A 57,671-nucleotide genomic window follows, 5' to 3' on the forward strand; every position below is an offset into this window, starting at 1 on the left:
TCTAGTAATGCCTGAGTCATTTCATGATTAACATCTTCCGCCAAATGAAACCATGCCATTATCATTTGATTTTCTCTAAGAAGGCCGTATTCATAGGGTTGAAGTTCCTTCACTTTAACAACAAATTCTGCCTTCTCATAAACTTCGTCAATCGTGTTTACTATTTGTGCTCCAGCCAAAACATATTTCTCGTCACAAAAACCACTAGCTTCACCGGCCATGCTTTGTATTAGTACTTCATGACCGAAAGCTGTCAATTTTTTTACCCATGTTGGATTTAATCCCACTCTAGTCTCTGCAGTTTTTAATTCTTTAGGAACTCCTACTATCATTGTTCATTCTCCTTTTTAATTGCATTTAATTTATTGAACATTCTAAAATCTTACAGGGGAATGATAACCCTTTCATTAGACACGAGGTTAAATTTATATTAGTTTTTTTTTAACCAAGCACTTTAGGTCATCTTGAACTTTTCAGAATACAGCATTGGTGAAAAAGTGATAATTTTTCATTGTTTATCTAATGTTTAGGTCGTTTTAAGTTTCAGTACTCCACCGTTCATTCGCATATATAACTGATGAAAAACGGTGTAAATGGATAACATTATGAAAGATCCTCAGGTTGATTAAGGTACTTCATCAAAGCACGTAAAAGAACGCTCTTACAGACACTTGTCGTATTACTTGGGGTTAAACAGAGATAGGGATCCTATTTTATGGGCTTAGACATTCTAGTATAGTTATAATAAGATGATACAGCTAACAATTATTAAATGAGGAGGTACATATGCTTACAGTACAAGATGTTCTTAAGCGTTCACTCTTTTCAAAGACGGAGGTAGTTGCGGGGGCAAACGGGTTGCACCGTCAAGTCAAATGGACACATGTCCTTGAAATTCCGTTTTTTGATGATACCATCTTTCAGGGAGGGGAACTGATACTCTCCACCGGATTTGGCTTTGAATGGAGAGACTCCTCTAATACTTCATTTTTGTTAAATCTTATCGAACGCAACGCCTCATGTTTATGTATAGAACTTGGACACTACTTCGAAAAGGTCCCTAAAGAAATGATCGAGATGGCAAATGAGTATAACTTTCCGATTATTATTTTCAAAGAATTCATAAATTTCGTCGAAATAACACAGGATCTGCATTCGTTTATCATTAATGCTCATCATGAGAAGTTGGTTACATTAGATTCGATTTCAAGAAAGTTCCATTCATTGTCACTCACTACTCATGGGTTATCCAATATTTTAAAGTTGTTGCAACAGAAGACAGAAGCACCAATTATCTATCTTCCTATAGAAGGAACACCTTTTTCGATTCCAGGATTGAAAAATGAATTTATGGAACAGCTACTTCAAACCATTTATGAAGATAAAGAACACTGGCACGACCGGATTACAAATGATTCGCCCGTTGAATGGAAGGCATTAAACCATACTATTCTTCTCCAACCGATCGGAGCAATGGATCAAATCTGGGCGTATCTTGTTATGGTTTTAGATCGTGAATCGGATGAATTTGATTTCCTAATCCTTGATCGTGCGTCTCTAGCAATCTCACAAGACTTATTGCGTAAACATTATTTGGATGAAAAACGATTACGTTTAGAATCTACATGGCTAAATGATTTACTTTATAGACGGATCAATAATGAGGAACAAGCAAGGGGATTTATTTCGTTAAAATCTAAGCATGCTTCGATACGTTATCGAATTGCAATCATTGATATCGAAGATGTTTTTCATCCGACTTCATTAAGTTTATCGGATGAAGAAAATGAATCTGCTATTTATCATTATTCTTTAAAAATTCGATCTGGGTTCGCAAAATATTCTTTTACACCCTATATCACATCAATAAGAAATCAGATTATTGTATTAGCTACTGATCTTGGAACTGCCGATTCCTCTAAGGCGCGCTTCTTAAAAGTGATCGAAACCTTGCTATATGTTAGAGAAGGTGAATCTAGTCAAATCCGTATAGGCGTTGGGCGACAATACCAGTTACTTTTGGATGCTCATAATGGTTATCGAGAAGCGCAGTTAGCTTTAAATTATCGTACGTTTTCAACAAGTGCCTTTTACGAAGACCTTGGCATCTTTCGGCTGATTCAATTAATTCAGCATGATCAAGATACAGCCCATTTTATTGAGGACTATCTCTCTCCTTTAATTTACTATGATAAGGAATATGGAACGGAATTGCTTCTGACTTTAACGAAATACTTTGAGTTTGATCGCTCAAAGAAGCTTACGGCTCAAAAATTGCATATTGTAAGACAAACACTCTATCATCGGATGGAAAAAATAAAAAAGATTCTTGATTTTGATTTTGATATGCCGGAGAACAGATTAAACGTTGAAATGGCTTTGAAAGCATATCAACTTATACAACAAGGGGGAGTACCTACGAAGTAGTTATCAACCGCCAATCACGGGGCGCATAGCAACGTGTTCCGCAATATCTCTAGTCTGCTTTCTAAGATTAATTATACGAAAAGAAAAAACTCTCGATACGGTTGTAGCTATTTCACTGGATGTGCCCTCTGAGGAGAACAAATCTTGGATTGGATTTAATCAGAATGCAACGAACAGATATGTTGAACACTTTATTAAAACGGGTCAACTTTTCTAATATAGTAAAAACGGGCATATGATAAGAGAGCTATCCTGTTAACCTACTTTATCTATGAATAAAGCAGGTTAATTTTTAATATTACACCCATACCCTTACTCCATTTTCAACCTAATTTTTCATTCTAATGGTAATACTCCATTTATCATTCATACGTTCTTAATGAATGGTAAGTTTTAGTGATTGGAAATAAACAACTCTGTTGATTTTTAAAATGAACAGAGTTTTTTAATAAATCCATATTGTAAAAAGTGAGGAAAGAGTGTACGATTAAATGAGAATGATAATCAATCACACTTGATTACCGAGGAGTGGACGTAAATGGATCAGCAAGATTTATTTGATGTAACGGTTATTGGAGGCGGGCCAGCGGGCCTTTACTCCACTTTTTATAGCGGACTTAGAGAAATGAAAGTTAAACTGATTGAATACCAGCCACAGCTAGGCGGGAAAATTCATGTTTATCCAGAGAAAATGATTTGGGATGTAGGAGGGCTGACGCCCACTACGGGGGAAAAATTAATTGAACAGCTAGTGGAACAAGGTTTAACATTCAATCCAACGGTCGTGTTGAATGAAAAAGTGGATTCGATCACACGTAATGAGGAAGGTATCTTCGTTTTACATACAGCATCAGGTCAAAAGCACTTTTCCAAAACGATCATTGTCGCGGTCGGCGGTGGAATCCTGAATCCGCAAAAGTTGGAAATAGACGGTGCAGAAAGGTTTGAAGTCTCCAATTTAAACTATACTGTGAAGTCTTTCAATCGTTTCAAGGATAAAACGGTGATCATTTCAGGCGGCGGGAATTCTGCAATAGACTGGGCAAATGAATTGGAGCCCATCGCCAAAAAGGTGTATCTGACATATAGGAAAGATAGTTTAGCAGGTCATGAATCACAAGCGAAACAATTGATGGAAAGCTCTGCGGTATGTTTCTTGAATACCACGATCACAAAATTGATCGCTTGCGCTGATCATGAATCAATTGAACATGTTGAACTGACGAATCATGAAACGGGAGAGGTTTCTTACTTGCCGATCGATGAAGTCATCATCAATCATGGTTATGAGCGTGATACATCACTGCTTAGAAATAGTAAAGTGGATATTGACATAGTCGACAATTATTATATTGAAGGTACTGCCGCCAGTGAATCTTCGATGGATGGAATATACGCTGCCGGTGATATCCTAAAGCACGAAGGTAAATTGAACTTAATAGCAGGTACCTTCCAAGATGCAGCAAACGCCGTGAACAAGGCAAAGCAATATATCCAGCCTGACGCTAACGGAGTGGGCATGGTCTCTTCCCATAATGAAGTCTTTAAAAAGCGCAATAGGGAATTGATCAAGGAAATGATGAAGAAACCGGCTGGGGTCCTTTAAAGGGGAACGGAAACTGAAAGCTGGTCGAAATGTCTCACCCCGAACCATGATGATAAAACAAGACTTGGTAATCCTACATGGTTTACTTTTTTATGGTTGGAATCCCATAGGATTGAAGAAATTTGCGACACTCCTGCCAAATAACTGGCTAGCCAAGACCGCACAGACGTTTACTTTGATGCGGCTTGGCAGACAGTCGGCGGAAAGGGAGCGGATTTCCGAAAACAGCTGGAACTTCTTCGGATTTTTCTAAGTCTAAAAGCTCCAGGGCTTCATGGGCCCTGGAGCTTTTAGCATCTTCGACATTATAGAGATTCTTTGATGACCTTCTTGTAATGGAATACGGATAGGATTGCGAAAATCGAGTACAATGCCGTGTATAATGCCATTACGATGATCATCGGTGTCCAAACTTCGGTACCGAATAAGAACCATCCTGATTGGACTGCGAAATAACTGTGAAGCAGTCCGACGACTAAAGGAATGCCGAAATTGAAAATTTGTTTTGCTTGGATTCCCCTTAGTAAGTCACCTCGCGTGAATCCCAGTTTTCTTAAGATGGTATAATTGGATTTTTCACCTTCACTTTCATCCATTTGTTTGAAATATAGGATACAGCCGGATGTGATGAGGAAGGTTAACCCCAAGAAGCCGACGATGAACATGATAAGACCCATGTTCTTCTTCTGGGTGTTGAACATTTCAAATTGGGAATCATTCACATGTTCTTCTTTAAAACTCATTTTATTGAATAGATCATTCGCTTTTTCAACTTCAGCTTCATCCTTCACATCAATGCCGATATTTACAGAAGATGCTTTTTGGATTTTCGGGTCGACATCCTTTTTCAAACGGTCGAATATCGTTTGGTCTACAATGGCAACGGGCAATCCGCCGTTCGTGAAGTAATAGGACACGAAGGTATCATCATTCAATCCCATATATGTTTGCGGAATCACTTCGTGTTTGCCCTTCAGTTCAATCTTTCCGGAATCCTTCAAGGACATGACCTTCTCCATCATATTACTGTATCCGCTGAAAAGGGTCTCATCTTCAGCGACGTTGATTCCTTTAACGGATTCATCACTGATGACAGGAACGGTCATGATGTCCGGATCAAAGTTCACACCTTCCAAGCTAGTCTCCATTATTTCCTTTACATTGACATCCACTTGAATGACATCAATCATCTTTTCGTCGTAATCAATTTTACTGTCTGATAAAGCTTCTTTGAATGCATCCGCATCTCCCTTATCCGTCATGGAAAAATCGGTGGGGATACTGCTTTGTGCCATTTTCTCCGCTGAGTAGTAGGAGATATAGCTTAATGATAATAACCCAATCGCCAAAGCCGAAACGGTCGTGATGATCGTCAATAATATCGCATTCGATTTCATCCGGAACATGATGGATGAAAGGGACAATACTTCATTGATGTTCAAATAGCCATTTTTCTTTTTACGGACGATATTAAAGATGAAGCTTACGGATCCTTTATAGAATAGGTAAGTACCGATGATGACGGATGCCAAAATGAAGATCATGGCCATAAAAAGCTCGGTCATCTCTGAAAAGGCTCCATCGAATAACTTGGATGAAACGACATAGCCGGCAATGATCAGGATGATGCCGAATATCCCGATGATCATTTCGAGCATGGAAACCTTTTTCACTTTTCCTTCCGTCATTGAAGTCACCCTAAATAATGATAGGATGGTCTGCCTTTTAATGAAGGCGTAATTCATCAACATGATGAAAAGATAGATGGCGCCAAAAACGAGAATGGTTTGAACAAGCGGCTGAAAAGAAAATTTAAGGGTCGCGATCGCCTGGACACCCATTATTTTAAATAGTATCATGATGATCAATTTTGAAGCGGCAAACCCTACAAAGATTCCCAGGAATACGGAACAGAAATACAGGATCAGGTTTTCCACACTCAGGATCCGGAATATCCTGTTCTTGGTCATGCCGATCAATTGGAATAAGCCAATTTCTTTACTGCGTCTTTTTATGAAAATGCTATTGGCATATAAAAGGAATATGGAAACGATCGCAACAAGCAGGATTGATGCAGCCTTGATGGAGGCGGCCCCTTTCACCGTACCCTCCGCTTCATCCAGCGATGGGTCATATTGCAAGGTAACAAAGGCAAAGTAAAGGGAAGCGCTGAAGACCAGGGCAAACACATACAGATAATAGTTCTTCAGATTCTTCTTCAGATTTCGAAAGATGAGTTGATTAATGCTCATTTTGAACCCCTCCCAATATACCTTGTGTTTTCATGATGTCCTTGAAGAAGGTTTGTCTGGATTCTTCACCTTTATTCAATTGTGTATAGATTTGTCCATCTTTAATGAAAATGACCCGGCTGCAATAACTGGCGGCCACTGGATCATGGGTTACCATGATGATGGTCGCTTTGCGCTTTCGATTCATTTCGCTCAGTTTGTTCAGTAAATCGGATGCTGATTTGGAGTCAAGCGCCCCAGTCGGTTCATCCGCAAATATGATGCTTGGATCATGGATGAAAGCCCGTGCTGCAGACGTACGCTGTTTTTGGCCACCGGAAATTTCATTTGGGTATTTATCCTTCACTTCATATATGCCCAGTTCTTTCGCTACGGTTTCAAACATTTGTGCCGCTTCATTTTTGGGTGTTTTTGTAATGGATAAAGGCAGAAGGATATTTTCTTTGACAGTCAGTGTGTCCAATAAGTTATATTCCTGGAAGATGAAGCCTAGATGGTTCTTCCGGAATTCGGCCAAGTTCTTTTCTTTCATACCTGAAATCTCTTTTCCATCGATCGTAATGGTGCCGTTGCTGATTTTATCGATCGAGGAAAGGACATTCAGCAAAGTCGTTTTTCCTGACCCGGATGCACCCATGATACTTACGAATTCACCTTCTTGTATGCTTATATCGAGACCCTTTAATACTTCTTGTTTATTGAATTTATTACCATAGCTTTTATGGATTTTTTTCGCTTCTAGTATATTCATATCAATACACTCCTTTTTTTCTATATCCTCATTATAAAAGGCCATGTATTTCTTTTCCTTCGTTTGGACGAACAAAGAATAAAAGCATGTGACATTTTTGTCACATGCTTGTGATATTCACGAATTCATTTCTTTTTGGGAAGGCCAAGGTAACGGTCGTTCCCACTCCAAGCTCTGATTTTACGTCAATGGAGATGAATAGGGACTCTGCTGCATTCTTGGTTAAATATAAACCCATGCCAGTTGCAGCCGTGTCACGATGATTCGTCGTGGATGTAAATCCTTTATCAAATATGCGGGATAAATCCTTTGGGTCGATGCCCCGTCCAGAATCTTTCACTTCAAGAACCGTTTGTTCAGCTTGTTCATGGCTATATATCGTGATATCGGAGTTTTCACTGTATTTAATGGAGTTAGTCAAGAGCTGCCTTATAATGAAGGCCAGCCATTTGGCATCACTTAGCACTTCGGTTACATCCAACTGTATGTCGAAGCCGATGCCTTTTTGAATGCACCATGATTGCAACGTTTTAATCTCATCAAAGATTATTGTTTCCAAATCTGTATTTTCAATATACAAATCATTTTCGATGAAAGGCATGCGCCTTTGATGGAGCTGCTGATCAAGAAGGAGGTGAATGCGCAGCCACTCATAAGTCAAATGGGATTTCAGCAATTCATCATCCAAGCGGTCAATCATTAAATGCATCGCCGTCAATGGTGTTTTCACTTCATGAATCCAAGATAATAATTCATCCTTTTCCTGCTCTAAAGTCATTCTGCCAATTGATGCGGATTCCTTCAATAATTCGGTTTGGTTAATGATGCTGTTTTCTATTATTTTTTCGAAAGGGCTTTCTGGTTCGGCTATATTCGTTATATCCAGGTTGTCTTCCCGCGCTTCCAAACTTTGATAGAAAAACGTTTCTTTTTTATAACGGAAAATCAAAAAGATACTGAACATGATCAACGATAAAAAGACAATATACAGTATTGGCTTTAATGGTATGGCCGAATCAAGATAAGCGACAAAGATGATGAATAGATGAAGCAGTATGTAGAATGTGATCCAGCTGAACCTTTCCACGAGATACTTTCTGATCATGCATTTGCCTCTTCCACGGCGATATAGCCCTGTCCGACCTTCGTTTCGATAAAATGGCCTAAACCCAGTTCATCCAACCTCTTCCGTAAACGGTTCACATTTACTGTAAGGGTGTTATCGCTTATGAAGCGTTTGTCATCCCATAAGCTATTGATCAATTCCTCCCGGCTTACAATCTTGTTTTTCTGTTCAATAAGCTTTTTCAAGATGAAAATTTCATTTTTTGTCAATTCGATTGAGCCAGTCTCGGCCGATACCGTGTTCTTCTCGTAATCCACTGTTGCACCGCACCAGGTTTTCAATTCGATCTTTTCGGTATTGTAATTATATACCCGGCGGAGGGTGGCCTGTATTTTTGCGATGAGTACATCGAAATGAAAAGGCTTCTGGATAAAATCATCGGCTCCAAGCTGCATGGACATCACCATATCGGTCGGATGATCCCGTGATGATAAAAAGATGATGGGAACATTGGAATGGGCCCGGATCATTCTGCACCAATGAAACCCATCAAACTTCGGCAACTGTATATCAATGATGACTAAATCAGGTTTTATATCCGTGAATTCCTGAACCACTTTACTAAAATCCCCAATACCGTATATATCATAAGACCATTGAGCCAATCTATCTTTAATTTCATTGAATAACGTCGTATCATCTTCTATCAATAGTAGTTTAAACAAAGGTTTCACCGCACTTTCCAGCTTTTTCTTAAAAGTATATAGTAAAACCTTTGTAGGTTCTATAGGAGGGAGGAAACGGGAGCTGAAATAGCCTGTCCATCGTTACAAAGAAAGAAACGATCAACTCTAAAATATTACTTGTTGTATGTAAACCATTATTATAATAGAATTGACAATAACGAATGAAGGAAGTGAATTTATGTCTGCTATTCCTAATTGCCCTGCATGTAATTCAGAATATACATACGAAGACGGAAGTCTTTTTGTTTGCCCAGAGTGCGCCCATGAGTGGACGATGGAATTGGAAACTGAAAATAGTGATCAAAAGACTATTAAAGATGCAAATGGAAATGCTTTGAATGATGGTGATACCGTGACGGTAATCAAAGATCTTAAAGTGAAAGGGAGCTCATCCGTTTTAAAAATGGGCACAAAAGTCAAAAGCATCCGTTTAGTTGATGGAGATCATGATATTGATTGCAAGATCGATGGTTTTGGTGCAATGAAATTAAAATCCCAATTTGTTAAAAAGGTATAGTGAACTTATATAACGAATGAAAGAACGGTCTAATCTATTGATTAGACCGTTCTTTTTTATAAGATTGGATACTCAATTAATAAACTTTGTCACCGTTAAAGATTGAATTCTTAACGACCACATAATCCACGTTCCGGATGGCTTCCAACTTGGTTCCTCCGGCATAAGAAATGGAAGACTGAAGATCTTGTTCCATTTCTTTCAACGTATCTTCCAAAGATCCTTTGTGCTCGACAAACATCTTTTTGCCTTCAACGTTTTTCTTTTCACCTTTTTGGAATTCAGAAGCTGAACCAAAGTATTCTTTAAAGGCCTTACCATCTTTCTCGATCGTTTGACCTGGAGATTCTTCATGTCCAGCAAATAATGAACCGATCATGACCATGGAAGCTCCGAATCTAACTGATTTAGCTATATCACCGTTTGTGCGAATGCCGCCGTCAGCTATGATTGGCTTGCTAGCCGCTTTTGCACACCAGCGAAGTGCAGCTAATTGCCAGCCGCCCGTTCCAAATCCAGTCTTGATTTTAGTGATGCATACTTTCCCTGGTCCAATTCCTACCTTTGTAGCATCGGCACCGGCATGTTCCAATTCCCGTACCGCTTCCGGAGTTCCCACATTTCCTGCAATGACAAAACTTTCAGGTAAATGTTTTTTAATATGCTGTATCATCTTTATCACGGCATTGGAATGACCGTGTGCAATATCTATCGTAATGAATTCAGGCACAATATTGTCTTCTGATAATTGTTGAATGAATCCGTATTCTTCTTCTTTAACGCCGACACTGATGGACGCGATTAACTCACGTGAATGCATATCTTTAATGAAAGTCAGTCGTTTTTCTGGTTCAAAACGATGCATTACATAGAAGTAACCGTTTTCAGCCAAGTAAATCGCAATCTTTTCATCAATGATCGTTTGCATATTGGCAGGTACAACAGGTAACTTGAAAGTATGTTTACCCAAAGTAACGGATGTATCACACTCCGAACGGCTATTTACTACACATTTTGCAGGAATTAATTGAATATCTTCATAATCAAACACGTTTTCCATACTATGCACCTCTATATACGAATATTTTTGTCGTTTTATATAAAAATTGTTCGCCCCATTAGGTAATGTACATCATTTTTATCAGTAAGTCAAAATTTTTAATGGTTTTATTTTGTGTCACTTCAGAAAAGTTATGACAATTAGATGGAGAGAGGGGTAACTCGAACGTATGCCATCGTATAAATAATGATAGAGGAAACCGATATTTGGCTGTATGAAATGCTCAGTGGGAAATTGGATTTTACAAATATGTACAGAAAAACATGTCTGTTATTTCTAACTGGATAGTAACGAGTTCTCAAAATAGTAAAAGCTAGACACTTTAGAAATGAGTGTCTAGCTTTTTAGTCCATTCAGCTCAGGTGGAAGGGATTATAATACCGATGATTTTATTTCTTGTATCTGCTTGATATGCCTTTGTTCATGTAAGGATAATAATTCAATCCATTGATCTAAAGAGAGGTCCCCGAACAAAGGATGCTTGGCTTTCTTTCTATTCAAGATGATATCTGAATCCATATCGTAAAGAACCTGTAATAACCGATCCCTTGATTCTGCCAGTAAATCCATAAGGCTCGATAATTGAAATGGGGCTTTTGAGGGTGAAATGATATCAGGAGTTGCGAATTTCTTTGTTCTATTAGTAACCAAGTAAATGTTTTTTTGGATGATATTATTAAAGTCCCTTTCCTGAATGCCATTTGCTATAGCTTCTGTAAATACCTGTTCAGTAAGATATAAATGATGGCAAATTTGGGCGATGGTCCATACTTCAGGTGCAGGCCTATGGTGGAGCATTTTTTCATCCAATTCCGTAACTTCCTCTATTAACTGGTTTCTTGATTCGAATAGTAAATCATACTCGATAAAATTCATGGGAACTCCCCTTTTGTGACACCCCATTTGAAAGCATCACTGATTTTTTTATATAGAAAAAACAAAGGGATATCGACTGCATAAAAACTATGACATACGATGAGGGAACTTATTAAAAAATACACAGATTTAAGTGGATTCATGATTTTTTTCAATGTTGGGTTATGGGTGCTTTTGCAGAGGTGACACTATGCATCTAAGAAAGGCTTCGATTTGAGTAAGAGTGAAGAAAAGGCATATTTCATGGGTAAGGACATTGTTCAATAATCGGCTTTAATGTTGTCTTGAGGAAGAAATGCAGAGCTGAAGTCAGGTCAGTACTTCCAGGGACCATATCTTTTCTGGAGCGTTGATACCCTATCATGCCTATGCATAAAAGTTAAATTTATGCCTGCAATCTGAATGTTGAGCTTCAAAAACTAGAATGCGGCGTCTAGGGCTTTCTCTGGTGAATCCGAAAATGTAAGTTGGCATTCAAAAGGGAAAAAGAAACTATTAGAAGCTAGGCATTGGAATTGATTATATCTGAAGTATAGCACAGTTAATATTTTCCTAGAAATGATTATATGAAAAAAGGCGGAAGGTTTACTCATCGTCATTTTGCTTTTTATATGGAAACGATTATCAAAAGTTGCGAACCGAATGGGGAACTTTTAAACTGTAGATAGTCAAAATGAAATGGGATGGGTGAATGCCGATGGCTAAAACAATAGTTGAAAAACTGAATTTACATAAATATGAACGGGTGGCAGTCTTGGATTTGCCAGCCGGGGCGGATTATTTAGCGGAGCTTCCGGATTACGATACAGAGCTTACTGAAAGAGCGTATGATCTTATATTTGCCTTTGTATTGGATATGGATTCTTTAAAAGGAATCGTGGATAAGGTAATCGAGAAAAATCATTTGAGTAAAAACGGCTATATCTATTTGGCATATCCCAAGAAGGGGAATAAAGAATATGCCACATTTATTCATCGTGATGATTTGATGCAAGGCCTTGGTGCGGATGAAAGCGGTTATGTTGGATCGAGTGACATGAAATTTGCACGTATGGTGGGAATGGATGATGTCTTTACGGTAGTCGGACTGAAAGAAGATTCGGAAAATAGAAACCGTCCATCTACCAAAGCAAGCCAATCAGTAGATGATTATATCGAAATGATTTCTGAAATTGAGAAAGATTTGCAGGATTCTCCTGATTTGCTTGCGTTCTATCAATCACTTACCTCAGGGTATCGTAAAGATTGGGCCCGCTACGTGTATAGTGCGAAACAAGAGGCGACCCAAGTGAAACGGCGCCAGGAAATGAAAATGATTTTAGGAGAGGGATACAAGAGCAGGGATCTTTATCGAAGAAAGAAATGAGGGTGGAGGAATGTCTTCCATTCTCTTTTTGTTTCTTGTCATGTTCATCCTATCAAAAGCATATACTAGACCGAATCAAAACTTAAATCGTAATAATTATGATTTGTGAGGTGGTTGAACATGCTTTTGAAACGATACACGGGCAATTTGCTGTTATTGATTCTATTGTTTTTGCTGCTGGCTTTCTTTTTTCTAGGCGATGTGTTCATTCCAAAAGCGATTGATTTCTCGGGCTATCCGATGCTTCACTCTGTGCTCGTCGTGTTTTTGGGTTTGTTTTTAGAATCGATTCCTTTCCTGTTCCTGGGTGCCATTGCATCTTCGTTCATTCAGTTATTCATCAGTGAAGAAATCATTCAGCGAATGATACCAAAACGACCCCTGACGGCTATTTTTGCTGCGATAGGGGCAGCGCTGATCATTCCGGTCTGCGAATGTGCAATCATCCCGGTCGTACGGAGATTGATTCAAAAGGGTGTCCCGGTCCATGCAGGTGTTGTCTTGCTTGTAACTGCTCCAATATTGAATGTCATCGTGTTCGGCTCAACTTATTATGCGTTCCAAAATAATCCGTCCATTCTATATGGAAGAATCATTCTTTGTGTCTTGACCGCCGTGATCGTAGGTTTATTCGTTTATATATTCAGCACTAAAGATGTGGTTAAAGAGGAGAAGGTGGAACTGGTTCATGGGCATGAACATGATTTTCGGTCAACTAAATGGACAAGCTTCATTGATCATACTTCACAGGAATTTTTTATGGTCGGCAGATACTTTATCATCGGGGCTTTGTTTGCCAGTATATTTCAAGTGATTATGGATCGGACCGTACTGGCCGATATTGGTCAGGCGCCGATAAAAGGCACGGCGTTGATGATGGGGATTGCGTTTGTGCTTTCACTCTGTTCTTCAGCTGATGCATTCGTTGCCGCTTCCTTTTCCCATAGTTTTTTACCAGGCTCGATACTGGGTTTCCTAGTATTTGGTCCAATGCTGGATTTGAAAAATGTCCTGATCATGATGTCCTGTTTTAAACGGAGCTTTGTCGTCACATATGTCTTGCTTGTTTTCGCAGTCGTCTTCAGCCTATGCCTGATTGCAGGCGGATTGATCAGTAAGGGGGGCTTCTGATGAAACGTTTTTTTATCCAAAGACTAGAGGGATTGCTACTGCTTGGACTGGGCCTCATGATTTTTAAATTGTATGTTTCGGGACATTTAACGAAATTGATTGCACCCAAAATGGTTCCATATGCATTGGCGGCGCTTTTTGCTTTTTTAGTGATCAGTCTTCTCCGTCTAAAAAAACAAAAACAGGGTACACATCATTGTAATTGCGAATCGAATGGAGAGTCTTCCTCGTCCGCGTTGGTCCTGAAATATAGTTTGTTTTTCATTCCGATCCTTCTCGGCTTCATCTTGACCGATTTTACATTAAGCGGTGAAGTGCTGGCAAAAAGAGGGATGGCGAATCAGCAGCCACAGAAGGTAAGTTCGTATGATACTGGGAAACATGTGAATGGGGATAAAATCACCGTTACGGATGATAATTACTTTGAGGTACTGGATGATTTGCTGAACAACCTCGATGTGATTGAGGGGAAAGAAATAGAGCTTTCGGGATTTATATATCGTGAAGATACTTTTACGGACAAACAAATGGCCGTCTCCCGCCTCTCCATGTCCTGCTGTGTAGTCGATGCGACATTATACGGATATATGGTCAACGGGAATGTGGAGGGCATGAAGACTAATGATTGGTACACCATAACGGGTACATTAAAAAAAGGAAGCTATAAAGGTGAAGCCGTACCTGTGATCGATTTAAAAGAGTCGAAGAAAATAAAGGCACCGGAAGAAGCTTATTTATATGAGAATGTACAAATCATTCAGTAGTATTGGAAACCCCGGCAAAAGGATGCTTTTGCCGGGGTTTCAACTGGTGCCGAAAGGGGTATTTTGCCTGTACGAAGATACCCTTTTCATGTAAAAAGGCCTTATAGCCATATATTCCATCATAAGATCCCATTCCGCTTGTATTTACACCGTCGAATGGCAGAAAACGTGGGCGGCGAGAATTCTCTTCAAATTCATACATTGAAGGCATAAATTGTTTTGATGGGCACCTGGTTCTCTGTTATTCATACTATATGGGATAAAGAACAGGGAGGGGTTATGCCATGTATGGGCATGATATGTATGAAGGTGATTGGAACAGACAGAAGGATATGTTGATTCAACTAGAAAAGGCGATAAATGGCGAGTACAGTGCCATCCAGTGTTATGAGAAATTGGCAGCATTAGCGCCGGATGAAAAGCAGAGGAAACAAATCATTGAAATAAGGGAAGACGAAATAAAACATTTTCAAGCATTCACCCGGATATACAACAGCTTGACCGGGATGCAGCCACAGCCTAAAGTGACTGAACCATGCCCGGACTCCTATGCAGCCGGATTGGAATTTGCCGTTCAAGGTGAACAGGAAACAGTGGATTTTTATCTGGATGTCGCAGATGGTGCGGCTGATAGAACCATCAGAAAGGCGTTCCGGCGTGCTGCCGCCGATGAACAAAACCATGCCGTCTGGTTTTTGTTTTACTTAGTAAAACTCAAAGGCTGATTCATTAGTATGGAAAGTTGAAAAAAAGCCAGGAAATTATCCTGACTTTTTTTCACTTTAGGACAGCTCCTGGTTCATCAATGTAGTTTTTTTTCGTACCCCTGGTGAAATCGTCAATGAGATGATTCCGCATAAGAGTAATCCCACCCCGATCCATGACATGGGGGCCAAGCTCTCACCGACAAGGAAGACACCGAGAAGAGCGGCTGTCAGCGGCTCGGCGAGTGATAAGGAAACGGCTGTTGATGAAGGAACGGATAAAAGCCCTTTATTAAAAAATAAGTAGGCTGCTGCTGTAGCAAGAAGTCCAAGGTGAAGGCTGACGGCCATCCCGTTCGCTGTGCCGATCCAGCTGATATCCAGTATGAATAAAGCGGGTGCCAATAGCAGGGCGCTAAAACTAAAGATGACAGCGGCAGTTGCTTCTGGAGGTTGTTTATCCAAAATCCTTTTACTAACCAATGTGAATACCGTAAAGGAAAATCCAGCCCCAAGCGCAAGCAGCGCACCTACAGGATCGATGGTAACGGATCCTTTATTTGAAAAAAGCAGTAAACACCCGGCAATCGATAAACCTGTGGCGGTCCACCAGCTTGTTGATGGCCGTTTTTTACTGAACAGCCATTCAAGGAATCCGGCGATGATGGGGGCACTGCTTAAAGTGATGATGGTGCCAATGGCAATTCCGGTCATGCTGACAGCCATGAAAAATAGCGGCTGGTAACAGGCCATGCCTAACGTGGCTAAGATGGTCTCCTTTAATGGCCAATTATATCGCGTTAATTTTTTTTTCCAGATTGCAATGAGCAATAATGCGAAACCGCCGACTGCCAAGCGGACGGCACCTATTGCTATGGGATGGGCTCCATCGGGGGCGAATGACTGGGCAGTTCCGGTCGTTCCCCACAGCATGGCACCAAGTATGACGAGTAAATAGGGGTATTTTTCCTTCATGGGAGTTCTCCTGTAATAAAGATTTACTATTCAGACTATATGATTGTATCGATAAAGTCAAAGCGTCCATTTGTTCGGGAGAACGTAACATAGTATAATGGGCTTACTATGGATAGTGGTATAAGGGGGATAAGCATGTCTTCAGGTAATCGAAACAATCAAATTGGACCGCCGCGGTTTGCAATTGCCATTCACTCTCTGGTTTGGCTCGCACAAAGCGAAAAGCTCCTGACAAGTTCGGCAATCGCCTTGAAGGTGAATTCACATGCCACTTTTTTAAGAAGGGTGATGGCTCAGCTTGCAGCTGAGGGGATCGTCGAAACAAAGGAAGGGCGGGAAGGCGGATATAGCTTGAAGGTACCTGCCTCACAGCTTACTTTGGCCGATGTGTATCAAGCGGTACGGCCGGAATGCCTTGTTTGTATGGAAACGAGCGAATGCGGTGAAGTCGGGAAGCAGTTGGATACGGCTTTGGAGGAAATCATGAACGAAGCCGAAAAGGAAACATTGCGCCTATTAAAGGGCTATACATTAGAAGAATTCATGAAAAAAATCGACTTCACCAATTTTGAAAATGAGTGTCTTGGGTAATATCCTTGCAAGAGGATACCCAAGGTTATATAATGTGCTTAATGTGATTGCATTTAAATGAGGAGGTATTTACATGAAGGTGGAAATTTGGTCGGATTATCAATGTCCGTTTTGTTATATAGGGAAGCGTCGATTCGAAGAGGCTTTGAAGCAGTTTGAAAATAAAGATCAGGTAGAGGTTTCATTTCGCAGTTTTGAGTTGAACCCAGAGGCTGAGCGGGATATCAATATGACTCAATATGAAATGCTGGCCCAGAAATACGGCATGTCCCAAGCGGAAGTGGAAGCGAACACCCAAAACCTGACTCAACAGGCTAAAGAATTGGGACTCGATTATCATTTTGACAAAGTGGTCTTAACGAATTCGTTCGATGCTCATCGCTTGATGCACCTTGCTGAATCGAAAGGCAAAGAGAACGAAATGAATGAACGCCTATTTAAAGCATACTTTACGGAAGGCAAACATATTGGCGATCATGCTACATTGGCTAGTTTGGCTGAGGAGGCCGGCCTTGAAAAGTCTGAAGCGGAAGCGATGCTGGCAGGAACGGCATTCACGGCGGAGGTTAGAGGAAATGAGCAAGAAGGAAGCCTGCTTGGAATTACAGGTGTGCCATTCTTCGTCATTAACCGCAAGTATGGAATCTCCGGCGCTCAGCCAACAGAAGCGTTCCTTGATACGCTGAAAAAAGTGTGGGCTGAGGAGAATCCGCTTCAAATGGTGAATGATCCAGCAACGGGAGAAGCTTGTACGGACGGTTCTTGTAACGTGCCGGAAAAATAATGAAGATATGAAGAAGGAGACCCGAAACTGGGGTCTCCTTTTTTTACTTAAAAAGGAAATGTTATATATGGCAAAGAATATAGTGTACAGGATGTCTTTTCGAAAAAGTCCGAAATGAAAGGGAGCTAAAAGGTGTATTTAATAATTGGAATACTAGTTTTCGTGCTTGCATGTATATTAACTGCCAAAATCATTTCCTATAAATATTGGACATGTATTTATACGGCATTCGGAAATGATGATTATTTTAAGGTGATTGCGAAATTGGAAAGTGAAGGGATACAATTCAAAACGAAAACACCTATGAATTTAGGTTCCGAAAACTTTCAAAATCGCCATGAAACTAGTCAATATGATATTTTTGTAAAAAAAGAGCAGAAGCAAATTGCCCAAAGGGCCCTTCATAACAATTAATAAATGTTAGATCATTGAAATTGGCTGTCCTGGTGGCAGCTTTTTTTAGTGACTGGAAAAGGTAAGATTCATGTAGGAAATCGGATTATATTTAATTTTGAACTAACAGAACTACTCTAAGATTAGAAGGGCGTGTTTTGATTCATTCTTTCAAAACACGCTATATTATTATTGTTGTAGATTTATCTTCGGTTAATTGGATAGCTAAGGTTTGGAGATTTGTAGCTACTTGATCAGGTCTTGTCGTCCCTGGGACTATAAGATCAACTGCTGGCCGGGTCAATAACCAAGCAAGTGCAATTTGGGCAGGTTGTGCTTCTTTCTTTTTTGCGAATACTTAAATTGGTCAATACGGTTAAGGTTTGCAAGCAATGCCCCTCCTTGACAAACTGGGGTGAACACCAGGTCAAGTTTTACTTTCTTGGAAACTTACGAGTATTTGCTCCAAACTCACGAGTAAAATCCCGAAACTCACGAGTATTGCTCCAAACTCACGAGTAAGATCCCGAAACTCACGAGTATTTGTTCCAAACTCACGAGTAAAATCCCGAAACTCACGAGTATTTGCTCCAAACTCACGAGTAAAGGCCCGAAATTCACGAGTATTTGTTCCAAACTCACGAGGGTGGGACTTATAAAAAGCAAAGTGCTGCTAAACTATCTTTCCTTTGAATTCATATAGGGTATTAGAAAGAAAAAGCGTTGATTTTGATATGGAATTCGTTTTTTATAGTTTCAAAGACTGAAAATTTGTATAATGGTTGAGATGGATAAGAGGTTTCAAAAATGAATGTACATATAGGAGGGGCAAGGATGAGTAAGCTTAATGGCAGGACCGTTGCTTTATTGGGAGCGAGGAAAACGGAAGAACTTAGTAAAATCGTTCATAATCTTGGGGGAGTCCCGCTGGTTCGTCCAGCACAGGGGACGGTATTCCTTGATGATTCCCATTTGGAAGAGGATGTCACCCGTTTGATGGCAGGGGAGTTCGATTGGATCATCCTTACGACGGGAGTGGGGACGGAACTATTATATAATACGGCAGTGAAGATGGAAGCGGGAGATCGTTTCATAGAAGCTTTGCGGTCCCTGAAAATTGCAGCTAGGGGTTATAAAACGGTGAATATGCTGAAAAAACTTGGCCTGCAGCCATTAATCCGTGATGATGATGGCAGTACGGCAGGGCTCGTTCGTAATCTGGAAGGCCATCTGTCCGGAGATGTAAAGGTCGCATTGCAGCTTCACGGCGATCCGGCGCCTCTTTTGATGAACTGGTTGGATGAACAAAAGGTAAAACATAAAGAAATTCTTCCATACGAGCATATACCGCCCGAAAAAGAAACGATGCAGCAGCTGATCCAAGAAATCCTTGAGGGCAAAATTGATTCCGTTGTGTTCACGAGTGCACCGCAGCCACGAAATTTAATGAGATTTGTCCGTGAACAAGGTGTGGAGGATAAGATAATCGACCTGTTTGCATCGGATGTAATTGCTCTTGCAGTCGGAAAGGTAACGGCGCAGGTGGTAATCGATGAAGGGATAGAGCGGGTCATATATCCTGAAGATCAACGGATGGGCAGTGCAATGGTGGAGCTGGTGAAATATTACCAGGGAATTGCAAGCAGATAGGGGTGAGTGCGGTATGACCAAGGGTAAGGTCTATTTTGTTGGTGCAGGTCCGGGTGATGTGGGCCTGATTACCGTAAAAGGTCAAAAAGAGATTGAAAAAGCGGATGTCATTTTATATGACAGATTGCTGAATCCCAAACTATTGGAGGCTGCTACCCTCGATTGTGAATTGATTTATTGTGGTAAGACACCTTATGCGAATGGCATCAGTCAAGGGAACATCAATGAGCTGCTTGTGTCCAAAGCACTGGCAGGGCATCGGGTCGTCCGTTTGAAAGGCGGTGATCCCGCCGTTTTTGGAAGAGTCGGGGAGGAAGCGGAATCGTTGAAAGCTCAGGGTATCCCATTCGAAGTCATTCCGGGGGTTACGTCCAGCATTGCTGCATCCATGTACGCAGGAGTCCCCGTTACGCATCGGGATTATGGACGTTCCTTTGCGATGGTGACGGGCCATGACCAAACGAAGAAGGATATAGATTGGAATGGGCTTGTGAATAGTATAGATACGGTTGCATTTTATATGGGTGTGGCCAACCTTCCGTATATCCGCGAGAATTTGATCAATCATGGAAAGCCGGGGAACACGCCGGCACTCGTCATTCAATGGGGCACTTATGGAAGACAGGAAACGGTCGAGGGGACCTTGGATGATATCGTCGAAAAGGTAAGTGAAAGGTCGCTTAGCAATCCGGCGATCACCCTGGTCGGGGATATCATTTCACTAAGGGGAAAACTGCAATGGTTCGAAAAGAAGCCACTATATGGTCAACGGTTTTTAGTGGCCCGGACCGGGACGGCAAAGAGTTCCTTGGCAGAAGCGCTGCATGAACTTGGCGGCGATGTCATCGAGTTTCCTAAATGGAATGCGGCAAAAGTTAAAATAGAAGAAAGTCAGCTGCTCTCTTTTCTTTCGTATGATCGAATCCTCTTCACTTCGCCCGAAAGCGTCCATGGATTCTTGGATTCACTTACTGAACACGCTATTGATTTCCGTCGGATTTCTTCAAAACTTTATGTGATCTCGCGGAAGTCGAAGAAAGCTTTACAGCAACGTGGACTAATGGCCGAGCTCAAATCCGAGATGCCGGAAGCCGGAACACTGTTGGTCATTGGAGATCGAAACAAGGATCAAAGAGATCCGGCTCATGGGGAAGGAGACTATTTTCAAACCATCACTAAATTTGTTGATGGAAGATTCCTTGAAATCCTTCCGAGAATGCTAGACGGGAAAGCTGTCGGAACGGTACTTTTTTCGAATCAGCATTCAGTTGATATGCTGTTGGAATTTGGGAACCAGGCAGACGTGGATATTGAAGGGCTGCTAAATCATGCCTCTATCGGGGTAATTGGGGAAAGTACTGGCAAAAGACTTAAAGACTATGGATTTAAAGTGGATATGATGCCCGAGGAACCGTCTGTTGAACAATTGGTGGCTTTGATCGTGAATAGGAATGGTTTTTAGGCTCTGAAAAAAACAGAGTCTTTTTCCTTTTTTCACCCAAAAGACCAGTGTTAAATGATATGATTTTCCTTTGGAAGGGAGTGTTTTCATGTTTAATATTGGCGATATTTTATGGCAATTATTCTATCTTGCTCTACTCGTTTTGTTAATCGTAATGGTTGTGAAGGTTGTCCGTTTCTTTATAAAACATATGACAAAAATGCATAACCTGGAAAATAAAGCGGATGAAGTAAATGAACGATTGAAAAAGAAGGATGATTGACGGCCATATATCCGGCTCATTTTCCCTATTCTTTTTTCAGAAGAGCCAAGCTCCACGGGTACTTTCATCGGATTGATTTTTCCATTCATCATGCCTTATCGATCCAAGTAAGGAAAATGATAATACCAAATGGACGCTCACAGATTTTGAAAGGAAGGAATAAAAGTCTTTTATTCCTTCTCAAATTGGGTATATATATAAGTGACTTTTCTAGGGAGGCGAAGTAAATGAAACGCACATGGGAATTCGTATTAAGTATCATAGGCGTGAGTATCGCTGCGATTTCTTTAATCGTGACGATTATAACGGCAGTTTATCTCAACAGTATCGATATGACAGAAATGATGGACTACTCATTAATGTCAGACTCCGAGTTTTCGACGTCTGAGGTCGATATGTCAATCAAGTTTTTCATGGGCTTACTATGGGCTGGAATCATATCGCTGTTCATTGCCTTGGCAGGCGGCTTGATCGCTATCTTTCTATTAAAAGGCGGCAAAGCGAAGGCAGCCGGAATCTTATTGATCATTACGGGCATTCTGACGATCTTTCATGTTTGGCCGCTTATCTTCTTCATCGTGCCGGGAATCATGTGCCTGGCAAGGAAACCGAGGGAAACGGTGGAAGTGATCGTATGATCCAACACCATACATAGTTTGTGATTCAAAAACAAAGGAGCTGATCCGAAAATGCGGGTAAGCTCCTTTTGTCATGCAAGGATATTTTAGGGTAATATACCTATTTATACCTGCATTAACCAGTCTATCATGTTACTATTATTATAGATTTAAATATAAATAGACTGGAGTTCGATCGATGAAGATACCTTTAATGAAGATTGGGATAATGACCTGTTTGACACTCGGTTTGTTCAATGGACAGGCTGCTTTTGCAGAGTCCGGAATAACCAATGCGTGTTCATCATTTGGTGAAATTCAACCCAATAAAAATCCTTCCCATAAGCAAATTAATTGCTTACTGACGAATGCGGCAATAGAGGCTGAAATCCCCCCTGAAGTGGTAAAAGCGGTGGCTACGCAGGAAAACGGGGATTGGAGGCAATTTAATGATGCGGGCAAACCGATTATATCCGGCGATGGCGGTATCGGTCTAATGCAGCTTACCAATAAAAGTGGGTATGACCAGAAAAGGCTGGGAAATGATATAGTCTACAATATCGAGGCTGGCGTCGAGGTACTGAGCGGCATGTATTCAAGAAATGATCATGATTTGCCGAAAATCGAAGGTGCAGGACGCAGGGTCATCGAAAATTGGTATTTCCCTGTCATGGCATACAATGGGACAAAGCCGGTTAACAGTCCTCTTTACCAGGAAAGCGGGAAAAGAAATGTGAATGCTTACCAAGAGGAAGTTTTTGCCAAGATAGAAAACCAAAGTTATTTGAATGATACAAAACTAGCCAAATATCCATTCGAAATTTCGCACTTTCAATATGATCGGGAAAGCACTGAAAATATCATCTTTAAAAAGCTGGAATACACACTGACCGACCAAACGCATGACTCTGTTTATTGGTTCATGCCAGAAGACAAAGTGGTGACGACATCCAACGCGAATATTAGGAAAGAAATAAGCACTACGGTAGGTGCAGTACTTGTGCCTCCCAATACAAGCTTGATCATCAAAGGGAATTTTGACTATCACGAATCTAAGGGAAATAAATTTGTCTTTTACCCCGTACAAACGGAAGACGGGAAGATTAAGGGGTATGTTTCATCAGCTTACATCTCCAATAGGCCATCGAGTGTCGTGCCTATCAAGGATACGAATAAACCTGTGATTTCAGGGGCAACAAATAAATCCATTCCGTTCAACTCAACTTTCAATCCTAAAACCGGCGTAAACGCGAAGGATGATAAAGATGGTGACTTAACGAGTGCCATACGTGTGGATGGTAAGGTGGATACCAAGAAAGTGGGCACCTATAATTTGACGTATACGGTAGCTGACAAGACTGGGAATTTTGCCAAGGTCACAAGGAAAATAACCGTTTATGATCAAGTAAAGCCAGTGATTTCAGGTGCCGGGAATAAAACCATCAAACTTAATTCTTCGTTCAATCCAAAAACGAATGTGAGTGCCAAGGATAATGCCGATGGTAACTTGACCAGTAAAATCAAAGTGACGGGTACAGTGAATACGAAGAAAAAGGGGACCTATACATTGAAGTATACGGTCACCGATCGATCGAAAAATACTGCTACAGTCACAAGAAAGATTACGATAGACAGCACCAAGCCGGTCATCTCGGGAGCCAAAAGTAAAACCATTGCCTATAACTCGACATTCAATCCTAAATCAGGCGTATCCGCTAAAGATAACCTGGATGGAAGCTTGACCAGTAAAATCAAGGTGACGGGTACGGTGAATACGAAGAAAAAGGGAACGTACACATTAAAGTATACAATCACTGATTCATCGAAAAATACTGCTACAGTGACCAGGAAGATCACAATCGACAGCACCAAGCCGGTCATTTCCGGTGCCAAAAGTAAAACCATTGCCTATAACTCGGCATTCAATCCTAAATCAGGTGTATCTGCGAAAGATAACCTGGATGGAAGTTTAACAAGTAAGATCAAAATAACAGGGACTGTGAATACAAAGAAAAAGGGTTCCTATACATTGACTTACACAGTTACGGATAAATCACAGAACAAGGCAGAGGTAAAAAGGAAAATCACGGTTAAATAGATGGCAAAAAGGGATTCCGTTAATAATGGAATCCCTTTTTTGATGCATGAATGTTTTTGGCCGAAAGCCATGCATATATAATAGTAGAAAGTGTTCATTGAATGATCTTCAAGGGTGGAGTGGGTATAGATAAAAATGTTATAATTGTAAATAGATGTAATGATAAGTGATCTGAAGGGAGATTGTTTATGGGCAAAGAACAGGGGCATGTAAACTGGATGGATCAGATTTTTAAGGATTATGAAAAGGACGGCGGACTGAAGAATAATCCTGGCTTTGGAAAACCGCTTCCGGAGTCGGTGCTATCGGGAAATATCTATGACAACTTCTTGACGAAGGCCAAGGATGCCGGTTATCTTCCGCTTTGGATAAAATGGCAAAAAGAAATTCGGGAAGAGCTATCCGAAGTGGTTCGATTGAAAAAAATGAATGGACCTGAATCGGAATTAATCAAACGAATTGACGATATAAATGAGAAAGTCCGTACATATAATGCGATTTGTCCTCCAAAGTTGCAGCGCAGGGAAATAGAGTTGGAAAGCATCGAGATCCAGTATGAAAAATGGAAGTAATTGATTATGTGCAAAATGTGGGTATTTGTATGACGTGATCATGAAGGGATTATGATATAATTGCATGAATAAAAAACAGAGAGAGGGACTTCGATTGGAAAATAGAAAAGAAGTTTTTTCATGGATAAAAGCGATATTGATTGCAGTCATTCTAGCTTTTTTAATTCGAACGTATATTTTTGCACCGATTGTCGTGGACGGTGAGTCAATGATGCCGACCCTGCAAGACCACGAACGGATTGTTCTTACCAAGTTTGGAACGAAAATTGATAGTATCGACCGGTTTGATATTGTCGTTTTTCATGCAACGGCAGATAAAGATTATATAAAAAGGGTTATCGGTCTTCCAGGTGACCATATTGAATATAAAGATGATACGCTTTATATTAATGGGAAAGCTTATGAAGAACCATACTTGGACAAATATAAGAACCAGATGGCAGGAGTGCCGCTGACTGAATCCTTCAAGCTCGAAGATATTACAGGCAGTATGACAGTTCCGGATGACCAGCTGTTCCTTATGGGGGATAATCGCCAAAATAGTTTGGATAGCCGTGAAATCGGCACGATTTCCGTCGATGAAATTGTCGGCAAGGCGAATCTAGTGTATTGGCCGATCAAGGAAATAAAAATTGTGAAATAAGAGGAAGCGGACTCGGTCATCGGGTCCGCTTTTGTTGCCGTCATTCATCACGGAAAGGGGGAAACGTTGACTGCCATTGCCATACAAACCTTTCAACAAAAAACGTGTTCATTCTTCTTTTTTTTTCTTTTTTTATGAAAATCCACTCATTTGGGTTAATTTAGGTTATCCTATTAAAAAGAAGTAATCACTTTACCCAGGCCCGCATAGAAATTGGATTACTTTAAAAAAGGGTGCTGAGATGGAGTACTATAGATGGATATAGTAAAAGATTTAATCTCAAACTATGGTTATTTTGCGATATATGGACTGTTGGCCATTGGAATTATTGGCTTGCCGGTACCTGATGAGTTCATGATGACTTTTGTCGGCTATTTGTCATCCATTTCCGTTTTGAATGTCCAAGGGGCATTCCTAGTCAGTTTCCTTGGATCGATATCCGGGATGCTTGTCAGTTATTTCATCGGGAAAAAGGTGGGTAAGCCTTTTTTGAGAAAGCATGGTAAATGGATCAAAATGACTCCCGCGAGGTTGGAAAAACTGGAGAAATGGTTCAATAAATATGGCCCATGGACCATTATCATTGCCTATTTCATCCCAGGAGTTCGCCACTTCGCCAGTTACATATCCGGAATGAACGGAATGGGGAAACGAAAGTACTTTATATTTGCAGGTGCTGGTGCTTTCAGCTGGTGCTTGGTATTTACGACTTTTGGCTATTTCATTGGTGTGTTAACGTAACCGCCAAATTTCGATGTTATCAGAAAATCCCGTTTCTGGATTTCAGAAACGGGATTTTCCATTTCCACCTTTTATTATTGAGCAGAGTATCCGCCGTCGATGACGAGCTCGGCACCAGTAACGTATGAAGCGTCATCGGATGCTAGATAAAGCACGGCATTTGCAATATCCGCCGGCTGCCCCAAACGCTGTAATGGAGTTGCCTTGATCATTTGGTTCACTAACTCTTTTGACTCTTCTAATTTCTGTGTCATTGGTGTTTCGATGATACCAGGGAATACGGCATTAACACGGACGCCCATGCGGCCATATTGAGTTGCGGCAGCCTTGGAAATAGCACGAACGGCACCTTTAGAAGCTGAATAAGAGTTTAAGCCCATTCCGATTTGAGCAGTAAAGGAAGAAATGTTCACAACAGCTCCTTTACCTTCTTTAACCATGTAAGGAACAACATGTTTCATTCCAAGGAATGGTCCAAATCCATTAATGCTTAACATTAGCTGCCAATCGGCCAATGTCGTATCGTTAATTCCTTTTTCTGTCGAGATACCGGCATTGTTAACCAAAATGTCGATTTTGCCAAATTTAGCGATGACTTCATCCGTCACCTTTTTCCAGCTTTCATCTGAAGATACATCAAGGACAGTACCATGGACGTTATCCAATTCGTTCACAGCAGCTACAGCTTTTTCATTGATATCAGCAGCAATGACTTGTGCTCCTTCTGTTGTGAATAGGTCGACCATTTCTCTTCCCATACCAGATGCTCCGCCAGTGATAATGGCTACTTTATTTGTCAATCTTCCCATCATGATCACTCCTGTTTAGTTGATATAACGATGAATATATGTTCAAGCATAGTTCAAAAGTTATTTTATCAACGAGCAATACTATTACTCCATCATCAATCCGTCAAGCATTTTGTTTTCCCGCTTGCGAATGTTTTTGCTTTTCTTGCTGGATGAAAAGTAGATGTATATCTGAAATTTTGCCGGAAAGTTGATATATTTAAATAACCGCTACAATTTGAAGGCACTATCAATCTTTAAATATTCAAATTTTGATTCCGTAGATTGTCAATATCAAAAATAGCCTAACAAGTTGTACTTTTAATGCAAAGTTTTTTGAACTTTTCAGACATGAAAAAGGAGGTCATCCATTTATGAATAACAGAATGTATCTTTCCTTGGCCATTCCGCTTACGATTTCGACGATGAGTACACCATTGCTCGGTGCGGTTGATACGGCTGTGGTTGGAAAGTTGAGTGATCCCGCTTATATAGGTGGGGTAGCTGTCGGAACCATTATCTTTAATACGATGTATTGGCTTTTTGGATTTCTTCGGGTCAGTACATCTGCCTTCGCTGCACAAGCTGAGGGGGCAAGGGATGACAAGCAGAGCCTGATGGCCTTGATTCGTCCTTTTTTCATAGCAGCAATCATCGGTCTTCTTTTTATCGTGATCCAAAAACCCATATTGAATGTTTCCCTAGGTGCAATCGGTCCGGAATCGGATGTTTCCTCCTTTGCCGCCGATTACTTCAGCATCCGGATATGGGGTGCACCTTTTGCATTATTGAACTATGTCATCTTAGGGTGGTTAATCGGGAAATCCAGGATAAAAACATCATTGTTCATACAAGTTTTCATGAACGTGATCAATATTATTTTGTGCCTCGTTTTTGTAAATGGCTTTTCATGGTCCGTATCAGGGGTTGCTGCCGCTTCATTGATATCAGAGATTGCCGCTTTTTTCCTGGGCTTGTTGGTGATTCGGAAAGCGGTCATCATACCGGATGCTTTTTCGTTCCGGGAGGGGTTCGATCATGCTTCCCTGAAAAAAATGATGGTGGTCAACAGGGATTTATTCATCAGGACCATTTGCCTGATTACGGTTTTCAATCTTTTTACGGCCAAAGGAGCCACTTTCGGGACAGAGACACTGGCGGCCAATGCCGTACTCATTCAAATCCATTACCTGATGGCCTATTGCTTTGATGGCTTCGCGAACGCGTCGAGTCTCCTGATTGGGAGGGCCATTGGTTCGAGAGATATACACCTTTATAAAAAAACGCTCTCACTTTCGGCGCAGTGGGGCTTGTATGCTTCGTTCATACTTGCCGGATCATACTATTTATTTAGCGATAAGGTCATTCTCCTTTTCACGAATATTCCAGGCGTCATCGACCTGGCCCATGAATACGGACTTTGGATTGTCCTATTCCCTTTTACTGCCTTTATCGGACTCATTTTCTATGGAGTGTTTACCGGTGCGACTGAAGCCGTTCCTGTAAGGAACTCGATGCTCCTTGCACTATTGGCCTTTTTATGTGTCCAATTCATGGCAGTCCCGCACCTTGGCAATCATGGATTATGGCTTGCATTCCTGGCGTTCAGTTTAGGACGTTCCTTGTTTTTAGCGTTATACATCCCAAGACTGAACCGAAAAGTAACAGAGTCGATGGATGAAGATAGCCTATTGAAAATACCCTCTTTTAATTAAAAGGGGGTGTTTTTTTATTTATGTAAGGAATTTTATCGGTAGTTTGACCTTAGCAATAATACGGGAATAAGAAGAAAAAGGTAGCTACGCTTGGCGAATCAGATAGTAAAAGTGATAAAATGAAAAATATATACAAGAGGAGTTGTCGTATTATGAGTGAATTGAATTGGCGAGAAGAAGTTGAAAAACGGAAAATGGACTTATTACTGGACACACAAAACTTACTGAAAATAAAAAGTGTACTGGATGAAGAACATCCGACAGAGGAGGCCCCACTCGGTAAAGGGGTAAAGGAAGCCCTTGATTACATGCTTCAATTAGCCGAAAAAGACGGTTTTACCGTGAAAAATGTCGATAATGTCGCTGGCCATATTGAAATGGGTGAAGGCGAGGAGTTAATCGGGATATTATGCCATGTCGACGTGGTACCCGAAGGAGATGGATGGAGTTCGGATCCGTTTGGTGCTGAAATCCGTAATGGCCGCATATATGCTCGTGGGGCAATCGATGATAAAGGGCCGACGATGGCAGCCTATCATGCAATGAAGCTGGTCCGGGAGCTAGGGAAACCTTTGAACAAACGTGTGAGGATGATCATTGGAACGGATGAAGAATCGAACTGGCGCTGCGTTGACCGGTACTTTGAAGTGGAGGAAATGCCTTCGATGGGCTTCGCGCCAGATGCTGACTTCCCGATCATCAGTGCGGAAAAGGGAATCTGGGATTTCTCGGTTATACACCCTGCCGATGCAGGAAATGGTACGAACTCAAACGTGAATGTCATGGAATTTTCTTCAGGTAGAAGGACGAATATGGTACCGGATTTTGCTACGGCGATTGTGGAAGCGGCTAACCCTGCTGAAGTGGTGGCAAACTATCAGGATTATTTGCAAAAATACTCATTGAAGGGCCAAGCCGTTCCACAAAAAAATCAAGTGCTTCTAGAAATGAATGGTGTTTCGGCACACGCGATGGAACCGAAAAATGGCATTAATGCAGGTCTGCATTTAGCCGTATTTCTAGCTGATCTTACTCTGGATCCCCATGCTAAAGCTTACTTCACTTTCATCAAGGATCGCTTGTTTGAAGATTCCCGTGGAAATAATTTAGGCGTTGCATATTCGGATGAGCAAACAGGTGAATTGACGATCAATGCAGGCGTTTTCAATTATTCAAAACAAGGGGACAGCTCGATTGGTTTCAGTATGCGTTATCCGGTGACGTTTGAGTGGGAAGAGGAAAAGGCGGCATTGGAAGATAGGTTAGCGGCATATAATTTGAAAGTGAAGACCAATTCGCATTCCACTCCGCATTATGTGGACAGCGAAAGCTTCTTGATTAAGACGTTGCAGCAAGTTTATGAAGCGGAAACAGGTGAGAAAGCTGAACTCCTTTCCATTGGCGGCGGCACCTACGCCCGTTCATTGAAGGAAGGCGTTGCATTCGGTCCGCTTTTCCCTGGCAGCGAAGATATTGCGCATCAGAAAGATGAATATATTGATATTGAAGATATGCTTAAGGCTACGTCCATTTATGCACGTGCCATTCATGAATTGGCTAAATAAGAGGCAAAGAGGGAGAAAGACATGGGAAAAATCATTTTCAACGGCGACCTTAAAAGCAGGTCCGAAGTAAAGGTAGATATTGAAGACCGGGGATATCAATTCGGCGATGGCGTCTATGAAGTCATCCGGGTTTATAATGGCGAATTATTTGCGGGGGACATGCATCTGAACCGGCTGATGGACAGTGCGAAGTTGATTCAGATGAAAGTTCCCTATACTGTAGCGGAAATCAAAGCCCGCATGAAAGAGCTGATCACTGAAGATCAACTGAAGGACGGCATCGTCTATATGCAGCTGACAAGGGGAGCATCGCCGCGTACACACTCTTTTCCAACTACAGAGGTGGAACCGGTCTTTGTTGCCTATACCAAGGAAATTCCTTATACAGGAAAAATGAAGCCAGGGGTCAAGGCCGTTACGACCGACGATATACGCTGGCTTCGCTGTAATATCAAAAGTTTAAATCTACTGGGTAATATAATGGCTAAACAGCAAGCGGTCGAAGCTGGCTGTGATGAAGCGATCCAGCATCGTGATGGTACGGTGACGGAGGGAAGTTCGTCCAATGTTTCAATCGTGGTGGATGGGCTACTTAAAACGCATCCGGCCACCAACTTGATCCTGAATGGAATCACCCGTCAGGTGATGCTGAAACTTTGCACAGATCATGGAATTCCCTATGTCGAAGAAGCCTTCACGGTCGAGGACATGATGGCAGCAGATGAAGTCCTTTATACGAGCACAAGCGTCGAAGTGACTCCAATTATTAATATTGATGGCCATTCGATTGCAGCCGGGGAACCCGGTCCGATAACCCAAAGACTGCAAAAACTGTTTTCCGAGGAAATCGAGAAGCAATGCGGTTCCCTTAAATAGATCGATAAAAGTCCCCTTTGCCGCAATCGGCAAGGGGTTTTTATTCTTCAGCAATTACTCGGAATGAATCTTGCATGTCCAGACATTTTCATTGCCTTGACTTCAAGTCTAAAGTGAGATGAATCATGTCCGGATCCCTTTTTACATGCCTTCGTTCACACCCTCCTTATGCAGTTTAATTCAGTTTGAACTTCCCGATTTTTCTTTTTGACATTTTCAAGATCCAGGAATATACTTGCTATTAACTTAAAAAGTTTACCTGTTGCAACAATTTGAGTTGCGTGTAAAAAGGAGTAGAAATAGATATGTCCGATGTGTTGCATCATTCTTCTTCGAGAGGAATCAAAAAACTGCTGCCCTATCTAGGGCCGGCCTTCATAGCAGCTGTGGCCTATATTGATCCAGGGAATTATGCTACCAATATCACAGCCGGATCTAAATATGGCTATACGTTATTATGGGTTATCTTCGCATCCAATTTAATGGCTGTGCTAATTCAATCACTATCAGCTAAATTGGGGATAGCCACGGGAAAGAACCTTCCTGAGTTATGCAGGGAGAGATTTTCGAAAAAGACATCTTTCTTATTATGGATTCAGGCCGAAGCCGTTATAATGGCAACCGACTTAGCTGAATTCATAGGAGCGGCACTAGGAATTTATTTGCTATTTGACTTACCGCTTATTACATCGGCGATCATTGCAGCGATTGGTTCTTTTGCCATTTTGGAAATCCAGCGCAGAGGTTTTCGAACATTCGAAGCCTTGATCACGGTCATGATATTTGTTGTGGTGATTGCCTTTGGTGCTCAAGTTTTTTATGCAAAACCTGATACTTCAGCCATTGTTTTAGGACTCTTCACTCCAAAATTCGAGGGAGTGGACAGTATATTACTATCGGCGGGTATGCTTGGAGCTACCGTTATGCCACATGCGATTTACCTTCATTCCTCTTTAACTCAAAAGCGAATTGTCGGTAAAAACGATTTGGAAAGAAAAAGGATTTTTCGTTTTGAACTAATTGATATTGTCATCGCCATGTTGATCGCAGGCGGAATCAATGCCGCCATGGTCATTGTTTCAGCTGCCCTATTTCATAAGAATGGAATGCTTGTAGGGGATTTGGAGATTGCCTATCAACAATTCGGTGCCATGCTTGGACCATCAGTCGCGATGTTCTTTGGAATAGGATTATTAATTGCCGGTTTATCCAGCTCATCAGTCGGTGTAATGACAGGTGATGTGGTCATGCAGGGATTCATTAAGAGACATATACCGATTTATTTGAGAAGGATCATTACGACCGTTCCGCCTCTGCTGATAATATTATGGGGAGTGAATCCTTCTAAAGCACTTGTGATGAGCCAAGTAGTACTCTCGTTTGGCATCGCATTTGCCTTAGTGCCATTGATCATGTTTACAAGCAATAAGAAAACCATGGGGAACCTGGTCAATCATAAAATCACTTCAAGCATTGCTTGGCTTATTGCCGTACTTATCATCGGACTGAACTTGTTCCTGCTTTACGAAACGCTGTTCAGCTAAACGGCAGAAAAAGACCAATATTGAACTGCACCCCGATCGTTAGACAACATCTAACAATCGGGGTGCAGTTTTTTAATCCGTCCTAACGCGTGATAAACCGTCCTTGCGCATGTATCAATAATCCGCCATAGCTTCGTTCACAGGATGGAAGACTGGGAATATACCAGTGTTTTTGATGGAGGGAATATTTATAAGGATGTCCATGAAAAGGTATATACAATTGAAATATGGTAAAATTAAAGGGAAAATAGGAAGGAATGTATTTGACCATGAATACTCATTTTTTCTTTGCTTTAGTATTACCTGATGATATCAAGTCCTATTTAAATGCTGTTACGGAACAACTTAAGTTAGACTTTCCATTTAAGAAATGGCTGCATCCAGCCGATTATCATATTACGATGGCTTTTTTGGGCAATGCTCCCGATACATTGAAAAAGGATGCTTTGGGGCGTGTGGAAAGCGAGCTTGCCAATGAGGCCTCATTCGGTTTGGAACTCGGCGATATCGGCGGTTTCGGCAAGAGTGATAGTCCAAGGATTCTATGGGCAGGTGTCAAGCAGCAAGAAAGGCTTTTTACCATTCAAAGGAAAATCTATAATTCTTGTGCCGGGGCAGGTTTTGAACTTGATAAAAAGCCGTTTAAGCCTCATATAACGCTAGCAAGGAAATTCGAGGGGGAAAGTCCCTTTTCGTTGGAGAGCGTCCGGCAGATAGCGGATTTGGAGGATAAGCATTTTGAAGCAGACCAGGTTGCGTTATATCAAACACATCTTGGAGCTTCTCCTTCATATGAGAAGATTTTTGCGATAAACCTCCAAAAATAGAGAGAGATGGTGGTGGTCGAATGGCACAGCTCATAAAGATGCAGGATTATATTTCCCGGTATGAGCAGGATATTTATCGTTATCCAACACAATTTGCCCGGTTGAAAAAACAGCAATGGGATAAATTGAAGGCTGCCTATGAAGCGGGCGAGCTAGATCGGCTCTATAGTGAACATGCTGAAAGGGAAACACAGGTCAAATTTGATACGCCTCGGGAAGAGTCAAAGGGCATGTTTAAAAAGGTGAAAGGCATATTCCACCGGACAGGAAAACAGGACGCAAAGGCAGATGAGCTGCTCATACCGAACCAGATTGAAAATACTAATGTTTTTTCATTAAGATTTCCGTTCCGTCCGGCCAGTCTGGATGAATTGAAGCAGAATTTTTTAAATCAATTGCTCCGCTTTCAAATGAAATGGGGAAGTTCTACGCTTCATGAAAAGTCATTTGTGGACCAATCATTCTTTTTGGATGAAAGGCTCCGCTTTTTTCTGCAACGTTTTCCGGATACGTTTCTCGTATTATATAAACCTATCTTTCTATTGAAAAATGCACCTGTTGAAGTCGATGTCATTTTATTGACCCCTGTTGATGCTTGGTGCATCACTTTTCTGGAAGCGGAAGAAAACGCTGCTTTCATCGGTTCGGGTGACCGGTTCTGGGTCCGCATGCATCATAAGCATCCTGATAAAAAAGTGCTCAACCCCATGCTGGGCGCAAATCGGATGGCGAACATAGTCTCCCGGGTATTTGAGCTTTATGAAGTGAACGTACCGATTAAAAAGGTGATTCTTTCCCGGAATGGTTATGTGGATTATCCCGAAGCTCCTTATGATATTACGATATTGGATAAACGGACCTTCCCGGAATGGTTTGAAAGGATGCGGGCAATATCATCTCCTCTTAAGGCACAGCAGCTAAAGGGGGCGCAGGCATTGCTTGAATATTGTCAAACTACATCGAGCATGCGACCTGAATGGGATGCTGAATATAACCAAACAGAGGAAAATGAGCATGCAAAACCTTGATGATACGCTGTATTTCATTGTCAATCCAATGGCAGGAAATGAAGTGAGTTTGAAGGTTTGGAAAAAAGCCGAGGAAATACTGAATTCAAAAGCTGTTCCCCATAAGGTGTTTTTTACGGAGGAAAAGGGTCATGCGCTAAGATTGACGAAGGAAATTCTATCAGGGACGAATCAGGGAACCCGGATGATCGCTGTTGGGGGAGATGGAACGGTCAATGAAATGATAAATGGCGCGATTGGTTTTCCTCATGCAATCATCGGTTCCCTTGCGGCTGGATCTGGCAATGATTATGTAAGGGGCATTCAAAAAACTGAGAGTGTGGAAGAAGCGCTTTCTCTATTTCAGGATAACTCCTTTAGTGCCGTTGATATTGGACAGTTCGAGACGAATGGTAAGGTTGGTTATTTTATTAACAGCCTGGGAATGGGCATTGATGCTGAAATTTCAGCTGAAGCAGACCGTTCGCCTCTGAAAAAATGGTTTAATTTTGTCAGAGCGGGTAAATTAATTTATCTGTTCATTTTTATAAAAAAAATATTTTCTTACCAGCCCAGCTGTATGGAATTGTTCATTGATGGAAATCGGCATCTTTTGAAAAAGGTATGGTTCATCGTCATTGCTAACCAGCCCTACTTTGGCGGTGGCATGAAAATTTCACCGATGTCAAAGCTGGATGATGGCAGGTTGAATGTGATTGCGGTCCATGATATTACAATGTTGAAATTATTGACCGTATTCATCACCGTTTTATGGGGCGGTCACCTACACATTAAAAATGTTGATTCTTTTTCTGGTGAAAGGATAAAAATGAAGAACCACGGGTCAGTGAAAATCCAGTCTGATGGGGAAGTTGTTGGAATGGGTGAAGTAGCTGCAGTGGTTCTGAAAGAGAAAATTCGCGTCATGTTCAAGGATGATATTCCAAACAAAAATATGAAATGATTTATTTGTTTTTGTTTTATGCGTATAATCGTTTTATAGTACTTGACGAAGAAACCGTTTTTCAACTAAAATTTAATTTATGGCTATTGTTTAATTGCTCAATAGCTATTTTTTTATTTCTCTAAAATGAGGATGTTTTTAATTGCGGGTATCATCCCGATGCAAGTATAAATGCAGCTTCGCCGGCAGGCGGATTTTTTATTAAACATGGACTCAAAGTAGTGGTAATACATACACTAGGTGAACGTACCCACATTTGTATGATTAAGCGAGGAAATCGAAGGTGAACCAGTTGGAACATTTATTAGGTCAGGAGTGGGATATATCCCCTGCTGGAGGAGCTACGGGAGAAGCCTTTATTGCCGAGAAAGAGGGGCAGAAGCTCTTCCTTAAACGAAATTCATCGCCATTTTTAGCTGTTCTTTCAGCTGAGGGCATTGTTCCAAAGTTAATGTGGACAAAACGCCTGGAAAATGGGGATGTAATTACGGCCCAGCATTGGATGGAAGGCAGGGAGCTATCTCAGCAGGAAATGAACAATATAAGAGTCGCAAAGCTGCTTCAAAAAATTCATCAATCCGATCCTTTGTTAAGCATGCTCAAAAGGCTTGGGAAATCCCCTTTACGACCTGAAAGTATACTTACAGACATAGAAACCGGGTTATCTTCGGATGTTACGGATATTCCGATTATCAAGCAGGCCATCCATTTTTTACAGAATAATCTCCTGTTGATTGAATGCGACGAAAAAGTCGTCTGTCATTGTGATGTGAACCATAATAATTGGCTCATGACCGAAACCGACGGATTGTTCCTAATTGATTGGGACGGAGCGGTCATTGGCGATCCGGCCATTGACCTGGGCGTACTCCTGTATTCATATGTCCCAAGGGAAGAATGGAATCAATGGCTTGCCCGTTACGGCAAGAAGCTTGACGCAGGCCTGGAGATGAGGATGAAATGGCACACGGTTTCACAACTAGTGCTTTCCATCCAATGGCATCATCGTAGAAAGCGGTACGAGGAAAGAAATGAATTACTGCAAAAACTTGAAGCGTTAATGATGGTTGGCTGATCAGAATTGATCTATATCATCCACCCACTGGGACAAGTCGTTCTGGTGGGTTGAAATATGTGCTTCTAAATCGGCGGTACCGATGCCTGTCTGGCTATATTCGTAAATCTCCGTCAGTATCGTTTTTACATTGCTGTCAATATCAGTATTGACCATTAAGGATTTGACGAGCCTTTCAACCTGTTCACATTCAGAAACGGATCCGCAGCAATCTGTTTGATGATTGGTTAATATATCTTTTAATAGTGACATTTGATGTTCATGGGAAAGCGGCATATAATACCTCTCCTATCTTAAATATGGATTCAAGGGGTTCCCAGGTGGTTCTCGCCTGCCCTTCACTTATTTATGGTGTGTTTTGCGGAAAGTTTTATACATGAAAACTACAGAGACTGTCGCCTGGATGGCCGGCAGTTTTTTTATTTGTCAGTGGGTGCATGCAGGCTTTTCCTGAAAAAATCATCTTGCAGGAATCCATCCACTCGTGTTATGGTTTGAACGATTATATTATAAATAGGGGTGTCATCATGCGTTTAAGAAATAAACCTTGGGCTGAAGACCGTTTGAATGATTTTCCACAATATGTAATTCAGCAGCCAGTGAGCCATAAAGGTAAATGGCATGAAGTTTTCGGTAACGATAATCCGTTATATATTGAAGTGGGTACGGGGAAAGGCCGTTTCATTACAGAAATGGCAAAAGCCCATCCTGATGTGAATTTCATTGGAATTGAAGTATATAGAAGTGTCATTGTAGCTGCATTGGACTTGCTGATTGAAGCGGATGTTCCAAATTTAAAGCTGTTGAATGTTGACGCAGCGAACTTAGGGGAATATTTTGCAAAAGGTGACGTGGATCGCGTCTACTTGAATTTCTCTGATCCATGGCCGAAATCACGTCATGCAAAACGTCGGTTAACGTATAAGACATTCCTCGAAGTATATGAAGGCATCCTGCCAGACAAAGGCGAGATTCACTTCAAGACGGATAACCAAGGGTTATTCGAATCTTCCTTGAAGAGTATTTCCGAATACGGCATGCTCTTGAAATATGTAAGCCTTGATCTGCATAACAGCAGTTTTGAAGGTAATATCATGACAGAATATGAAGAAAAGTTCTCGAGTAAAGGCAACCGGATATACAGATTGGAAGCAATGTTCCAATAATCATCGATCAGAAACCAGGTGCACAGCATCTGGTTTTTTATTTTGTTTAAGCCGAATAAAATTTCATAAGATCACACCAATTAACTGCTGCCATATACATGTCCAACAAAGTTAATAAGCAAGGATGTCAAGGAAACTCAACGGAGGTTTAGATAGAAATATATCCACCATTTCATCTACCATGAACCATGTTTGCCTTTGTGATGGCTCTTTCGTTTGGGGGAAATCGTAAAGGTCTGATATGGGAAGGGGGCATTCACGAGGATGAGATGATTATTATCAATTTCAATATATGGAAGTGGGTGTTAAACTATAGGAGAGGAGGGGTAAAATGGAAACGATGCAAATAGGGGAAATGAAATTAACATGGTTGAACGGCGGTGTGACTCACTTGGATGGGGGTGCGATGTTCGGTGTTGTACCGAAACCGCTTTGGTCCAAGAAGTATCCTGTTAACGAAAATAACCAAATCGAGTTACGTACTGATCCGATTTTAGTGCAGGCAAATGGATTGAACATGCTTATAGATTCCGGTATTGGTAATGGAAAGATGAATGAGAAGCAAAGACGGAATTTTGGGGTGACGGAGGAATCCAGTCTTGTCGAAGATCTTGGCAGACTTGGGATTCAACCAAATGATATCGATTACATTTTAATGACCCATCTACATTTCGACCATGCCTGCGGTTTGACGAAACGTGAAGGTGAAACTTGGGTGCCTGTATTCGGGCGTGCCGAAATCATTACGACTCAAACTGAATGGAATGAAATGAAAAACCCGAATATTCGTTCAAAAAGTACATATTGGGCAGAAAACTGGGAGGCTGTCGCTTCGCAGGTACGTCCTTTTGAAGGTGAACAAGAAATTACGAAAGGCATTAAAATGATCCATACAGGGGGGCATAGTGATGGACATGCAATCATCATCATTGAAGATGGTGGGGAAAGATTGATTCACATGGCAGATATCATGCCGACGCACGCGCATGCGAATGTCCTCTGGGTCCTTGCTTATGACGACTATCCCATGACTTCCATCGAAGCGAAGGAAAAGTGGATGAAATCCGGACTGGAAAATGGGTCCTGGTACAGCTTTTACCATGATGCCCACTACTGTGCCATCAAATGGGATGTAACGGGTAAAGAGATAATAGCCGAATTGAAACGGAATCGGTAAGCAGGAAAGCAAAAGGAGGACGTCATTTTGACGGCCCTCCTTTTTGTTTCAATCATTTTGCGCATTAAGCTCCAATATCGTTCCTGTAGAGGCATCTGCAACAAATTCGAATTGCTCGCGTTTTCCCTCTGTGTTTCTAGTGATCCCGCCTTTGTACACTTCATAGTCCAAATCATTTTTTGTATAGTTTTCCGGCTTCATCAAGATCCATGAGCCATATATATTTCCGTCCTTTTTGACTGTTTCCTTCACTTGGGCCAAGACTTTATCCGGAGAAGGTTTAATTGATTGATCCAATATTTGTTTTGTCGCATAGCCAGCAGCAAACCCGGCTACAGTACCTAGTAAAAACGTTTTCCAATTCATTGATTTCTCCTCCATTGCATTTTTTCAATCACTCTTTCTAGTATACAGAAGAACGCTTTATTTGACTAATAATTTGAAATTTTAACCATTAACTGATAAATTAGAACTTTCTAGTGTAACATGATGCTAAGTTCTGTAAAATAGTATAAAACAATACATAGGTTAGGGGTAGAAAAATGAATCATGAGACTTTAGAACTTTTTAAAACATTGACGGAATTACCGGGAGCCTCAGGAAATGAACATGCAGTTCGGAGTTTCATGAGGAGTGAGCTGGAAAAATATTCGGATGAAATCGTCCAAGACCGCCTTGGCGGAATATTTGGCGTAAAAAGAGGTAATCAAGAAGGGCCGACTGTACTGGTTGCCGGGCATATGGATGAAGTGGGATTCATGGTCACTTCCGTAACGGATAATGGAATGATTCGTTTTCAGACCCTTGGAGGCTGGTGGAGTCAAGTGCTTTTGGCCCAAAGAGTCGAAATCATTACCGATAAAGGGCCGGTCATTGGTGTCATCGGTTCGATTCCTCCTCATTTGCTTGATGAATCGCAACGCTCAAAACCAATGGATATCAAAAATATGCTGATTGATATCGGGGCGGATGATAAGGAAGATGTGAAGAGAATCGGTATTAAGCCCGGTCAGCAGATTGTACCGATTTGTCCGTTCACGCCGATGGCCAATGAGAAAAAAATCCTGGCAAAAGCATGGGATAACCGTTACGGTTGCGGACTTGCGATTGAATTGTTAAAGGATTTAAAAGATGAAACATTACCGAATATCCTCTATTCCGGAGCAACCGTGCAGGAGGAAGTGGGATTACGGGGTGCGCAAACAGCAGCTCATATGATCAAACCGGATCTTTTCTTCGCCTTGGATGCAAGTCCTGCGAACGACATGTCCGGCAGTAAAAGTGAATTTGGGCAGCTGGGGAAAGGGGCGCTTCTCCGTATTTTGGATCGTTCGATGGTTACGCATCGCGGCATGAGGGAGTTCATCCTTGATACGGCCGAGTCGAATGACATTCCATATCAATATTTCGTTTCCCAAGGCGGCACGGATGCAGGGAAGGTCCATGTTGCAAACGAAGGCATTCCAAGCGGGGTGATTGGCATCTGTTCCCGCTATATTCATACACATGCATCCATGATTCATATTGATGATTATGCCGCTGCACGTGAACTGATCGGGAAATTGGTTCGTTCCTGTGATAAAACGACATTTGAGACATTGATAAATAACGGTTGATAGAGGAAGCTGAAATGGAAAGGGAGCTGTCATGAATCCTTTTCCATCAGCTTTTTTTTACATGGAAGGAAGGTAACCATATTGAAAATAGCAGTAGGCAGTAAGAATCCGGCGAAAGTAAAGGCAGTGCTTGACGTATATGAAGAAGCTGAAATCATATCGCTTCAAGTGGAAAGCGGTGTCTCGGAACAGCCATTTTCAGATGAGGAAACGATGGATGGGGCAATGACGCGTGCCCGGAATTGCTTAATTCATAGTGATGCCGAAATCGGTATCGGACTTGAAGGCGGTGTCGTGAAAATGGAACAAGGACTGTTTCTATGCAATTGGGGTGCGATGGCCACGAGGGACGGTGAGGTCTTTGTAGCTGGCGGAGCAAGAATCCCGCTGCCCGGAATTGTTGCCGGGAAGCTACTGCACGGTGAAGAGTTGGGTCCGGTGATGGACGCTTACACAATGCAGGAGAATATCAGCAAAAAGGAAGGAGCAATCGGCGTGTTTACAAATGAGCGAATCACCAGGGGGGAAATGTTCCTTCATATCATGAGGATGCTTGCGGGTCAACACGAGTATAAGCTGAAAATGAAAAAGTAGGATTTTTGAATCATGTCATGACTGAAATTGCCATGGAATGATGATAGAAGAGTACATATGTCGGTTCGAATCAGGAAAAAGAACACTGCCAAAACAGAGCAGAATCTGACAGGATTTTAATGAGTGGGGTTGCTAGTATAGATGACAAGGGGTGAGCGGAATGGGGTGGGTTGAATCAATCCAAAAGGCAATCGAGTATATCGAGGAGCACTTATTGGAGGACCTGACAATCGAGAGTATTTCCAGGCAGGCGAATGCCTCAGCTTTTCATTTTCAACGGACATTCACCATTTTAACGGATATTTCCATTGGTGAATATATCAGGCGTCGAAGACTGACCTTAGCAGCCCAGGAGATTTCATCCACAAATGGCAAGGTCATTGATTTAGCCTACAAGTATGGTTATGACACTCCCGAGGCATTCTCAAAAGCTTTCCGAAGGCAGCATGGAGTATCTCCAAGCGAAGCACGAAAGTATATGGGGAAGCTGAAATTCTATGAACGCCTGGTGATACAGGTGATTTTGAAAGGGGCAAAACCGATGAAATACAATATCGTCGAAAGGGATTCCTTTCAATTGATCGGAATCAAGCAAGAGTTTTCCTTGGTCAATGAAGAGAATTTGGTTGGGATCCCGATGTTGTGGGATAAAGTGAATACGGATGGAACCAGCGATAGGTTAGGAAAGTTGAACAATGGCCAAATAGATGGCTTGATTGGTGTATGTGTCGATAAGCGGGCAGTGGAAAAAACTGAAACGATGGATTATTGGATAGGTGCAGAGTATGCCGGGAAAGTGCCTGAAGAGTTTTCAGCCCTTACGATACCGGCTTCCAAGTGGGTCGTATTTGAAGTTCATGGACCTATGCCGGATGCCATTCAAAAAGCTTGGAAGCAAATCTTCTCTGAATGGTTCCCTACCAGCGGTTATGAACATGCCGGAACTCCCGAAATGGAAGTATACGCGAATGATGACGCTTCAAACCCTGACTATTACTCGGAAATTTGGATTCCCATTAAAAAGGGATAAGTTTCAACCCATAAATATTTGCTTTTAGCTTGTAGGGTAATTTTCCCTACAAGCTTTTTATTGGGGTAAAGACCTTTTCTCGTTATTGATATAAGGGGGAAAACTCCTTGGGCGGGAGATTTATAACCCTTCTTCAAAAATATAAGAAAGCACCTTCATGGCTTGGTTCACGGATTCGACCGTTACACTCGCCTTTTCCGATAATTCCTTTAAGGCATGGTGATGGGATTCCGGGCGAATCAAAATAAGCGGTTTACCCAGGGAAAGGGCGGTGCTTGCGTCCATGGCAGTATTCCACTGTTTATATTTCTCTCCAAACAGGGCGACGACAAGATCAGCTTTTTTCATCAAAAGACCTGTCCGCAAATTATTGATTTGGGAAGCGGCCGCATCCTTCAGAATAGGGTTCGGCTGTTCTCCGAGAATATCTTCACCGATATTATCGGAGCGTTCATGGTTCTCCATCGGACCGACGAATTCTAAAGGAAGCTTCAGTGCAGAAGCCTTATCTCTCAACTCATTTCTCCAATTTGAATGGATCTCCCCAGCAAGATACACGGTTAATTTCATTGTTTTCCTCCTCGGTATTTAAATTGTTTTCATTGTATCATGTTTTTTAGAAAATGGATGAATTCCATTAATAAGGATAATAGTATCCATAAGTGAATAAAAGAGACGGCTGGAGGAATGAAGATGGCTTTATCGAATAAGAAATTTCTTGTTTTCCTGTTAATAAGCAGTTTGCTTGTTGGCTGCTCAGGTATCGAGAGACAAACCGAAAAGGCAATGAAGGCTGCTGAAGTGGCTTTTCGTGACGATGAAAAACAGCCCAATCTTGAGGCAGGGCTTATTCAAGTCTATCTGCCAAAGGAATATAGGGTAGTGGAAGAACATGATAATAATTTGATTTTACAAAAAGGTGATAAGGCTTATATATTATTTGTCAATCCGAATGAAAAAGAAGACAGCTCCGTTTTATATTTGGCGATAAAGGAACAAGGAGATCAATATTTGGTGCTGCATTCCTTTCAAACTGATGATAAATTCGGCTTTATCTCGATTAAAGAGATACCGAAAGAAAAGTATGAGCTTGCAGTGGGGATCGGTGGGGTCAAGCTGACAACCGAAACGGATAAAGACCATTTAAAAACCGATGCGAAACAGATGATGGAAATCGTATCATCCGTGCCCCAGAAATAAGATAACTCCCCAATTTCCCGGTCATTTAACCGATCCGTATTAATGGTTGATTCGCGGAGAGTCTGGTATGATGGGATTATAAAAACTAAGGTGACATATAGAGCAGGAGGAATATTCAAATGGAAAAGTTACAAACCATTGAGCAATATGATGCATTAAAAAATGAAGGCAAACATATTTTTCTTTTTTCGGCGACATGGTGTGGAGATTGCCGTGTAATCGAACCGATAATGCCGGAGATTGAAACGAAATTTCCTGACTTCACATTCATTTATGTGGACCGTGATGAATTCATCGATGTGTGTGCAGCTAATGATGTATTCGGAATACCAAGTTTCATCGCTTATGATAATGGCAAAGAGCTAGGTAGATTCGTGAGCAAGGATCGCAAAACACAAGAACAAATTGAGGAATTCATACAATCACTATAATCAATTTCCCCTTCTCGCTGGGGATTTTTCAATGAAGAGGAGGGTCAATCATGAAAATGGACAGCACAAAGCTGAAAAATATCTTGAAGGAACGGTTAAAAGATGATAATCGGACTTTCAAATTCGATAGCAAGCAAGATACGTTACGCGTGGAAAATGTGAAGACCGGGAAGGGGATCACCATCGAGCTGCCTCCTGTACTTGCTAACTATGAAAACGTACAGGAAAAAGCCATCGATGAAATCATCTATTACGTGGAAGAGGCCCTGAATGTGATGGGGGAGGAACACAGCATGGAAGGCAAGGAGAAATTCATTTTCCCAGTCATCCGCTCTACCTCCTTTCCAATGGAATCGGAAGAAGGAAATCCATTTTTATTCGATGAGCATACGGCTGAAACCCGGGTTTTTTATGCCCTTGATTTAGGGAAAACCTACCGTCTTATAGATGAAAAGATGATTCAACGGGAAAATTGGCAGGGTGACAGAATCCGTGAAATTGCCCTTTTCAATGCCCGTTCCCTCTCCACTGAAATGAAGTCGGATATCGTCGCGGATAATGCATTTTATTTTTTGAACACGAATGATGGATATGATGCCAGCAGAATCCTGAATGAATCCTGGCTTCGGGAAATGAAGGAAAAGATCGAGGGGACCATGGCTGTGGCCATTCCGCATCAGGATGTCATCATCATTGCCGATGTGAAGAATGATACGGGTTATGATATTCTTGCGCAAATGGCCATGAGCTTCTTTGCCAGCGGTCATGTACCGATAACGGCTCTATCATTCCTTTACGAAGATAATGAGTTGGAGCCCATTTTCATTATGGGTAAAAACAAAAAGCGAGAACAATAAATCATCGCAAAACATAAGGACCGTGTCAGCATTGGGGAAACTCCATCTTGGCAGCGGTCCTGTTTTATTATCGAGAAGTATATACAAGTTTAATAGAGTTTATTTACCAGACCGAAAGAAAATTTTAAGCCTTGTGAAATACACATTATACAGGGCCATCCTTTCCTTCCACTACGGAAGGCATTGCTGAAAAACTACTTATAATGAAATAAGGGGGACAATTATCGTGAATGTGAAAAGTAAATTAATGAACATGCTGGAGGCCCGTAAAGAGGAAATGGTTCAAATCCGCCGTCATTTACATGAGAACCCGGAGCTATCTTTCAAAGAAGAGAAAACGGCACAATATATCATTGATTTTTATAAAGGGAAAGATGTGTCGATTCAAACGAATGTAGGAAATGGATTAGGGATCATCGTAACGATCGAAGGCGGAAAACCAGGGAAAACGATAGGTCTCCGTGCGGATTTCGATGCATTGCCGATTACAGAAGAAGCGGAGGTCCCATTCCGTTCAAAAAATGAAGGTGTCATGCACGCCTGCGGTCACGATGGGCATACCGCTTATTTATTGGTACTGGCCGACTGCATCAACGAGTTGAAAGATTCCCTATCAGGCACTATCAAAATTATCCATCAACATGCAGAAGAAACACCCCCAGGAGGAGCAAAAAGCATTATGGAATCAGGTTTTTTGGATGAACTGGATGCTGTTTTTGGAATCCATTTATTTCCGTCGCATCCAGCAGGGGTCGTCGGGTATCGCGGCGGCTATTCGATGGCTGGACGGACCTATTTCAAGTTAGCGATAAAGGGTGTAGGCGGTCATGGTTCCTCCCCGCATATGGCTAATGATGCCATCGTGGCAGGCGCCCATTTCGTGACAGCCGTACAAACCGTAATCAGCCGTCGCTTGAACCCTTTTGATATGGGCGTAGTCACAATCGGCTCCTTCGATGGAAAAGGAAGCTTTAATGTCATAAAGGATCGTATAGAAATTGAAGGGGATGTCCGTTATATGACAGCAGAGACCCAACAGCTGATAGATAAGGAAATCCACCGGATCGTCAAAGGGGTGGAAACGGAATTTGATGTTCAGTGCGAACTTACCTATGTGCCTGATTATCCTCCGTTATATAATGACCCTGAACTGACTGGATTCGTGAAAAATAGCCTGGAAAGCATGCATGATAAAGATATTAAGAAGGTCGTGGAATTTCCGGTATTCTCAGGTTCAGAAGATTTTTCGTATTATGCGGAAAAGATTCCTGGATGCTTCTTTTACATTGGCTGTAAACCGAAAGGGGTGGAAAAGGCATATTTCAATCACCATCCTAAATTCGACATAGATGAAGATGCCATTTTGATCGCTTCCAAATCAGTGGCGCAGGTTGTATGCAGTTTTTATGATTGGGCTTAGTGCCATTGGTCTTGGTTTGCAAAAAAAAAACGCTTGAACCCACAAACACCGTTCGATATTAACGAACGGTGTTTTATAGGTTTCAGCCGTTATTTGGATGCCACAGGAGGTTTCGTGAAGGATGATGCAATGAAATGACCAGCTTTCATCCTGGGCTGCATGAAAACTTAATCTCTTTGTAAACGCGATTTAACAGCGGTGTTTTATTTAAATAGTAGACTAGGGGCTAATGTTATTTCGCGATGGATAGGTTTAAACTCATTCCAGAAGGGGTTTAGTAGGGTAGGGGTTCTGCGAAATACGTAGAGTTGGTAAAGAATACGATTAAAAAAGTAGATACAAATCCCAATTTAGCTTAAATTTTCTCGATATTTTAAAAATAACTGGTAGAATTAGTTACATAACTACAGATGTAGAAAGAGTGATAGGTTTGAAATGGCTAAATAAGATGAAAAAATGGTTCCAAGCAGAGGAAATTATTGAAATCGAAGAAATTATTATAGATGAACCGCTTGATGAAGAGACATTAAGGAATATGGATTTTTCGAAGCTTGCAAAGTCAAAGAAAGAAGAAATAAAAGTTTACAATCAAACAGTGGAAAAAATGTCACAGACTCCAGATCCTGATACGAAAATCCTGTTTCAATATCCAAAAGGACAGTTCAAGTTTCCGCTCATCCCTGACCGGGAGCAGAACAAAAGAAAGCCTAGGGAAAGAAACAGGGAAGATCACGAACCCAAACAGGGGAACGCGGCCAAAGAAACGAAGAGGCCTGTGAGGGATCCTGAACCAAAACGGAGAAACTTCGATCGGGAGCAAATCCCTAAAATAGTCCCGTCGAATACTCCATTCCGCCCAACGGAAATCCCTTCACCCATTTATGGATTCCGTCGCCCGGAAAAAAAAATAGTCCCTACTGAAGAAATTGTCGAATATGAATTGGAAAGTAAAATGCCGGTCCGTAAAAAAGAAGAACCCGATATTGAGATTCCGATATCCATCCCTGAAATCCCAAAAGCCAATGAGGAATTGACGATAGAACCATCCGTCCTTGTACCAAAACAAACGGAAGAAAAAAGGGAAGGTTCAGAGATACCCGCTTTCTTTCGTAAGCATTCCATTGAGTCACCGCCTGAAGAAGCAGTAAGCGAGCCTGGTATAGATGAGCCAGCAGTAGAAAAAGAGGCTTATGAACAGGACCAAGTTGATTTTGGACGCGAAGTCGCTGTTTCCATCATGGAACATGTGGACGAAAAAACGCCTGAAGCTATTTCGGTTCCTGGGGAGGTCACTGTACAATCACCTCAGCCATCCGTCAGTCAAGGGGCACAACCGGAAAGTGATCCATCAGAGGCAATGCCGGAAGAACAGACTAAACGTCCGAAAAAACATATCCCATTTAATGTGATGATGCTTAAGCAAGATAGGGAAAAAAATGGGTTCATCAATAAAATGATGCCGGAAAAAAAAAGCCCTGATGTCGAAATTGGAGTAGTATCATCTGATAAACGACCTCTGATTAACGCTGCTGAAACGGAAGCGGGACAAGCGAAACCATCCTCCATCCCTGAACGGAAATCAGAGGAAGGCAAAGTGATGTTTAAAGAGGAGGAGACTCCGGTCATTCAGCCAACGTTAGTGGACACTAAGCATGGAACCGAGACGGTTGCCATGCCTGAAAATACAGTTGAATCCAATATCGGTTCGAACCCGGTCCCAGCAAAGTCTTTCGAACAGGGATCTCCCATTTCTGAAAATGTAAATCAGGAACCGGTTTATACAGAGGTGGTAGCAGAAGCTAAGCAGAGCGAAACCCCTGAAGTGTTTTGCTCCGTGGAAGCCGCTGATAATCCATACTATGTGTTTCCGAATATCGGGTTGCTGACGCCTCCCACCTATGCTGTACATGATGATGAATGGCTCGAGGAACAGACTTTATTACTTGATGAGACGTTGAAAAATTTCAATGTCCGTGCAAAGGTCGTCAATGTCACGCAAGGACCGGCAGTAACTCGTTTCGAGGTGCATCCGGAACCCGGAGTGAAGGTGAATAAAGTGACGAACTTGATGGATGATATCAAATTGAGTCTTGCCGCTCAGGATATGAGGATGGAAGCGCCTATCCCGGGTAAACATACAATTGGCATCGAAATTCCAAATAGGAAAAGCAAGCCGGTATTTTTGCGCGAGGTTTTGGAAAGTACTGAGTTTCAAGAGCATGAATCACCGCTTGCCGTAGCTTTAGGCCTCGATATATCCGGTCAGCCTATTATCACGGATTTAAGAAAGATGCCGCATGGATTGATAGCCGGGCAAACGGGATCGGGGAAAAGCGTCTGTATCAACACGATGTTGGTCAGCTTGCTGTATAAAGCGACGCCGCAGGAGTTGAAATTACTGTTAATCGATCCGAAAATGGTCGAGCTTGCCCCATATAATCGAATCCCGCATTTGGTCAGTCCAGTCATAACCGATGTAAAAGCCGCTACGGCTGCGTTGAAATGGGCGGTTGAGGAAATGGAACGGCGTTATGAATTGTTTGTACATGCCGGTGTACGCGATATCACCCGCTTTAATGACCAAGCGGAAAAAGCCGGTCAATATTCAAGCAAGCTGCCTTATATCCTGGTGATCATCGATGAGCTTGCGGATCTAATGATGATGTCGCCTGCTGATGTAGAGGAAGCGATTTGCCGGATTGCCCAAAAGGCCCGTGCCTGTGGCATTCATTTGATTGTGGCCACTCAGAGACCTTCTGTCGATGTCATAACTGGATTGATCAAGGCAAATATCCCGACAAGGATCGCTTTTTCGGTTTCTTCACAAGTCGACTCCCGTACAATCATCGATAGCGGTGGTGCAGAAAAACTGTTGGGAAGAGGAGATATGTTATTTGCTGAAAACGGCTCTTCAAAAACGGTGCGCCTGCAAGGGACTTTTGTTAGTGATGAAGAAATCGATCAAGTCGTAAACCATGTCAAATTGGAGCAGCAGCCGAACTATCTGTTTGAACAGGAAGACTTGTTGAACAGGGCACAGGTCACGGAAGAAGCGGATGAACTGTTTTTCGAGGCATGCGAATTCGTCGTGAGCCAACAGGCTGCTTCTGCATCGAGTGTACAAAGGCGCTTCCGTGTCGGTTATAACCGTGCAGCGCGTTTAATAGAAATGATGGAGCAGCAGGGAGTCGTTTCCGAATCCAGGGGCTCAAGGCCCAGGGATGTTTTGATTACGGAAGAAGAACTGGAATTTTTACATGTTAATTAAGAGAACCTATCAAGAGGAAATTGTATATAATGTGAAAGGGTGAAAACCCGTTATTATCACCTTAATTGAGGAAAAAACCAATGATTTGATAAATTGGCATCTGCCTGACATGGATGAATGGATAAAAAAGTGATATAATAGTTTTTTGTTATGAATGATTGAAAATATATGCATGAAAAACCAAAGAAGAAATTGCGTTTCTAACAAGTCTCGTAATGAAAAAACAAATAAAAGATGACGTCATATACTGTCATACAGGTAGACGATTGGTGGAGGTTCGCTTTATGACTGCTTACCATTTTGTGGGAATTAAAGGGTCGGGTATGAGTGCTCTTGCACAAATACTGCATGATATGAATATTGAAGTGCAGGGTTCCGATTACGAAAAAGAATTTTTTACACAATTGGCATTAGAAAAAGCCGGGATTAAAATCCTTCCTTTTAACGAGGAAAATATTCAAACTGGAATGACCATCATTGCAGGAAATGCGTTTCCGGATAGTCATCCGGAAATCGTGAAGGCAAATGCACTTGGTTTGCCGATCATCCGTTATCACCGTTTCCTAGGTGATTTCATGAAAAACTTTATCAGCGTGGCCGTTACGGGAGCGCATGGTAAAACATCAACGACCGGCTTATTGGCCCATGTAATGGGGGGCGCTAAACCGACATCCTTCTTGATTGGGGATGGAACGGGTAAGGGAATCGCGAATTCTGATTACTTCGTATTCGAAGCATGTGAATATCGCCGTCATTTCCTTTCATATTATCCGGATTATGCAATCATGACGAATATCGATTTTGATCATCCTGATTACTACGCCAATGTCGAAGACGTGTTCGAGGCTTTCCAAACGATGGCCCTTCAAGTCAACAAAGGCATTATTGCGTGCGGGGATGATGAGCATTTACCACATATTCAGGCGAAAGTACCGGTTATTTTTTACGGATTTGCAGAAGGAAATGATTTTCAAGCGAAAAATGTTTCCGTCACTCCGGATGGCACCACTTTTGATGTGCATGTAAGGAACAATTACTATGATACATTCACAATTCCTACTTTTGGAAAGCATAATGTGTTGAATGCACTTGGTGTCATTGCACTTTGTAAATATGAAAACTTGGATACGGAAGCTGTGAAAGCCCAATTGCGGACTTTTGGCGGAGTTAAACGCCGGTTCTCCGAAAAGGAAATCGGAAGTCAGATCATCATTGATGATTATGCGCATCATCCGACTGAAATTTCGGCAACTGTTGACTCTGCTCGTCAAAAGTATCCAGAGCGTGAAGTTGTAGCGGTATTCCAGCCGCATACTTTCTCGAGAACGCAAGCATTCCTGGATGAATTCGCCGACAGTTTGAATTTGGCCGACAAAGTATACTTATGTGAAATTTTTGGATCTGCTCGTGAACATCAAGGGAAATTATCGATTGAGGATCTTCAAGATAAAATTCCCGGTGCCGAGCTGATTACGGAGAACACAACATCAATATTGCAAAATCATGAAAACAGTGTCGTGTTATTCATGGGTGCGGGGGACATTCAAAAGTTCCAAGCAGCCTACGAGCATTCACTGCAGGTAAAATAAAAAAACGACCGACCCGTTAGTTAGTGCGGGTCGGTCGTTTTTTTATTGGTATTTTTTATTTTAAATTTTCTGGATTTAAATTTTCCAGTTCCGGTAAAACGAAGCGTCCGTCCTTACGTATCAAGACGTCATCAAAATGGATTTCCCCGCCGCCATATTCAGGGCGTTGAATATTGACCAGGTCCCAGTGAATGTCTGAATGATTTCCGTTAAAGGCATCATCATAACATTGTCCGGGAGTGAAATGAAAACTTCCATCAATTTTTTCATCAAAGAGGATATCTTGCATCGGATGTAGAATATAAGGATTTACACCAATTGCAAATTCACCGACATATCGTGCGCCTTCGTCAGTATCAAAAATTTTGTTGATGCGTTCCGTATCATTCGCGACCGCTTCAACGATTTTTCCATCCTTGAATGTTAACTTCACGTTTTCAAAAGTAAAACCCTGATAAGGGGACGGAGTATTATACGAAATCACTCCATTGATGGAATCTTTAACTGGAGCTGTATATACTTCACCGTCAGGAATGTTCAGCTCACCTGCACACTTGATGGCTTTAATGTCTTTGATGGAGAAGGTTAAGTCCGTACCGGGCCCGGTTATGCGGACCTTATCCGTTTTATCCATCAATTCAACAAGGTTGTCCATTGCTGCGCTCATTTTGCCATAGTCGAGGTTGCAGACTTCGAAATAAAAGTCTTCGAATGCTTCTGTGCTCATTTTGGCTAATTGGGCCATCGAATTTGTCGGGTAGCGAAGAACGACCCATTTTGTTTTTGGCACGCGGATATTTCTATGTACTTTACCGACTGTCTGTCCATGAATCGCCATCTTTTCTGAAGGGACATCGGATTGTTCATTGATATTATCCCCGGCACGAAGCCCGATATAGGCATCCATCTGGTTCATTACGTTTGCTTCAAACTCACCCATCATCTTGTACTGTTCTTCTTTGGCACCCATCAACAAGGCACGATCCACTTGGTGATCCTTTAAAAGGACGAATGGGTAACCACCTGCTGCATAGGCTTCATTCACAAGCGCGTTAACAAGTTCACGCTGCAATCCAAAGTTTTCGATCAAGATTCTTTCACCTTTTTGAAGCTTTACGGAGTAATTGATTAAGTTTTTGGCCAATGTTTCAATTCTGGGATCTTTCATAAAAATACCTCCATTGTTTAAATTCGACTTATGTTTCTATCATACCCGATTTCCTGCCATAAGTGTCACCCATGAATCTCATGGAGGAACTGGATACAGACAACAATATTTCCAGATTAGGGTTTGATAGGGTATATTGAAAAAATAAATACGTTTATAATAATAGGGAAGGGGTAATTAATAACTAACAGCTACTAAATAAGTCGATTTTTCGGAGGTGTTCCAATGGAGATTATTTTATACCTAAGTGCTGCTGTTGCAGCGATAGCTTTCCTCGTCCTTGTTATTTTCCTGACAAAGGTACTGACATCACTTCAAACAACCCTGGACAGTGTGGCCCGGACGCTGACAGGACTAGAGAGCCAAATGCAGGGCATAACGCTCGAAACTACCCAGCTACTACATAAAACGAATACGTTGGCTGAAGACTTGCAGCATAAGTCAGAAAACCTGAACACAGTGGTGGATGCCGTGAAGGATGTAGGTACATCCATCTCTAGCTTCAATTCTTCCATCCAAAAGGTTTCCCATAAAGTGCAGGCTGAGATTGATAATAATCAAGAACGAATCTCACAAATTGTACAATGGAGTAATGTAGCCATGGAGATTAGGGACAAATGGAAAGCCAGAAGCAAACAGGCTGCCCCGACCCCAACTGAAAGGGCGGAGTTAGAAAGGGAAGCACTGGAAACTGATAACCTACCTAAAAAAAGGTTTTTACGTTCTAGATCTTAAAATCTAGTTAAATAAAAATGAACTGAAAATTGAAAGGGGAATGTATTATGACTCAAAAAGAATTTCCGGCAAAGGACTATCAGAAATCATATGAGGACGAACGCGACTCGATCAATTCTAAGGACTTTATGATTGGCGCCTTAATCGGCGGGATGATCGGAGCGGCTACAGCTTTGTTCATGGCTCCGAAAACAGGCAAGGAATTAAGGAATGATTTCAATGAACAAGCTAAAAACATTTCAGAGAAAACAGAAAAATTAAGACAAACCGCGATAGAAAAAGGAACAGTGCTTGCTGATACTGCAAAAGAAAAAACAAGCTCCGTCACGGAAATCGTTTCAACTAAATCTTCAGATATCGTCAATAAAGTGAAAAGCTTGAAAACGGGAAAAGAAAACGGCAACGCGGCTGATGATACGACAAATTCGAGCAATAAGGATATAGATGTAACGGGAACTTCCGATTCTCCTATCGTATCCGTTGAAACGAATTTTGCTAACGGCAACGACCTGGAAAATAACCCTGCCGATCCTACAAGCGGTAACAAGAATACGGCAAAATTAAAACTCGATGAAACGAAAAAGGCATTTGATGAGACAGAGAATAACCTTAAAATATAAACTCTTACATTCCTTTGATGGGGATGGAGAGGCATGAAGGTACGAAGAATAAGGCGGTGAAGTGCTTCGATGGCTTCATCGCCTTTTTGATGGTAAAATTTATATGAACAAGAAAAGGAGATGTATTATGACGATTACCAAGATTGAAACAGAAGAACAATTCAATGAGCTTTTAAAAGAGGATACATTCCTACTTTTCAAGCATAGCGTGACATGCCCGGTCAGTGCTGAAGCATATGAACAATATGAGAAGTACATCTTGGAGAACGAACAACTTAAAACGGCCTATTTAGCCGTTCAGGAAGCTCGTCCACTATCCAATTATGTGGCAGAAACATTTGATATCAAACATCAATCACCTCAGGCCATCCTTTTTAAAAGTGGAAAACCGGCCTGGAATGAATCTCATTGGCGGATTACATATGATTCATTGAGCAAGGCCATTACTGAATGATTGATTAAGGCCGGATCCCTTAGGTAAGGGATCCGGCCTTTTATTATTCCATCATTCATGGGTCAGGGGATTTTTTATCGATCTCCAGGGGAACCTTTTCTTGAAAGGTCGTTAACTGATATCAATTATATTATAGCTTTCCTGTTCCATTTCCAATATAATTCCTACAACGGATCGTGTTCCAATAGCTAGTGCAGATCGTTTTTCTTACATGGGTAACACCTACTTTTATGCATTTATAACTTTAATGCTTAAAAGCGTTTAATTATTAAAGAAAAATATAGTGACATTTAAGGACACTTCATTTATAATTGATTTAATTATACATGAAATATTCTAAATTTTTCATTGATAAAATAATCGGGGTGGATGATCGAGGATCCAGATGGGATTTTCGGGTTAGATTTCCGCTGTACCGATTTCTATTTTAAAAAACGAAGGGATGGATTTGTAATGAGCAACAAAGAGCTTGATGGACTTCGTAATCAACTGGATGATGTGAACATTCAGTTATTACATCTTATTAATCAACGTGCTGAACTTGTACAGGAAATTGGTCGCGTTAAAGAAAAACAAGGTGTTAACCGTTACGATCCGGTCCGTGAAAGAACAATGCTGGATCTTATCGAAGCCAATCATCAAGGACCGCTTGATCTTGGTTCGATTAAACATATTTTCAAAGAAATCTTCAAATTGGGCTTGGAGCTTCAAAAAGATGATCAGAAGAAAACGCTTCTGGTATCAAGAAAACAAAAGGCTGAAGACACTATCATCGACATTAAAGGTGAATTGGTCGGTAACGGGATTCCTAGCTTCGTGTTCGGACCATGTGCCGTTGAATCTTATGAACAGACAGCTGCGGTGGCGGAAGTCATTAAAGCTAAAGGTTTGAAATTGATGCGCGGCGGTGCATTTAAGCCACGTACATCTCCATATGACTTCCAAGGACTTGGTTTGGAAGGCTTACAAATACTTAAACGTGTTGCTGATGAATACGGCTTGGCTGTCATCAGTGAAATCGTGAGTGCTAACGATATCGAAGCGGCGATCGATCATATCGATGTCATCCAAATCGGAGCACGCAACATGCAAAACTTCGACTTGCTAAAAGCGGCAGGTGCCGTAAATAAACCAGTTCTTTTAAAACGTGGACTTGCTGCAACGATTGAAGAGTTCATTCATGCAGCGGAATACATCATGTCACAGGGAAATGGCAACATAATCCTTTGTGAACGCGGTATCCGTACTTACGAAAAAGCAACAAGAAATACACTGGATATCTCTGCTGTACCGATCTTAAAACAAGAAACTCATTTACCGGTCATGGTTGATGTAACGCATTCCACTGGACGTCGCGACCTCTTGCTTCCGACGGCTAAAGCGGCTCTTGCAATCGGTGCTGACGGTGTAATGGCAGAAGTGCATCCGGATCCTTCCGTTGCTTTATCGGATTCTGCACAGCAAATGGACTTCAAACAATTTGATGAATTCTATGATGAAATTAAACGTTTGAACTGGGTAACTGTATAAGCTGAAAGTCTTTAAAATATCTACTTACGGCCCTTACCATATTGGCAAGGGCTATTTTTAATGGTAAAATACTTGTTTTTGCAGAAAAAGCATCGAAATAAGCACTATTGGATTGCAGGAAAGATTCGACTATCGTATGATAAATAACAAGAATGAGAACTGTTCGGAAGATTGAGTCATACATAAAGAGATATCTATGTGAATTTTATACTTGAATAGGGTATTGAATCTTTGACTGAGAAGAGAGAGGACTGCAAATTTTTTGTTAGGCAGATCGTTCCTGAAATAATCTTCCTTATAGAGGAAAACGCATAAAAGAATATTTTTCGAAATAATTCGGGTCTTTTATGGGAAAAATGAAAGAAATGGAGGAATGGATGAATGAATAATATAACCATTTATGATGTGGCGCGTGAGGCGAATGTTTCCATGGCCACCGTTTCCCGCGTAGTTAACGGGAATCCAAATGTAAAGCCTGCAACAAGAAAGAAAGTTTCGGATGTGATTGAGAAGTTAGGGTACCGTCCCAATGCAGTGGCAAGGGGTCTTGCAAGCAAGAAAACGACTACAGTCGGGGTCATTATTCCGGATATCTCGAGCATCTTTTTTGCCGAATTGGCACGGGGCATAGAGGATATAGCCACAATGTATAAATACAATATCATTCTAAGCAGTTCTGATGAGAATATAGATAAGGAATTCCATTTGTTGAATACGATGCTTGGAAAACAAGTGGATGGTATCGTATTCATGGGCGGTAACATTTCTGATGAGCATGTCAAAGAGTTTACGAATTCACCGGTTCCAATCGTTCTGGCAGGCTCGGTGGATGAAAGCGGGCAAGTTCCATCGGTTAATATTGATTATGAGGCGGCGGCATTCGACGCAGTGACTTTCTTCGCTAAAAATGGCCACAAGCATATCGCTTTTGTAAGCGGAAACCCTTCCGCGCTGATTAATGAAAAGAAATTGGCTGGTTATAAAAGAGGATTGAAAGAAGCTGGGCTTTCATTTGATGAAAGGTATATTATTGAAGGCGATTATACATATGATTCAGGAATTGAGTCTTTTGAAAAGTCCCTGGAAACTGAAGAGAAACCGACGGCATTCATCGCCGGTGCTGATGAAATGGCGCTTGGAATTGTCCATGCCGCACAGGACAAAGGGTATAATGTACCGGAAGACTTTGAAGTGATCAGCTTCGATAACACGAGATTGACATTGATGGTGCGTCCGCAAATCACGACGATCGTTCAACCATTATATGATATTGGTGCGGTTGCGATGAGGCTTCTGACAAAGTTGATGAATAAAGAACAAGTGGAGGAAGGGCATGAAGTGATCCTGCCACATCGGATTGAAAACCGTCAATCCACGAAATAAGCTGGTTTAGAGAGTGTCCCGAGGGCACTCTCTTTTGTTTTTCAAATATATTCACAACCAAAAAAGATCGTTTTTCAACGATCTTTTGGTTAACTTTGGTCATTGCTTGTCGATGTTTTCCTGGAAGACCTGATGGGATAAAGGGCCTTTTCAAGCGTCAGGGCATTCTTCTCGGTAATTTCAGGCTTTCTCGGAATGGGTTCATATATATCCTCCATGTCATCCCACTCGTTCGGTAGCGGAACAGGGGACTCAGGCTGCCAGCATTCAAGCCATTCCTTTGCTAGGGGCCCTGAAATATCATTATTCGTCATTTCAAGCCAGACCCTCGACCAAGCCCTCGGGACGACGCGCCATATATCATATCCCCCGCCGCCTACTGCAATCCACCGGCCCTCGCAATACTTATGGGCCATTTCGTGGGCCAACTTTGGTATTTCCCTATAAATCTTCATGGTGGCAGATAAATGGGTGAGCGGATCGTAATAATGGGAATCGGCTCCGTTTTGCGTTAAAATGACATCCGGTTTGAAGAATTCAATGACCTCTTTAAAGGAAGCACTGTAGCATTCGAGCCAGGACTCATCTTCAGTGAACGCATCGACCGGGATGTTGAATGAATAGCCGTAGCCTTTTCCTTGACCCCGTTCGTTAATATTGCCGGTGCCGGGAAATAAGTAGCGTCCCGTTTCATGAATGGATAGGGTGCATACATCCGGATCATCATAAAATGACCATTGGACTCCGTCGCCATGATGTGCATCGGTATCGACATACAAGACTCGTGCTCCATATTTTTTTTGCAGGTATTTAATCGCGACCGAACTATCGTTATAAATGCAAAAGCCCGAGGCTTTTCCGCGGAAACCGTGATGCAGGCCACCTCCTAGATTAAGTGCGTGCAGGGACTGACCGGTCATGACGGCATCCACTGCCGTCAAGGTACCGCCTACAAGCAAGGCGCTTGCTTCATGCATTCCCGGGAAGATTGGGGTATCTTCTGTTCCGAGCCCGTAAT

At 41.7% G+C, this 57,671-nt stretch carries 58 protein-coding genes and 2 pseudogenes (2 of these 60 cut by a window edge); 43 read left to right on the forward strand and 17 right to left on the reverse strand.

Features of this window, described 5'->3' with window-relative positions; all coding sequences use genetic code 11:
• Positions 1 to 332: the 5' end (the start) of an alanine dehydrogenase gene (locus tag QUF94_RS07380; RefSeq protein WP_289315281.1), read on the reverse strand. Its footprint begins 790 nt before the window's first position; 332 of the gene's 1,122 nt are visible here — the first part of the coding sequence; its start codon is at positions 330 to 332; the stop codon falls past the left edge of the window.
• 454 nt (positions 333 to 786) lie between these two features.
• Between QUF94_RS07380 and QUF94_RS07385 the strand changes: the two genes are divergently transcribed.
• The 3 genes from QUF94_RS07385 (at position 787) to QUF94_RS07395 (ending at position 4,286) form a co-directional block, all read left to right on the forward strand.
• Entirely contained in the window at positions 787 to 2,427 is a 1,641-nt protein-coding gene (locus QUF94_RS07385; protein WP_289315282.1) for a PucR family transcriptional regulator, read from the forward strand.
• A gap of 538 nt (positions 2,428 to 2,965) precedes the next feature.
• Complete coding sequence (locus tag QUF94_RS07390) at positions 2,966 to 4,033, forward strand: NAD(P)/FAD-dependent oxidoreductase (RefSeq protein WP_289315283.1); 1,068 nt, start codon at positions 2,966 to 2,968, stop codon at positions 4,031 to 4,033.
• Positions 4,034 to 4,079: 46 nt separating this feature from the next.
• Positions 4,080 to 4,286 (forward strand): hypothetical protein, encoded by a 207-nt coding sequence (locus QUF94_RS07395; RefSeq protein ID WP_289315284.1) that lies wholly within the window; start codon positions 4,080 to 4,082, stop codon positions 4,284 to 4,286.
• A 52-nt stretch (positions 4,287 to 4,338) separates the two neighbouring features.
• Here the strand turns inward: QUF94_RS07395 and QUF94_RS07400 are convergent, their stop codons facing one another.
• From QUF94_RS07400 to QUF94_RS07415, 4 genes are all read right to left on the reverse strand, one after another.
• Positions 4,339 to 6,285: an FtsX-like permease family protein gene (locus QUF94_RS07400; protein WP_289315285.1), complete on the reverse strand. Its 1,947-nt coding sequence runs from the start codon at positions 6,283 to 6,285 to the stop codon at positions 4,339 to 4,341.
• Positions 6,275 to 7,036 (reverse strand): ABC transporter ATP-binding protein, encoded by a 762-nt coding sequence (locus tag QUF94_RS07405; protein ID WP_289315286.1) that lies wholly within the window; start codon positions 7,034 to 7,036, stop codon positions 6,275 to 6,277. The genes QUF94_RS07400 and QUF94_RS07405 overlap by 11 nt, the downstream gene beginning before the upstream one ends.
• A gap of 100 nt (positions 7,037 to 7,136) precedes the next feature.
• Positions 7,137 to 8,141, reverse strand: coding sequence for a sensor histidine kinase (locus tag QUF94_RS07410; protein ID WP_289315287.1), 1,005 nt, complete (start codon positions 8,139 to 8,141; stop codon positions 7,137 to 7,139).
• Positions 8,138 to 8,827 (reverse strand): response regulator transcription factor, encoded by a 690-nt coding sequence (locus QUF94_RS07415; RefSeq protein WP_289318312.1) that lies wholly within the window; start codon positions 8,825 to 8,827, stop codon positions 8,138 to 8,140. The genes QUF94_RS07410 and QUF94_RS07415 overlap by 4 nt, the downstream gene beginning before the upstream one ends.
• Before the next feature lie 199 nt (positions 8,828 to 9,026).
• On the opposite strand from QUF94_RS07415, the gene QUF94_RS07420 reads away from it, so the two are divergent.
• Positions 9,027 to 9,365 carry a zinc ribbon domain-containing protein YjdM gene (locus QUF94_RS07420; protein WP_289315288.1) on the forward strand — a complete coding sequence of 113 codons (339 nt, stop codon included), beginning with the start codon at positions 9,027 to 9,029 and terminating at the stop codon, positions 9,363 to 9,365.
• Between the two features lie 76 nt (positions 9,366 to 9,441).
• Here QUF94_RS07420 and guaC read toward each other — a convergent pair whose 3' ends face one another.
• Together guaC and QUF94_RS07430 are read right to left on the reverse strand one after the other, a co-directional pair.
• Positions 9,442 to 10,425: a GMP reductase gene (gene guaC, locus QUF94_RS07425; protein ID WP_289315289.1), complete on the reverse strand. Its 984-nt coding sequence runs from the start codon at positions 10,423 to 10,425 to the stop codon at positions 9,442 to 9,444.
• A 372-nt stretch (positions 10,426 to 10,797) separates the two neighbouring features.
• The gene (locus QUF94_RS07430; RefSeq protein ID WP_289315290.1) at positions 10,798 to 11,301 is read right to left on the reverse strand and encodes a DinB family protein; all 504 of its coding nucleotides are present in this window, start codon (positions 11,299 to 11,301) and stop codon (positions 10,798 to 10,800) included.
• 697 nt (positions 11,302 to 11,998) lie between these two features.
• On the opposite strand from QUF94_RS07430, the gene QUF94_RS07435 reads away from it, so the two are divergent.
• The 3 genes from QUF94_RS07435 (at position 11,999) to QUF94_RS07445 (ending at position 14,562) form a co-directional block, all read left to right on the forward strand.
• Positions 11,999 to 12,667 (forward strand): YdeI/OmpD-associated family protein, encoded by a 669-nt coding sequence (locus QUF94_RS07435; protein ID WP_289315291.1) that lies wholly within the window; start codon positions 11,999 to 12,001, stop codon positions 12,665 to 12,667.
• A gap of 120 nt (positions 12,668 to 12,787) precedes the next feature.
• Positions 12,788 to 13,798, forward strand: a complete 1,011-nt coding sequence (locus QUF94_RS07440) for a permease (RefSeq protein WP_289315292.1) — start codon at positions 12,788 to 12,790, stop codon at positions 13,796 to 13,798.
• A complete protein-coding gene (locus tag QUF94_RS07445; protein ID WP_289315293.1) occupies positions 13,798 to 14,562 on the forward strand; it encodes a TIGR03943 family putative permease subunit in 765 nt (254 codons plus the stop codon). The genes QUF94_RS07440 and QUF94_RS07445 overlap by 1 nt, the downstream gene beginning before the upstream one ends.
• Positions 14,563 to 14,626: 64 nt before the next feature.
• Here the strand turns inward: QUF94_RS07445 and QUF94_RS07450 are convergent.
• Positions 14,627 to 14,725 (reverse strand): annotated as a pseudogene (locus QUF94_RS07450) (hypothetical protein); the annotation flags it as partial.
• Between the two features lie 121 nt (positions 14,726 to 14,846).
• Between QUF94_RS07450 and QUF94_RS07455 the strand changes: the two are divergent.
• Entirely contained in the window at positions 14,847 to 15,287 is a 441-nt protein-coding gene (locus QUF94_RS07455; protein ID WP_289315294.1) for a ferritin-like domain-containing protein, read from the forward strand.
• A gap of 57 nt (positions 15,288 to 15,344) precedes the next feature.
• Here QUF94_RS07455 and QUF94_RS07460 read toward each other — a convergent pair whose 3' ends face one another.
• Positions 15,345 to 16,241 (reverse strand): DMT family transporter, encoded by an 897-nt coding sequence (locus tag QUF94_RS07460; RefSeq protein ID WP_289315295.1) that lies wholly within the window; start codon positions 16,239 to 16,241, stop codon positions 15,345 to 15,347.
• A gap of 135 nt (positions 16,242 to 16,376) precedes the next feature.
• On the opposite strand from QUF94_RS07460, the gene QUF94_RS07465 reads away from it, so the two are divergent.
• From QUF94_RS07465 to QUF94_RS07475, 3 genes are all read left to right on the forward strand, one after another.
• On the forward strand, positions 16,377 to 16,832 hold the full coding sequence (locus QUF94_RS07465) for an RrF2 family transcriptional regulator (protein WP_289315296.1): 456 nt from the start codon (positions 16,377 to 16,379) through the stop codon (positions 16,830 to 16,832).
• 73 nt (positions 16,833 to 16,905) lie between these two features.
• Positions 16,906 to 17,616: a DsbA family oxidoreductase gene (locus tag QUF94_RS07470; protein WP_289315297.1), complete on the forward strand. Its 711-nt coding sequence runs from the start codon at positions 16,906 to 16,908 to the stop codon at positions 17,614 to 17,616.
• Positions 17,617 to 17,748: 132 nt separating this feature from the next.
• Positions 17,749 to 18,030: a hypothetical protein gene (locus tag QUF94_RS07475; RefSeq protein ID WP_289315298.1), complete on the forward strand. Its 282-nt coding sequence runs from the start codon at positions 17,749 to 17,751 to the stop codon at positions 18,028 to 18,030.
• A 160-nt stretch (positions 18,031 to 18,190) separates the two neighbouring features.
• Here the strand turns inward: QUF94_RS07475 and QUF94_RS28745 are convergent.
• Positions 18,191 to 18,352: pseudogene (locus tag QUF94_RS28745) on the reverse strand (aldo/keto reductase); the annotation flags it as partial.
• A 149-nt stretch (positions 18,353 to 18,501) separates the two neighbouring features.
• Positions 18,502 to 18,651 carry a hypothetical protein gene (locus QUF94_RS07480; RefSeq protein ID WP_289315299.1) on the reverse strand — a complete coding sequence of 50 codons (150 nt, stop codon included), beginning with the start codon at positions 18,649 to 18,651 and terminating at the stop codon, positions 18,502 to 18,504.
• A 192-nt stretch (positions 18,652 to 18,843) separates the two neighbouring features.
• Between QUF94_RS07480 and QUF94_RS07485 the strand changes: the two genes are divergently transcribed.
• The 8 genes from QUF94_RS07485 (at position 18,844) to QUF94_RS07520 (ending at position 26,054) form a co-directional block, all read left to right on the forward strand.
• Positions 18,844 to 19,659, forward strand: a complete 816-nt coding sequence (locus QUF94_RS07485) for a uroporphyrinogen-III synthase (RefSeq protein WP_289315300.1) — start codon at positions 18,844 to 18,846, stop codon at positions 19,657 to 19,659.
• Positions 19,660 to 19,672: 13 nt separating this feature from the next.
• Positions 19,673 to 21,121 (forward strand): uroporphyrinogen-III C-methyltransferase, encoded by a 1,449-nt coding sequence (gene cobA, locus QUF94_RS07490; RefSeq protein ID WP_289315301.1) that lies wholly within the window; start codon positions 19,673 to 19,675, stop codon positions 21,119 to 21,121.
• A gap of 88 nt (positions 21,122 to 21,209) precedes the next feature.
• Entirely contained in the window at positions 21,210 to 21,383 is a 174-nt protein-coding gene (locus tag QUF94_RS07495) for a hypothetical protein (protein ID WP_289315302.1), read from the forward strand.
• Positions 21,384 to 21,610: 227 nt separating this feature from the next.
• On the forward strand, positions 21,611 to 22,021 hold the full coding sequence (locus tag QUF94_RS07500; protein ID WP_289315303.1) for a DUF4064 domain-containing protein: 411 nt from the start codon (positions 21,611 to 21,613) through the stop codon (positions 22,019 to 22,021).
• Between the two features lie 178 nt (positions 22,022 to 22,199).
• Positions 22,200 to 24,098 carry an immunoglobulin-like domain-containing protein gene (locus tag QUF94_RS07505; protein ID WP_289315304.1) on the forward strand — a complete coding sequence of 633 codons (1,899 nt, stop codon included), beginning with the start codon at positions 22,200 to 22,202 and terminating at the stop codon, positions 24,096 to 24,098.
• 188 nt (positions 24,099 to 24,286) lie between these two features.
• The gene (locus QUF94_RS07510; RefSeq protein WP_289315305.1) at positions 24,287 to 24,670 is read left to right on the forward strand and encodes a DnaJ family domain-containing protein; all 384 of its coding nucleotides are present in this window, start codon (positions 24,287 to 24,289) and stop codon (positions 24,668 to 24,670) included.
• Positions 24,671 to 24,734: 64 nt separating this feature from the next.
• Positions 24,735 to 25,313 (forward strand): signal peptidase I, encoded by a 579-nt coding sequence (gene lepB, locus QUF94_RS07515; RefSeq protein WP_289315306.1) that lies wholly within the window; start codon positions 24,735 to 24,737, stop codon positions 25,311 to 25,313.
• Positions 25,314 to 25,568: 255 nt separating this feature from the next.
• Entirely contained in the window at positions 25,569 to 26,054 is a 486-nt protein-coding gene (locus QUF94_RS07520) for a DedA family protein (protein WP_034309313.1), read from the forward strand.
• Positions 26,055 to 26,128: 74 nt separating this feature from the next.
• Here QUF94_RS07520 and QUF94_RS07525 read toward each other — a convergent pair whose 3' ends face one another.
• Positions 26,129 to 26,863: an SDR family NAD(P)-dependent oxidoreductase gene (locus QUF94_RS07525; RefSeq protein WP_289315307.1), complete on the reverse strand. Its 735-nt coding sequence runs from the start codon at positions 26,861 to 26,863 to the stop codon at positions 26,129 to 26,131.
• 353 nt (positions 26,864 to 27,216) lie between these two features.
• Here QUF94_RS07525 and QUF94_RS07530 point away from each other — a divergent pair, with 353 nt between their 5' ends.
• The 8 genes from QUF94_RS07530 (at position 27,217) to QUF94_RS07565 (ending at position 36,415) form a co-directional block, all read left to right on the forward strand.
• On the forward strand, positions 27,217 to 28,557 hold the full coding sequence (locus QUF94_RS07530) for an MATE family efflux transporter (RefSeq protein ID WP_289315308.1): 1,341 nt from the start codon (positions 27,217 to 27,219) through the stop codon (positions 28,555 to 28,557).
• A gap of 152 nt (positions 28,558 to 28,709) precedes the next feature.
• On the forward strand, positions 28,710 to 30,122 hold the full coding sequence (pepV, locus tag QUF94_RS07535) for a dipeptidase PepV (RefSeq protein ID WP_289315309.1): 1,413 nt from the start codon (positions 28,710 to 28,712) through the stop codon (positions 30,120 to 30,122).
• Positions 30,123 to 30,143: 21 nt separating this feature from the next.
• Complete coding sequence (gene dat / locus QUF94_RS07540) at positions 30,144 to 30,998, forward strand: D-amino-acid transaminase (RefSeq protein ID WP_289315310.1); 855 nt, start codon at positions 30,144 to 30,146, stop codon at positions 30,996 to 30,998.
• Positions 30,999 to 31,303: 305 nt separating this feature from the next.
• Positions 31,304 to 32,542, forward strand: a complete 1,239-nt coding sequence (locus QUF94_RS07545; RefSeq protein ID WP_353957741.1) for an Nramp family divalent metal transporter — start codon at positions 31,304 to 31,306, stop codon at positions 32,540 to 32,542.
• Positions 32,543 to 32,811: 269 nt separating this feature from the next.
• Complete coding sequence (gene thpR, locus QUF94_RS07550; protein ID WP_289318313.1) at positions 32,812 to 33,369, forward strand: RNA 2',3'-cyclic phosphodiesterase; 558 nt, start codon at positions 32,812 to 32,814, stop codon at positions 33,367 to 33,369.
• 20 nt (positions 33,370 to 33,389) lie between these two features.
• On the forward strand, positions 33,390 to 34,397 hold the full coding sequence (locus QUF94_RS07555; protein ID WP_289315311.1) for an NERD domain-containing protein: 1,008 nt from the start codon (positions 33,390 to 33,392) through the stop codon (positions 34,395 to 34,397).
• Positions 34,309 to 35,340 (forward strand): diacylglycerol/lipid kinase family protein, encoded by a 1,032-nt coding sequence (locus QUF94_RS07560; protein ID WP_289315312.1) that lies wholly within the window; start codon positions 34,309 to 34,311, stop codon positions 35,338 to 35,340. Before QUF94_RS07555 ends, QUF94_RS07560 begins: the two co-directional genes overlap by 89 nt.
• A gap of 292 nt (positions 35,341 to 35,632) precedes the next feature.
• Positions 35,633 to 36,415, forward strand: a complete 783-nt coding sequence (locus tag QUF94_RS07565; RefSeq protein WP_289315313.1) for a phosphotransferase family protein — start codon at positions 35,633 to 35,635, stop codon at positions 36,413 to 36,415.
• Here QUF94_RS07565 and QUF94_RS07570 read toward each other — a convergent pair whose 3' ends face one another.
• Entirely contained in the window at positions 36,416 to 36,691 is a 276-nt protein-coding gene (locus QUF94_RS07570; RefSeq protein ID WP_289315314.1) for a YtzH-like family protein, read from the reverse strand.
• A 251-nt stretch (positions 36,692 to 36,942) separates the two neighbouring features.
• Between QUF94_RS07570 and trmB the strand changes: the two genes are divergently transcribed.
• Positions 36,943 to 37,581, forward strand: coding sequence for a tRNA (guanosine(46)-N7)-methyltransferase TrmB (trmB, locus tag QUF94_RS07575; protein ID WP_289315315.1), 639 nt, complete (start codon positions 36,943 to 36,945; stop codon positions 37,579 to 37,581).
• Positions 37,582 to 37,912: 331 nt separating this feature from the next.
• Positions 37,913 to 38,758, forward strand: a complete 846-nt coding sequence (locus tag QUF94_RS07580; RefSeq protein ID WP_289315316.1) for a YtnP family quorum-quenching lactonase — start codon at positions 37,913 to 37,915, stop codon at positions 38,756 to 38,758.
• 48 nt (positions 38,759 to 38,806) lie between these two features.
• Here the strand turns inward: QUF94_RS07580 and QUF94_RS07585 are convergent, their stop codons facing one another.
• Positions 38,807 to 39,124, reverse strand: a complete 318-nt coding sequence (locus tag QUF94_RS07585; protein ID WP_289315317.1) for a PepSY domain-containing protein — start codon at positions 39,122 to 39,124, stop codon at positions 38,807 to 38,809.
• Between the two features lie 176 nt (positions 39,125 to 39,300).
• Here QUF94_RS07585 and QUF94_RS07590 point away from each other — a divergent pair, with 176 nt between their 5' ends.
• The 3 genes from QUF94_RS07590 (at position 39,301) to QUF94_RS07600 (ending at position 41,998) form a co-directional block, all read left to right on the forward strand.
• Positions 39,301 to 40,374, forward strand: a complete 1,074-nt coding sequence (locus QUF94_RS07590; protein ID WP_289315318.1) for a M42 family metallopeptidase — start codon at positions 39,301 to 39,303, stop codon at positions 40,372 to 40,374.
• A gap of 81 nt (positions 40,375 to 40,455) precedes the next feature.
• Positions 40,456 to 40,968, forward strand: a complete 513-nt coding sequence (locus QUF94_RS07595; protein ID WP_289315319.1) for a DUF84 family protein — start codon at positions 40,456 to 40,458, stop codon at positions 40,966 to 40,968.
• Between the two features lie 160 nt (positions 40,969 to 41,128).
• Complete coding sequence (locus QUF94_RS07600) at positions 41,129 to 41,998, forward strand: AraC family transcriptional regulator (RefSeq protein ID WP_289315320.1); 870 nt, start codon at positions 41,129 to 41,131, stop codon at positions 41,996 to 41,998.
• 120 nt (positions 41,999 to 42,118) lie between these two features.
• On the opposite strand, the gene QUF94_RS07605 is transcribed toward QUF94_RS07600, so the two are convergent.
• Entirely contained in the window at positions 42,119 to 42,568 is a 450-nt protein-coding gene (locus QUF94_RS07605; protein ID WP_289315321.1) for a YtoQ family protein, read from the reverse strand.
• A gap of 123 nt (positions 42,569 to 42,691) precedes the next feature.
• On the opposite strand from QUF94_RS07605, the gene QUF94_RS07610 reads away from it, so the two are divergent.
• The 6 genes from QUF94_RS07610 (at position 42,692) to murC (ending at position 50,763) form a co-directional block, all read left to right on the forward strand.
• Positions 42,692 to 43,198 carry a hypothetical protein gene (locus QUF94_RS07610; protein ID WP_289315322.1) on the forward strand — a complete coding sequence of 169 codons (507 nt, stop codon included), beginning with the start codon at positions 42,692 to 42,694 and terminating at the stop codon, positions 43,196 to 43,198.
• 119 nt (positions 43,199 to 43,317) lie between these two features.
• Positions 43,318 to 43,629 carry a thioredoxin family protein gene (locus tag QUF94_RS07615; protein ID WP_134783638.1) on the forward strand — a complete coding sequence of 104 codons (312 nt, stop codon included), beginning with the start codon at positions 43,318 to 43,320 and terminating at the stop codon, positions 43,627 to 43,629.
• 50 nt (positions 43,630 to 43,679) lie between these two features.
• On the forward strand, positions 43,680 to 44,486 hold the full coding sequence (locus QUF94_RS07620; RefSeq protein ID WP_289315323.1) for a DUF1444 domain-containing protein: 807 nt from the start codon (positions 43,680 to 43,682) through the stop codon (positions 44,484 to 44,486).
• 232 nt (positions 44,487 to 44,718) lie between these two features.
• Complete coding sequence (locus QUF94_RS07625) at positions 44,719 to 45,906, forward strand: amidohydrolase (RefSeq protein WP_289318314.1); 1,188 nt, start codon at positions 44,719 to 44,721, stop codon at positions 45,904 to 45,906.
• Between the two features lie 430 nt (positions 45,907 to 46,336).
• Entirely contained in the window at positions 46,337 to 49,174 is a 2,838-nt protein-coding gene (locus QUF94_RS07630) for a DNA translocase FtsK (RefSeq protein ID WP_483313642.1), read from the forward strand.
• 284 nt (positions 49,175 to 49,458) lie between these two features.
• Positions 49,459 to 50,763 (forward strand): UDP-N-acetylmuramate--L-alanine ligase, encoded by a 1,305-nt coding sequence (gene murC, locus QUF94_RS07635; protein ID WP_289318316.1) that lies wholly within the window; start codon positions 49,459 to 49,461, stop codon positions 50,761 to 50,763.
• Between the two features lie 55 nt (positions 50,764 to 50,818).
• Here the strand turns inward: murC and QUF94_RS07640 are convergent, their stop codons facing one another.
• On the reverse strand, positions 50,819 to 51,931 hold the full coding sequence (locus tag QUF94_RS07640) for an aminopeptidase (protein ID WP_289315324.1): 1,113 nt from the start codon (positions 51,929 to 51,931) through the stop codon (positions 50,819 to 50,821).
• A 225-nt stretch (positions 51,932 to 52,156) separates the two neighbouring features.
• On the opposite strand from QUF94_RS07640, the gene QUF94_RS07645 reads away from it, so the two are divergent.
• From QUF94_RS07645 to ccpA, 5 genes are all read left to right on the forward strand, one after another.
• On the forward strand, positions 52,157 to 52,666 hold the full coding sequence (locus QUF94_RS07645; protein ID WP_289315325.1) for a DUF948 domain-containing protein: 510 nt from the start codon (positions 52,157 to 52,159) through the stop codon (positions 52,664 to 52,666).
• A gap of 47 nt (positions 52,667 to 52,713) precedes the next feature.
• The gene (locus tag QUF94_RS07650) at positions 52,714 to 53,286 is read left to right on the forward strand and encodes a YtxH domain-containing protein (RefSeq protein WP_289315326.1); all 573 of its coding nucleotides are present in this window, start codon (positions 52,714 to 52,716) and stop codon (positions 53,284 to 53,286) included.
• A 127-nt stretch (positions 53,287 to 53,413) separates the two neighbouring features.
• Positions 53,414 to 53,740 (forward strand): bacillithiol system redox-active protein YtxJ, encoded by a 327-nt coding sequence (ytxJ, locus tag QUF94_RS07655; RefSeq protein WP_289315327.1) that lies wholly within the window; start codon positions 53,414 to 53,416, stop codon positions 53,738 to 53,740.
• 453 nt (positions 53,741 to 54,193) lie between these two features.
• Positions 54,194 to 55,270 (forward strand): bifunctional 3-deoxy-7-phosphoheptulonate synthase/chorismate mutase, encoded by a 1,077-nt coding sequence (locus QUF94_RS07660; RefSeq protein WP_289315328.1) that lies wholly within the window; start codon positions 54,194 to 54,196, stop codon positions 55,268 to 55,270.
• 381 nt (positions 55,271 to 55,651) lie between these two features.
• Positions 55,652 to 56,653, forward strand: a complete 1,002-nt coding sequence (gene ccpA / locus QUF94_RS07665; protein WP_289315329.1) for a catabolite control protein A — start codon at positions 55,652 to 55,654, stop codon at positions 56,651 to 56,653.
• An 89-nt stretch (positions 56,654 to 56,742) separates the two neighbouring features.
• On the opposite strand, the gene QUF94_RS07670 is transcribed toward ccpA, so the two are convergent.
• Positions 56,743 to 57,671, reverse strand: partial view of an acetoin utilization protein AcuC gene (locus QUF94_RS07670; protein ID WP_289315330.1) — the 3' portion only. 253 nt of this gene lie beyond the right edge of the window; 929 of the gene's 1,182 nt are visible here — the last part of the coding sequence; its start codon lies off the right edge, out of view; the stop codon is at positions 56,743 to 56,745.

It is taken from the genome of Peribacillus sp. NJ4 (assembly GCF_030348345.1).
GTDB lineage: Bacteria > Bacillota > Bacilli > Bacillales > DSM-1321 > Peribacillus.

Excerpts from the sequence above, each read along its gene's own strand:
- QUF94_RS07385 (WP_289315282.1), top strand. The coding sequence starts at position 787 with ATGCTTACAGTACAAGATGTTCTTAAGCGTTCACTCTTTTCAAAGACG.
- QUF94_RS07390 (WP_289315283.1), top strand. The coding sequence starts at position 2,966 with ATGGATCAGCAAGATTTATTTGATGTAACGGTTATTGGAGGCGGGCCA.
- QUF94_RS07395 (WP_289315284.1), top strand. The coding sequence starts at position 4,080 with ATGATGATAAAACAAGACTTGGTAATCCTACATGGTTTACTTTTTTAT.
- QUF94_RS07400 (WP_289315285.1), bottom strand. The coding sequence starts at position 6,285 with ATGAGCATTAATCAACTCATCTTTCGAAATCTGAAGAAGAATCTGAAG.
- QUF94_RS07405 (WP_289315286.1), bottom strand. The coding sequence starts at position 7,036 with ATGAATATACTAGAAGCGAAAAAAATCCATAAAAGCTATGGTAATAAA.
- QUF94_RS07410 (WP_289315287.1), bottom strand. The coding sequence starts at position 8,141 with ATGATCAGAAAGTATCTCGTGGAAAGGTTCAGCTGGATCACATTCTAC.
- QUF94_RS07420 (WP_289315288.1), top strand. The coding sequence starts at position 9,027 with ATGTCTGCTATTCCTAATTGCCCTGCATGTAATTCAGAATATACATAC.
- guaC (WP_289315289.1), bottom strand. The coding sequence starts at position 10,425 with ATGGAAAACGTGTTTGATTATGAAGATATTCAATTAATTCCTGCAAAA.
- QUF94_RS07430 (WP_289315290.1), bottom strand. The coding sequence starts at position 11,301 with ATGAATTTTATCGAGTATGATTTACTATTCGAATCAAGAAACCAGTTA.
- QUF94_RS07435 (WP_289315291.1), top strand. The coding sequence starts at position 11,999 with ATGGCTAAAACAATAGTTGAAAAACTGAATTTACATAAATATGAACGG.
- QUF94_RS07440 (WP_289315292.1), top strand. The coding sequence starts at position 12,788 with ATGCTTTTGAAACGATACACGGGCAATTTGCTGTTATTGATTCTATTG.
- QUF94_RS07445 (WP_289315293.1), top strand. The coding sequence starts at position 13,798 with ATGAAACGTTTTTTTATCCAAAGACTAGAGGGATTGCTACTGCTTGGA.
- QUF94_RS07455 (WP_289315294.1), top strand. The coding sequence starts at position 14,847 with ATGTATGGGCATGATATGTATGAAGGTGATTGGAACAGACAGAAGGAT.
- QUF94_RS07460 (WP_289315295.1), bottom strand. The coding sequence starts at position 16,241 with ATGAAGGAAAAATACCCCTATTTACTCGTCATACTTGGTGCCATGCTG.
- QUF94_RS07465 (WP_289315296.1), top strand. The coding sequence starts at position 16,377 with ATGTCTTCAGGTAATCGAAACAATCAAATTGGACCGCCGCGGTTTGCA.
- QUF94_RS07470 (WP_289315297.1), top strand. The coding sequence starts at position 16,906 with ATGAAGGTGGAAATTTGGTCGGATTATCAATGTCCGTTTTGTTATATA.
- QUF94_RS07485 (WP_289315300.1), top strand. The coding sequence starts at position 18,844 with ATGAGTAAGCTTAATGGCAGGACCGTTGCTTTATTGGGAGCGAGGAAA.
- cobA (WP_289315301.1), top strand. The coding sequence starts at position 19,673 with ATGACCAAGGGTAAGGTCTATTTTGTTGGTGCAGGTCCGGGTGATGTG.
- QUF94_RS07495 (WP_289315302.1), top strand. The coding sequence starts at position 21,210 with ATGTTTAATATTGGCGATATTTTATGGCAATTATTCTATCTTGCTCTA.
- QUF94_RS07500 (WP_289315303.1), top strand. The coding sequence starts at position 21,611 with ATGAAACGCACATGGGAATTCGTATTAAGTATCATAGGCGTGAGTATC.
- QUF94_RS07505 (WP_289315304.1), top strand. The coding sequence starts at position 22,200 with ATGAAGATACCTTTAATGAAGATTGGGATAATGACCTGTTTGACACTC.
- QUF94_RS07510 (WP_289315305.1), top strand. The coding sequence starts at position 24,287 with ATGGGCAAAGAACAGGGGCATGTAAACTGGATGGATCAGATTTTTAAG.
- lepB (WP_289315306.1), top strand. The coding sequence starts at position 24,735 with ATGAATAAAAAACAGAGAGAGGGACTTCGATTGGAAAATAGAAAAGAA.
- QUF94_RS07520 (WP_034309313.1), top strand. The coding sequence starts at position 25,569 with ATGGATATAGTAAAAGATTTAATCTCAAACTATGGTTATTTTGCGATA.
- QUF94_RS07525 (WP_289315307.1), bottom strand. The coding sequence starts at position 26,863 with ATGGGAAGATTGACAAATAAAGTAGCCATTATCACTGGCGGAGCATCT.
- QUF94_RS07530 (WP_289315308.1), top strand. The coding sequence starts at position 27,217 with ATGAATAACAGAATGTATCTTTCCTTGGCCATTCCGCTTACGATTTCG.
- pepV (WP_289315309.1), top strand. The coding sequence starts at position 28,710 with ATGAGTGAATTGAATTGGCGAGAAGAAGTTGAAAAACGGAAAATGGAC.
- dat (WP_289315310.1), top strand. The coding sequence starts at position 30,144 with ATGGGAAAAATCATTTTCAACGGCGACCTTAAAAGCAGGTCCGAAGTA.
- QUF94_RS07545 (WP_353957741.1), top strand. The coding sequence starts at position 31,304 with ATGTCCGATGTGTTGCATCATTCTTCTTCGAGAGGAATCAAAAAACTG.
- thpR (WP_289318313.1), top strand. The coding sequence starts at position 32,812 with ATGAATACTCATTTTTTCTTTGCTTTAGTATTACCTGATGATATCAAG.
- QUF94_RS07555 (WP_289315311.1), top strand. The coding sequence starts at position 33,390 with ATGGCACAGCTCATAAAGATGCAGGATTATATTTCCCGGTATGAGCAG.
- QUF94_RS07570 (WP_289315314.1), bottom strand. The coding sequence starts at position 36,691 with ATGCCGCTTTCCCATGAACATCAAATGTCACTATTAAAAGATATATTA.
- trmB (WP_289315315.1), top strand. The coding sequence starts at position 36,943 with ATGCGTTTAAGAAATAAACCTTGGGCTGAAGACCGTTTGAATGATTTT.
- QUF94_RS07580 (WP_289315316.1), top strand. The coding sequence starts at position 37,913 with ATGGAAACGATGCAAATAGGGGAAATGAAATTAACATGGTTGAACGGC.
- QUF94_RS07585 (WP_289315317.1), bottom strand. The coding sequence starts at position 39,124 with ATGAATTGGAAAACGTTTTTACTAGGTACTGTAGCCGGGTTTGCTGCT.
- QUF94_RS07590 (WP_289315318.1), top strand. The coding sequence starts at position 39,301 with ATGAATCATGAGACTTTAGAACTTTTTAAAACATTGACGGAATTACCG.
- QUF94_RS07600 (WP_289315320.1), top strand. The coding sequence starts at position 41,129 with ATGGGGTGGGTTGAATCAATCCAAAAGGCAATCGAGTATATCGAGGAG.
- QUF94_RS07605 (WP_289315321.1), bottom strand. The coding sequence starts at position 42,568 with ATGAAATTAACCGTGTATCTTGCTGGGGAGATCCATTCAAATTGGAGA.
- QUF94_RS07610 (WP_289315322.1), top strand. The coding sequence starts at position 42,692 with ATGGCTTTATCGAATAAGAAATTTCTTGTTTTCCTGTTAATAAGCAGT.
- QUF94_RS07615 (WP_134783638.1), top strand. The coding sequence starts at position 43,318 with ATGGAAAAGTTACAAACCATTGAGCAATATGATGCATTAAAAAATGAA.
- QUF94_RS07620 (WP_289315323.1), top strand. The coding sequence starts at position 43,680 with ATGAAAATGGACAGCACAAAGCTGAAAAATATCTTGAAGGAACGGTTA.
- murC (WP_289318316.1), top strand. The coding sequence starts at position 49,459 with ATGACTGCTTACCATTTTGTGGGAATTAAAGGGTCGGGTATGAGTGCT.
- QUF94_RS07640 (WP_289315324.1), bottom strand. The coding sequence starts at position 51,931 with ATGAAAGATCCCAGAATTGAAACATTGGCCAAAAACTTAATCAATTAC.
- QUF94_RS07645 (WP_289315325.1), top strand. The coding sequence starts at position 52,157 with ATGGAGATTATTTTATACCTAAGTGCTGCTGTTGCAGCGATAGCTTTC.
- QUF94_RS07650 (WP_289315326.1), top strand. The coding sequence starts at position 52,714 with ATGACTCAAAAAGAATTTCCGGCAAAGGACTATCAGAAATCATATGAG.
- ytxJ (WP_289315327.1), top strand. The coding sequence starts at position 53,414 with ATGACGATTACCAAGATTGAAACAGAAGAACAATTCAATGAGCTTTTA.
- QUF94_RS07660 (WP_289315328.1), top strand. The coding sequence starts at position 54,194 with ATGAGCAACAAAGAGCTTGATGGACTTCGTAATCAACTGGATGATGTG.
- ccpA (WP_289315329.1), top strand. The coding sequence starts at position 55,652 with ATGAATAATATAACCATTTATGATGTGGCGCGTGAGGCGAATGTTTCC.